This is a genomic window from Levilactobacillus suantsaii (assembly GCF_004115745.1).
In the GTDB taxonomy this organism is placed as follows: domain Bacteria; phylum Bacillota; class Bacilli; order Lactobacillales; family Lactobacillaceae; genus Levilactobacillus; species Levilactobacillus suantsaii.
This window is the reverse complement of sequence record NZ_QXIL01000003.1, coordinates 115,344-173,014: the sequence shown is the minus strand read 5'-3', so window position 1 is coordinate 173,014 and position 57,671 is coordinate 115,344. Positions and strand designations below refer to the sequence as shown.

Below are 57,671 nucleotides of genomic sequence, written 5' to 3'. Positions count from 1 at the left end.
GCTTGCGGACGTTGATGGACTTTCGTTACCAACGGAAATTCAAGGCCAAAAACGGGGGCAACGGGGCCATCAAGTCGATGACTGGTCGCGGGGCCGACGATTTAATCGTGCAGGTTCCTGAAGGTACCACCGTCATCAATAACGAGACCGGCGCCGTCGTGGGCGATTTAGTCCACAGTGGCGACTCCGTTATCGTGGCCCATGGTGGCCGTGGGGGTCGGGGCAATATCCACTTTGCGTCGCCCAAGAATCCGGCGCCGGAAATCGCGGAAAACGGTGAACCCGGCGAGGAACTCGAAGTGCGGCTCGAACTCAAGGTTTTAGCCGATGTCGGCTTGGTTGGTTTCCCGTCTGTCGGGAAGTCCACTCTGCTGGCCACGGTCACGAGTGCCAAACCAAAGATTGCGGAGTATCACTTTACGACGCTAGTCCCGAATTTGGGGATGGTCCGGTTGGCTGACGGGCAAGACTTCGTGATGGCGGATCTCCCCGGTCTGATCGAAGGAGCCGCCAAAGGGGTTGGCCTGGGCTTTCAGTTCTTACGGCACGTCGAACGGACACGGGTCATCTTACACGTCATCGACATGAGTGGCGTGGAAGGCCGCGACCCCTACGACGATTTCGAAAAAATCAACCAGGAACTCAAGACTTACGATCCCGATATCTTGAAGCGGCCCCAAATCGTGGTGGCCAACAAGATGGATATGCCAGATGCAGCCGACAATTTAGCGCACTTCAAGGAACAGTTAACTCAGGATAAGTTGCTGGCCCAAGCGCCGGAAGTCTTTGCCATTTCGACTATCACCCACGATGGGTTGACGCCGTTATTGCAACGGACCGCGGAAGTGTTGGCAAAAACGCCACAGTTCCCGGTCAAGGACGCGACCGTCAAAACGGCCGAGTACGACTTCAAGGAAAAGCCGGCCTTTACGATCACACGCGATCCGGATGGCACTTGGATTTTGAGTGGCGACAAGTTGGAGAAGTTATTTGGCATGACCGACGTGACCCACGACGAAAGTCTCTTGCGTTTTGCTCGGCAAATGCGGGGGATGGGAGTCGATGCCGCGTTGCGGGATAAAGGCGCCAAGAATGGCGACACCGTTCAAATCGACGACTTTAGTTTTGAATATTTAGCGTAACTCAAAGTAGCAGTAAAACACCAAAAAGCACGTCAACCCTTGTGGTCGGCGTGCTTTTTGGCGTAGGTTAACTTTGGTGACGAAGGGCGCGGTCAGCGCGGCGTTGGTAATCGAAGGCGCGTTCTAGCCAGTTTTGCCCCGCCGTCAACACGACGCAACAGAGCCAATATAAAATGGCAATCGTGATGTAAATGGTCATGTAGTCCTGATTGGCTCCGGCAACGATCTTTGCGTCCATAAACATCTCGGAGACCGTGATCATGGCGGCCAACGAGGTGTTTTTGAACATGTCGAGTAAAATGTTGCCCAACGCAGGTAGGCCAATCCGAAAGGCCTGGGGTAAGATGATGTAGTGAATCACCTTGCGGTAGGATAACCCCAACGAATAGGCCGCTTCGTACTGGCCGTGGTCGATGCCCATAAAGGCGGACCGGAAGACTTCCGACACGAAGGCCGCCGAGACCAGTGTAAACGACAGAATCGCCGCGGGCAGGGCGTTGGCCCCAAAGCCAAAGTAGATAATGAACAGGACGACCAATATCGGGACCCCGCGCATAAACGAGATGTAGGCCCGGGAAAGCCAGTGGAGCAGGCGCCAATGGCTCAATTGCGCCAGGGTCAAAAACAATCCTAAAATGAGTGATCCCACAAAGGAAATCGCCGTCAGGTAGATTGACATCGGCAACCCGTGGAGGATCTGCGGGATTGATTCCCAAGCTAAAGGCGCGTTAAAGAACCCCGGAATCGAAAAATAATGTAACATAAATCGACCCCCTTAGGCTTATTGGCCCTTGTACTGGGACTTGATGGTAAAGTTCTTGTCAATGTGGACTGACGGCTGTTTCGTGACGTCCGCACCGTAGTATTTTTCGGATAATTTCTTGATGGTCCCATCTTTCAATAACTTTTGAATCTGTTGATCAATCTCATGTTTGAGCTTGGTGTTGCTCTTCTTCATTAGGATACCCACGCCACCGCTATCGTCGCTGGTGGTGAAGTACATGTTTTTGACGATGTGCAAGCCATTATCTTTGACGGCGGACAACGCCAGTTTTTGCAGGTAGTAGTCATTCATGATGAAGTCGGTCTTCCCTTTTTTGACGTCCTTCAAGTAGACATCGTTGGAGACGTTATCGTAGTTGACCAGTTTAGCGCCCAGCTGTTGGGCGAGCCGTTGGTATCCCGTCCCGGCTTCACCGGCTGATTTCTTACCCTTCAAGTCGGCCCAACTATGAATACCGGAATCATCGCTATTGCGGACCAAGATACTGTTGAACGAGTGCTTATAAGTCGTCGAGAGTGTGTAATCCTTTTTCCGTGCCTTGGATAGGCCAAAGTCGTTAGCCGCCATGTCGGCCTTACCAGTCTTGACCGCTGTCAATTGGCCGTCGACGTTGAGTTCCTTGAATTCGACCTTCTTATGTAGCCCCTTAGCGACGTCGCGGACCACCTCGATGTCAAAGCCCGTAAGCTTCTTGGTCTTGGGATCGTGGAACGACGTGGGGTATAAAGTCCCCGAAGTGGCGACAATCAAGGTTTTCTTGTTCGCAACCTTGGCATTGGTGCTTTGTGCTGACGATTTCCCGCAACCAACGAGTCCCGTACTCAACACGATGCCTAAACCTAACCCTAAAACCAACCATTTTCCTGTCTTATTCATCAAATTTTCAGTCCTTTCGATGTAAAAATTTAAGACTTTTTCAGTATACGGGGTTGAAAACGCTTTTACAACCAGCTATGGTTAATCTATGCAAATAACTTACATAAAAAACCAAATCACGTGAAAACTGCCTCAAGCTCGAAGGTGCGACACTAAGCCGCGGTCAGTTTACGGTGACAAAATGGAGGCCATTTTTATGACAGTCAAAGATTGGATTGGGACGCCGGCGTTGACCTGGGCTCAGCGCATTCGGCAAGGTGACGTGACAAGCGAGGAACTGTTGACGGCAGCGTATGCCGAAATCGACCGGCAGAACCCGGAGCTAAACGCGGTAATTACCACGCGTCGTAAGCGTGCCTTTGCCGAAGCGGCGGCCCAACGCGATACGGGGCAGCCTTTTTTGGGAGTCCCGTTGTTGCTTAAAGGGTTGGGTCAACAGCTCAAGGGGGAGTCGAGTACCAGTGGCTCCAAATTATTGGCGCACAACGTGGCGACGCAGACCAACTTTTTTGTCCAGGCCTTACAAGCCGCGGGATTCATCATCATTGGCCAAACGAACTTTCCCGAATTTGGGTTTAAAAACATCACTGACGCCCAGTTGTATGGGCCGGCCCATAATCCGTGGAACTTAGACTACCAACCAGGTGGCTCATCTGGGGGTGCTGGCGCCAGTGTGGCGGCCGGGTTAGTGCCGCTTGCGGCCGGTAGCGATGGTGGTGGATCGATTCGGATCCCGTCGTCATGGTCCGGGACCATTGGCTTGAAACCGACTCGGGGACGCGTACCTGTGGGCCCCAGCGATTGGCGTTCCTGGCAGGGGGCCGCGATTGATTTTGCCCTGACTCGCTCGATTGCCGATACGGCCGCTTTACTGGATAGCTTGCAGACCCTACAACCAGCGGCCGTGTTCCAAGCCCCGTTGGTCCAACCCGGATTTCAAGCCCAGTTAACGGCACCGCTAACCCCCCAGCCGATTGGCTTTACCACCGAGTCGCCCGTGGGAACGCCGGTCAGTCCCGATGCCGTGGCCGCGGTCCGCGATGCTGCGCAATTCTTGACGGCCCAAGGCTGGCCAGTCGAAGAAATTCACTCGCCTGTCGATGGCGTCGTCTTGATGGAAAGCTATTACACCATGAACGCTGGCGAGACGGCCGCCTTTATGAGCGACTTGGCCGCGTCTTTACAGCGGAAACTGACGCCAGACGACATGGAGCTGTTGACCTGGGCACTCTACCAGACTGGCCGGCAGACCACGGCCGCCGAATACAGTCAAGCACTGAGTAAATGGGACCAGGCCGCCTGGCAGATGGCCCAACTCCACGCCCGTTATCCGATTATTTTGACGCCCACGACGGCCTGGGCGGCTCCGAAAGTAGGGGATTCATTGGTTTCTGCTAGTGATGCCGCTAAGATGGCGACCATTACCGAACTCAAACCGGCCGCGCAGAAGCAATTGATATACGACCAGTGGTTGCCGGCGCTGACCTGGTCACCGTTCACCCAGCTAGCGAACTTAACGGGGGAACCGGCGATTAGTTTACCGACCGCCATCACAGCAACTGGCTTGCCGTTGGGGATTCAATTCAACGCGGCGAAGGGACAAGAAGCCGTTTTACTCCAACTCGGGGCCTTGTTCGAACGGGCCGATCGGTTTAAGTTCTTGCACCCGACAAAATTCGCCTAATGGGTGAACGCTTTCATGTGTGATATTCAGCTAAAAATAACCTAAGGAGTCGTCTCAGCGCAGTACCGTGCTGGGGCGACCCCTTAGGTTATCTGGGGGGGTTGACCGATTTAGTTGACAGCTATGGTTAACCAACGGCTAGGTTTGATGACTTGTTTTTGTTTGGCCGAGTAGGCGCCAGCAAAGGCAATCTTGATCTTTTTGATGATCGGGGCTTGTTGCTGACTAGCCAACCCCGTCGCAAAGGTGTTTAGATGCCCGTTTCCGGGGATAGTCTGCCCGGCACTGGCGTCACTGAGTTGATTGGTGGCGTTGAGTTCCTGGTCGGGGCCTAACCGAATGGCCTGGATTCCGTCGGTGGTTAACGCTTGGTGCCGGTGGTTGGTGATGGTAAACTTAACTTGCAGGGTGTAATACGGACTCTTGAGCGTGGTCAGATTGAGCGCTTGGGCGGCCATTTTCTTGGCATCAGCGGTCTGGGCCACGTTTTTCAGCACCCGCACGGTGGTCAATTTATAAGTGAAACCACCACTCTTCAGGGTCGTTTGGGGATGGTCGACTTGCTTTAAGGTCTGCTTGGTTCCCACCCGGTCGTAGGTGTATTGCCCGCGTTTTGTCAGGTTGCCGGATTTAACGTAGCCGTGGCGCTCGGTTTGCGCTGACGTAGGGTGGAAATCCTGGGCGAAATGTTGCGATGAGGATGCTGCCTTAGTCGTGGATTTAGCGGGTTGGGCCGCGTGGTAGGATTCGCTCGACTCACTCGCTTTTTTAAAGTTAGTTTGGGTCGATTGAGAACTCTGCTGGCAGCCGGTCAACCCGATGGTTAAGAGGCTAAGACCCAAAACGAGTAGTGCTGAATAGCGACGCATGATGCGTCCTCCCTTTCACCCCAATAATAATGATTGGGGAATCAAACGGTAACCGTAGAGCCGTTGCGGTGGCGGTCCCGGGAGAAAGAGACTCGTCGTCGGTACGATTTGGCGGGTCCGGGCCCGGAATTGGTCTAAGGTGAGGGCTCGCCCCGTGCCGACCAAAAGGTAAAGGCGGTGGTCGGCAACTTGTAAATCGGCGACTGGCTGATTAGTGGGACCCTCGATAAAGAGGCGTAATCGCGGATCTAAGTCGATGGTCGACCGGTCAAAATCAATTAAGCGCATGTGGGTCGTTCCTCCTCCGTAATCTCCTCAAGTATACCGAATTTTGTGGGGGAACCCTAATCATATTCCTGGCCTGGTTGAAAAGACAAAAGTTGCGATTTGCGCCGAAATCCCCTAAAATAGTGAGCGGACTTTAAAACGATTAGATAGGAACGAAAAAAATATGGAAATTGAATTTTTAGGCACGGGTGCTGGGTCACCCGGGAAGTTTCGGAACGTAACCAGTACGGCGTTGCGGTTATTGGACGAACGTAATTCGGTCTGGTTGTTTGACGTTGGGGAGGCCACGCAACATCAAATCTTGCGCACGACCTTAAAGCCCCGCAAAATCGATAAAATTTTTATTACCCACCTGCACGGCGATCACATCTTTGGTTTGCCGGGGCTGCTCAGTAGTCGGTCGTTTCAGGGTGGCAACTCCCCGTTGACGATTTACGGTCCCAAGGGGATTCGGGACTTCGTTGAGGTCAGTCTGCGGGTCACTGGGACCAAGCTGGCTTACAAGTTGCACTACCAGGAACTGACCGGTGAAGGCTTAGTGTTCGAAGACGACAAGTTTCAGGTCTTTGCCCGGTATCTCGATCACCGGATTACGTGTTACGGGTATCGAATCGTCGAAAAGGACCATCCTGGTGAACTGATGGTCGCCCGGTTACAGGCTGACCAAATTCCGTCCGGCCCGCTTTACGGCCAGCTTAAAGCGGGGAAGACCGTGACGTTGCCCGACGGCCGGATCATCAACGGTCAAGATTACTTAGGACCCGCGCAACCGGGTCGGGTCGTGGCCATTTTAGGTGATACGCGGCAAACGCCGAACGCAGAGAAATTGGCCCAAGACGCCGATGTGCTGGTACACGAAAGTACCTTTGCCAAGGGTGAGGGCAAGTTAGCGCACGCGTACTACCATTCGACCAACATCCAAGCGGCCGAATTAGCCAAGCGCGCGCACGTGAAACTGTTGCTCCTTAACCATATTTCCGCGCGGTACACGGGGAAGATGGCGGCTGAACTCCAGCATCAAGCCCGCGACGTGTTTAAAAACACGCGGGTCGTTAAAGATTTTGATGAATTTCCGGTAGCATTTCATAAAAAGACGGAGGCTTCCAGAGTATGAAGAATCAGTGGCGGATCATTGCGACCATTTTACTGGTCATTGTTGTGGCGGTATTTGCGATTTTAAACGTGGAATCGGTTCCCGTTTCGTTTGGGTTTGCGACGGTCCATTGGCCGCTGATTTTATTACTATTGGTCTCAATCTTGATTGGGGCCGTTCTGATGATTCTTTTTTCGACGATCACCGCGTTTCGGCATAATCACGCTTATAAGGAACTTAAGCAGAGTAGCGATGAACGTATCCAATCGTTGACTGACGAGAACGAACGCCTGCAAAAACGGGTCAAAAATACCGGTAAGCAGGCTGCGGGCCAACAGGATCAAGAGATCCATGCATTGCAAGCTCAAGTCAAGGACTTGCAAACCCAGTTGGCCGCAACGAAACAAGCACCACAAAAATAAACAAGAATTTAACGGGTCTGGGAAGAAGTGTCCCAGGCCCCTGTCTTTTTAGAAAGGATGACGGGAATGATCACGGCCCAATACCATTGGAATAATCACCACGTCGACCAACCCACGTCGGCGGCCCAGGACCTGGCCCACGCGACCCGGGTCTCACCAATTGTGGCACAAATCTTATATAACCGGGGGTTCAAGACGGCGGAGGCGGCCCAAGCGTTTCTCCATCCTGGACCGGAACAACTGCACGATGCGTTGCTGCTCCATGATATGCAAAAGGGGATGGACCGCATCGAGCAGGCCGTTTCTGACGACCAGCAGATTACCATCTACGGAGATTACGATGCCGATGGGGTCACCAGTACGGCCATCATGTATGAGACCTTAAGCGCATTAGGTGCCAAGGTGAACTATTATATTCCTAACCGGTTCACAGACGGTTATGGTCCCAACGTGGCGGCGTTCAAGAAGTTGATTGCCGCAGGGACGCAACTCTTCGTAACGGTGGACAACGGGGTCGCGGGTAACGACGCGATTGCGGCGGCTAACGAGGCCGGCGTAGACGTAGTGGTGACCGACCATCACGAGTTGCCAGAGAAGTTACCGGATGCTTACGCCATTATTCATCCCCGTTATCCGGGAGCTGAATACCCCTTTGGCGGCCTATCGGGAGCCGGGGTGGCCTTTAAGGTCGCTCAAGCTTTACGCGACGAGATTCCGCAAGACGTCCTGGATTTGGCCGCTATCGGTACGGTCGCCGACTTGGTCCCGCTAGTCGACGAAAATCGGGTCTTGGTCTACTTTGGTCTGGCCCTGTTACGCCAAGACGACCGGCCGGGGATTCAAGCCTTGTTGAAAACGGCGGGAATTGATCCGGCGACGATTACGGAACAGTCGATTGGTTTTGGCATCGCCCCGCGCCTAAACGCTTTGGGGCGGATGGAGGATGCGACCCCCGCTGTGGAACTGCTCACAACGTTAGACGAAAACGTGGCTCAACAGTTAGCCCAACAGACCGAGACTGAGAACCGTAAACGCCAACAGTTAGTGGCTGACATTAGTACCGCGGCCCTGGCCCAAGCGGCAGATGAGCACCATCAGCATCGGCAGGCCTTGATTATCAGCGGTCACGACTGGCACGAAGGGGTGTTGGGAATCGTGGCTAGTAAGGTCGTCGAACAAACCGGCAAGCCGACGTTGGTGTTAAACGTCGCGGAAGATGGTCATGCCAAGGGATCCGGCCGAAGTGTGGCCGCGTTTAACCTCTTTGCGGCGTTAGACGGCCATCGTGACCTGATGACGGCCTTTGGGGGTCATCACATGGCCGTGGGCTTAACGGTCCCAGCGGACAATCTAGACGCGCTGGCAGACGCCTTAGATGCCGAAGCCGTGGCTCAAGATTTAGCCGCCCAAGGACCGAGCGATGTCACCGTGGCGGCCACGTTACCCGTTCCAGAAGCCACGATGGATTTGTACCATGATTTGCTCCAGTTGGCCCCATTCGGGACGGATAACCCGCAACCACTGTTTACCTTTGAACCGGAAGCGGTGACCCAGGTCAAAGCCATTGGTAAGACCCAGGACCACTTGAAATTCCAGTTGCAGACGGGAACGACCCGGTTAAATGCCATTCAATTTGGGGCGGGGGACCAAGCGGCCGACTTAGGCGCCGCACAAAACGTAGCCGTATTAGGAACTTTGGAAGATAACGTGTGGCAGGGGCGGCACTCCCTTCAGGTCATGGTCAAAGATTTGCAGACCACGTCCCCCGCGGTCGTGACGTTACGGACGACCCAACTCCATCAAGCCATGTTCCAAGCCCCAGGGACCTACCTATTCTTTCACGATAACGTTTATCGGCAACTGGCCCAACAATTACCCTCAGATGCTACAGCGGTGTTGTACACGGGCCAAGACTTAACCCCGTTAGCAGCCGACCAAGCGCTGTACGTGGTGGATTGTCCGGATCTGACTACCGATTTGACGACGGCCTTGACCCAGTTGAAACCGACTAAAATCACGGCTTATTTATACAAGAAAGAAAGTCTTTCACGTTTAGGCATGCCATCACGCGCTGAGTATGCTAAACTATTTAAGTTCGTTACAACACACCAACACGTAGACGTGAGTCATCAATTGGCGCAACTTAGCACGTTTATCCAAATTCCGCGGACACAGTTAGTCTTTATGATTCAGGTCTTCTTTGAATGTGGGTTCATTTCCATTAGCCATGGCATCATGGATGCGGTGGCCCAACCGGCCCACAAGGATTTGACGACGGCCCCGAGTTATCAATTACGGTTGCAGCAGATGCAGACCGAACAAGACTTACTATTTTGTCCCTCAGCGGCGTTAACGCAGCGTCTCCAGAGACTTATCGACTTAAAATAAAGGAGCTAATTTTTAAAATGGCCATTGATTTTACGAAGTACATTGCAAGTGTTCCCGATTATCCGGAAAAGGGGGTCGTCTTCCGCGACATCTCCCCGCTGATGGCTGACGGGGAAGCGTTTCACGCGGCGACTGATCAAATCGTGCAGTACGCCAAGGACAAGGGCGTTGAAATGATCGTAGGCCCCGAAGCCCGTGGGTTTATCGTTGGGTGCCCGGTCGCTTATGAACTGAACGTCGGCTTTGCCCCGGCCCGCAAAGAGGGCAAGTTGCCCCGAGCTACGGTCAAGGCGAGCTACAATCTCGAATACGGCACCTCATCGCTTTACCTGCATCAAGACGCCATCAAACCCGGCCAACGGGTCTTGGTGACGGACGATTTGCTGGCCACGGGGGGCACGATTGGGGCCACGATTAAGCTGGTCGAAGACCTTGGCGGTATCGTGGTCGGCACGGCTTTCTTGATTGAACTCAAGGACCTGCATGGTCGCGACCAGTTGCAGGGGTACGATGTCTTTAGTTTAATGACTTATTAAAACCAACTACCGATTTTTACATCGGTAACCGTAAAGTGCGTCTGGGGAGTTTACCCGCAGGCGCACTTTTTCATTTTGTAAACTAGTTTAATCGGGGATACACAGAATCGCCACAGAGTTGTCACATTCACCGCGTATAATGCCAGTTAAATCAAGAACGGAGGCATTATTGTGAGTCAATTAGTCATTAGTTATCAAGCTGATGACCCGCTAGCCCAGTCCTTTCAACGGCAATTAACGCAGTGGGCGGGTCGTCATTGGGATTTCCCCACCCTAAAATTTCATAATCAGCGGCCTAACGTGGCGTTTGAGACGCACCAGGCTGCCCGCTTAAGGCGGCAATTCAAAGCTGATTTAAAGGCGAGCCAGCGTCTATTGGTGATGATCAGTCGTGAGACGTGGCAATCGCAATGGGCCGATTGGGAAATTAGTCAGGCGACCCAACGGGATAAACGGCTGTTAGCCACTAAATTGGATACGCCTAACATTGCTCCGATGGCGCTGCTAGCTACGGATTCGGTCTGGGTACCACCATTTGACCCGTTGGGGTTAACGCAATAATAAAAAGAATTTTCAAACAAGCCTTGCATTTATATTCATTATTGGTAGAATAGATTAAGTAATGGAGAGTTGGCAGAGTGGTAATGCACCGGACTCGAAATCCGGCGAACCGGCTAATACCGGCGCGCAGGTTCAAATCCTGTACTCTCCTTATTGTCACAAATTAGTGAATTTTATAAAACAAGGAACCCGCCAGATTAATATTTGGCGGGCTTTTGTTTGTGAAAAAAAGCTAAAAAATGTGAAAAGATCAAGTCATTTTGCGCAAATTTTGCGCAAAATCAGGCTCGATTTAGGAGGTAATGTCGCGATTTTGTGACAGGTTAACTACTTTTGAAAAGCACTGTAAAAGAAAACCACGCCGCCTTACTTCAGGAGAACGTGGCTTATTCGTGTTTTGTAAATAAGGGTTATCCTAGTTTACCACCACTTAAATAGGGATTTAGTCGTTTTGTGGTAGACCTTATTGTAGGCTGCCTTTTCGGGATCTTTGAGCCAGCCCATGCCCTTTTTACCGTAGGTTGGGTCGATGGTGCTGCGGGCTTCCCGCTTGAGTCGGCCAGTCGTCCGGGCACTTAAAGACTTCTTGAAACTAGGGGTTCTGTAGCCAAATTTCATGTTATGTTCTCCTCCTTTGATAAGTTGATTTTACGTTATTCAGTCTGCTAAAAGCAAGAACCATGACCATTAAAATATTTATACCAGAAATTACTTTTTAAATTTATACAAATTTGCTAAAATTAAGTTTGCAATATAATATAATATGACGCTTTGGGGGAAAATTATGGTGAAAAGGTTATTGGTATCTGGTCTGATTGCGGTGACTTTTGCTGGGGTTGGCGAAATTGCGGCACCGGCGATAACAGCTAATGCAATTAGTCGAAACGTTGTGATTGCTGTCAATTATGGGCACAAGGCACATCATGGTAAGCATTGCCGGGGGCTAAATCGTGCTAGACGCCATCCAAAGAAGTATGTAAGTACGAACTGGGCCAAAAGCAATCACTATCCGAAATGTAAATGGTGTCATTGGAAATAAGCATGTTGCCAGTAATTTAGTGAGAACCAGTCAAAAAAGTCGTCCGAATGCTGGGGACGACTTTTTTGATCGATTCTATGGGGGAATTGTCAGTAATAATTTGCTAATAAAACGCCAAGCGTCACATAGCAATAATTTTATTATGTTATGAAGTTTATGATTCGAAGACAAAGTTAATCGGTTCCTGATTGAGTGATGACTGAAGCCTTTGAGCGATTTTAATTTTAAGCCTTAACTTAGGGTGAAAAGTAACCGATATATCCTTTGTAGTGGGTAAATCGCTTGGCTTTAAATATTTTGTAGCTGACGTTTTTAAGCCGCTTACCTTGTTTGTAAAAGACCTGATCTGCCGTGTAGGTTTCCTTTAGAATCAGTTTCATGGGCGACGTTTTTCCCTTTAGGCGATAGTACTGGCCAATCTTTTTGTAGTGTACTTGCTTAATGTCTAAGTTATGGCCAAGGGGATAAGGGTCGGACACAGAGTAGGTGTTCTTTTTAAATGAAATCCAACCAATGTGGTCATAGGCATCGCGTAAGGTGTTGTAGGAATAGTCGCCACGTAAGGCCTTAGGAGTCCCTTTATGCCAGGAAGACGCTTGACTGGGGCTAGTGAGACCAACTAGCAAAGTAAAGCTCGAAGCTGTAACTAGTGCTAGATTGGTGATGAGTCTTTTCATGCTGGCACATCTCCTTAAAGTGAATGAGGAAAATAAACATGGTCATGGGGAGCGTCATTTCTACTTGGCAGCAACGTAGCAGAGATGAGCCAATTGATTTGGCCCATAAAAAAGCCACCCTCCCGCGGATGGAGGGCGACTTTGTCTTCTGGATTGACCCTATCCTAGCAGGGTTCGGACTCTAGCACAACTATCTTGTCAAAATCATTCAATTTTGGGCCAATAAATGATTAATAATGCGTTAGCAGCTGAGGAGTAGTCTGAATTGTATAATCCAACCAGGAAAAGCAGCCAATGATCCGTGAATTTTAAAAGAAAGCGCTATATTTATCTTTGATTTATGCTACACTAGCCAAAGAGTTCGTTAATTTAACTAAATTTTAGGATGTGGGTCAACGTGGATGGATTTATTGGTGAGTTTTTTGGCACCTTGATTTTGATTGTTTTGGGAACCGGTGCGTGTGCCGGGGTCAACTTAAAGAAGACCTATGGGACCGGGAGCGATTGGACGTTTATCTCTTTAGCCTGGGGCTTAGCCGTGACCATGGGCGTTTATGTTGCAGGCAGCTTGGGTTCAGACGGCCATTTGAACCCGGCGGTAACCATTGGCTTTGCGCTCTTTGGTTACTTTCCGTGGGGCCAGGTCGTACCGTATCTAGTCGGCCAGTTCTTAGGGGCCTTTGTGGGGGCAGCCCTGGTAATCGTCCAGTTTCGGCCGCACTTCAAGACAACTTCCGCTAAAAACGGCAATTCCGTGGCCATCTTTGCAACCCGGCCGGCTATCAAGAGCCCCTTTTTCAACTTCCTATCAGAAACCATTGCGACCTGGGCATTCATCTTCATTTTGTTAAACCTGGGGGACTTCACCCAAGGGGTTAAACCGTTTATCGTGGGGACTCTGATTGCCGTCGTGGGGATGGGCCTCGGGACGACGACCGGGTTCGCCATTAATCCCGCTCGGGACTGGGGGCCGCGGTTGGCCTGCAGCATTTTACCGGTTCCGAACCGGGGGAGTGCGGAGTGGAGTTACGCATGGGTACCCATGTGTGGGCCACTGCTAGGCGGTATCTTGGCCGCGGGTCTCCAGACACTGATTAAATAGCAGATGACGATAAAAGGGGCTTCACGACCGAATCTATTGGTCGCGGAGCCCTTTACTATTGCAAAATTATTGTTGGTTATAGGCCGTGATTTTCGCTTGGAAGCCAGCGGGAGTAGTAGCGCTTTGAAGTTGTAATGTGGTGACACTGCCGTTACCGGGGAAGACGGTCAACGGATCGAATTGTGGGCCGAACCGAAAGACCAGAGAACGGATGTAAGTGCTGTGGGTGACCACCAGCAGGTGTTGACCGTCTTGGCTTTGGTCTAAGAGGGCCTTTAAGCCCCGGTCTACCCGGTGTTCGAAGGTGGCGCCATCTTCGGATAGGTGTAGTGGGTCGGCGGCGTGCATCGCGTCTCTAGCTGCCGAGAAGGAGGCTTGTTTAATAATCTCTGCTTGGGTGTGTAGACCCAGAGGCTGAGCCGCCTTGATCCAGGACGAGTCATTGTCGGCGCCCTCGAAAGAACCGAAGTAGACTTCCCGAACGTCTGGTAACTGGGTGGGTTCAGCGTGACTAAATTGGTTGGCGGCGATAACGTGGTGGGCGGTATCGATGGCGCGTTTCAAGTCGGATGAGTAGTAGTGGTCGTAACGAACGGCTTGCAGGCGTTGGCCCGTTGCATCGGCAGTCTCTAACCCGGCGGCGGTCAACGGTGAATCCGACCAGCCCTGCAACCGGTCTAAGATGTTGAACAACGTCTGACCGTGGCGGACCAAATCGACAGTGATGGTTTTCATGAGTGACGAATTCCTCCTCGATAAAAATTAGCTACTCATATTATAACGGTTCGCTTGCTTTTTTTGAACGGTCCCCGGATTGAAACCGGTTTAATTGTCGGATTTTCTAAAATAGTTGCGAAATGTAACTTTTTTTCATATTTTAGGCTTGAAATGTGTAAAACTTTTTCATATAATAGTGCTTGTTTGATAAAGGTATAAGGTATTAGGACTTTTCATCAAGGAAGGGAATTTAACAATGAAAATTGGATTAGTTGGATTAGGTAAAATGGGATTGAACTTGGCCCAAAACATGATGGACCACGACCACGAGGTTGTTGGTTTTGATTTGAACCAAGACTTCGTTGACCAAGCAGCTTCATTTGGTGCCGAAGCGGCCACGTCTTTGGAGGACCTATTAAGCAAACTCCCATCACCAAAAATCGTTTGGTTGATGTTACCAGCTGGTAAGCCAACCGAAAGCACGATCGCTACGTTAACGGATACGTTAGCTAAGGGTGACTACATCGTCGACGGTGGGAACTCCTTCTGGAAGAACTCCGTTGAAGATGCTGAAAAGGCTGAAGCCAAGGGCATCAACTTCTTCGACTGTGGGACTTCTGGTGGCCAATCCGGTGCCCGGAGCAACGGGAACTTCATGATCGGTGGGACTTCTTTGGAATCCTTTAACGCCGCTTTGAAGCCGGTCTTTGAAGGTATCGCCCAAAAGGACGGTTACTTATACACCGGTGCCGCTGGTTCTGGTCACTACCTGAAGATGGTCCACAATGGGATCGAATACGGGATGATGGAAGCCATCGGTGAAGGCTTCGACGTGCTCGAACACAGCCAATTTGACTATGACAACGAAGCCGTAGCCCGTCTTTGGAACGCTGGCTCCGTCGTTCGGTCATGGCTCATGGAATTGGCTGAAGAAGCCTTTGCTAAGGATGCCAAGTTAGACGAAATCCGCGGAACGATGCACAGTTCTGGTGAAGGTAAGTGGACGTTACAAGAATCCTTAGACCAACAAGTCCCAACGCCAGTCATCGCTCTTTCCTTGATGATGCGTTACCGGTCCATGGAAGACGATACCTTTACGGGTAAAGTGGTTTCTGCTTTACGTAATGGTTTCGGTGGCCATGCGGTCGACAAGGCCTAGTGCCCATTTAAATGAGATTATGATAAAACGCGTCGCCACGATTGTGGTCGACGCGTTTTTTGTGGTTACTCAAGGGTCTTGGCGTAAAGCAGGTCGGTCTGCGGGTCGCTACCCACGGTAAAGGTATGGGCGCCGACTTGGTGAAAGCCTAAGCGCTGATAGAACCCTTGAGCGTTGAAGTTGCGTTCCCACACGCCCAACCACAGCTTGGTCTTTTGCAAGCGGTGCGCTTGGTCTAAGGCCACTTGAAAGAGCCGCTTACCCAACCCCTGATGCTGAAAAGCGGATCGGAGATAGATACGTTCAATCTCTAAGGAATTCGGTCCCATGGCTTCTGTTTGGGCTGGACCGGTATTGAGCTTCAAGTAACCGACAACGGCATCATCCTGAGTCAACAAGAAGAATAGGGAGTGAGGATTAGCAAGTTCCTGGGTGAGTTGGGACGTTGAGTAAGCAGTGTCCAGAAACGCGGCCAAATCGGCGGCGGTGTTTTGAGCGCCAAAGGTCGCGGTAAAGGTGTCGCGACTGATGGTTTGTAGGGCAGGTAAATCGGCTAGGGTGCAATGAATCAGTTTGGTTGCCATGGGGTAAAACTCCTTTGTTAGTAATGACGGGGATGACCGTGTTTGACACCTTCCCAGTCCGTCACGACGTTCAAACGCGCACGGTGTAAGAGTTGCGCTAAGGTCTGCTGCTCAGCGGGCGTTAAGCCAGTAAGGGCGACCTGCGTCGAATGAGTGTTTTCGGCAATCAAACGCGGATAGATGTGCTGGGCCGCTGGGGTGGCGTAGAGCCGACGAATCTTACGGTTGGTGAGATCCGGTCGTTTAACGACCAAGCCTTGATCAACTAATTTTTGGACGGCCCGAATCACGGTGGAGCGGTCGACAAGAATCAATTTGCCTAGGTCTTCTTGAATGATGCCGGGGTGTTCGACGATGCGAATCACATAGAGGTACTGCCCCTTAGTCAGCTGGTATTGCTTGAATTCAACGTTACTGATCGAATCGAGTGCCCGAGCAATCATGCCAATTTCGCGGAGAACATCGGTCATGGAAATCATCACCTTTCAAAAAATCAACTAGGCGTAGTTTACCACAATAATGTTGTATTTACATCAAAAAGCGGCTAAAAAAACGACGTCCAAGTTGGACGTCGTGGTAGGTAACGAATCATGCAGCCCTGTTAGTTAGTCCGGGTCGCCCATGACCATCCAGAGGATCAGGTAGACCAAGATTCCGGGAAAGACCGGCATTAGGGCCAGTATTACGAAGATCACGCGGGCCAAAGTCGTGTTCCAATCGAAATAGCGGGCGAGTCCGCCCACGACACCGGCCAAATACCGGTTGCTAGCAGACCGGTGAATTTTTTTCATCAAAGGGACCCCCTTTCAAATGGGATTAGGATTGGAAATCTAACTTGTTGAAGAAGTCAACGTGAATATCGTCATCGGTAATCTCTAATTTAGTGATACTCCCGTTGGCGGTTGCGACTCCCGTATCGAGGTCGGGCGCGTAACGATCGATGATGGATCGAATCGTCATCCCGTGGGAGACCACCAGGACTTCGTCGCCGTCTTTAGAATTGGCCCGGAGCTTATCGAAACCGCGGTCTAACCGTTTCCAAAACATCGCGTTGTCTTCGGCTTCCCCGTATAGGTCGGCTTGGTGAATCAAATCCCGAGCCTTCTCCAGACCATACGTGCCCAATACGTCGGATTCTGACGTCAATTTGACTTGCGCACCAACGAACTGCCACATCTGGTTGAGATCGTTGCCTTCAAAATAGCCGTGGCATTGTTCGCGGAATTCGGGGTACTGGTACTGGACGATGTTCATATTAGCAGGATTTTGTCGGAGAGCGATATGGGCCGTTTCAATGGCGCGGCCAGAGTCACTGCTGTAAGCAGCGGTAAAAGGGATATTTTTGAGTTGTTCCCCGGCGCGCTTAGCATCAGCCCGTCCCTTAGCGGTGAGAGGGGAATCGATCCACCCCTGAACCTTATTGTAGTGGTTCAACATGGTTTGGCCGTGACGGACAAAATAAGCGGTAATTTTTTTCATAGTTGAGACTCCTCTTTATCGACATTAGGGTACACATTCAGTATAGCAACTCAGTTACTGGAACGCTAAGGTTTTGCTGGCATTGTGCGGACGTAAGACGTTTTACTAAAGGAAATGCGATTAATGGACGGCCGAAACATGGTATGGTGAAGCAAAGGAGATGGGTGGTATGGATTTAACAGCGTATCGGTATACTGGCCAACCAGGGTTAGATTTGGCACAGTGGTCGACACATGAGGTGGCCGCTAAAGCGGATGAGCAACGGGAAGGGGCGCTACCGGACTTGCAGAATTTGCAACGACGGCTGTTTGCCCAAAAGCAGACCGGGGTCGTCGTGATTCTACAGGGAATGGATACGGCCGGCAAGGATGGTTTGATCCGCCACGTTTTTAGTGGTTTGAATCCGTCGGGGACGCAGGTCGAAAGTTTCAAGCAACCGACCTCGGTCGACTTGCAACACGACTTTTTATGGCGGGTGAACCAAGCGTTACCCGAACGAGGAAAAATTGCCATCTTCAATCGTTCCCAGTACGAAGACGTCTTGATCAGTCGGGTGCACCCGGAAATTTTGGTCGGCCAACATTTACCAGGGATTACCCAAGCAGAAGACGTGACGGCTAAGTTCTTTAAGCGGCGTTACAAGGATCTACGCCATTATGAACAATACCTGCGCCATCAAGGAATTGTCACCTACAAGTTCTTTTTACACTTGTCGAAAAACGAGCAAACGAGCCGATTGGCCAAACGGTTGGCCTTACCGGAAAAAAACTGGAAGTTCGATCCGGCCGACCTGAAGGAACGGCGTTACTGGGATGATTACCAGACGGCTTATACCCAGATGTTGGCCCATACAGCCACGGAGAAGCAGCCCTGGTACATCATTCCGGCCGACGATAAGCCCACGGCCCGGTTATTAGTCGCGACGATTTTGGCTGACAATTTAGCAGAATTGAATCCCCAATATCCGCAGGTGACGTCGGCTCAACACCAAGCGTTGTTGGACGTACTAAAAAAGTTAGAAAAGGGTAAAGTCTAAGACGGTTGTAATTAGCAAAAAGCGGTCTAACAGCATTAAATAACTTATTAGTTGTAACCTACAATTTTCGTACCTTGCCGAAACAGCATTGAAAATGGTAAAGTTGTTCTCAATGATTGCGTACGCAAGGAGGAAATGAACGAGATGTCCGAACTAAAAGTGGGAATTGATCGGGTAGGGTTTTACACCCCGCGGTTGTATTTAGAGATGACGGACTTAGCCCTTGCACGGGGAGAAGATCCGGCGAAGTATCACGTGGGTATCGGCCAAGATAAACAAGCGGTGATTCCACCGACCCAAGATGTCGTGACCATGGCAGCCAACGCGGCAACCCAGATTTTACGGCCAGAAGACCGTTCCCGGATTAAAATGGTACTGTTCGGGACAGAATCTGGCGTGGATAATTCGAAGGCCACGGCGGTCTATTTGGCGCACCTATTAAACCTAGCTGCGGATACGCGGGCCATTGAACTGAAACAGGCCTGCTATGGGGCCACCGCTGGTTTACAGCTAGCGGCCGATTACGTCCGGGCTCACCCGGACGCCTTAGTGCTTGTAATTGGGGCCGACATCGCCCGTTATGGTTTGCGGACGCCCGGTGAAGTGACTCAGGGTGGCGGTGCCGTGGCTATGTTGGTTAGCGCAGATCCGCAGATCATGGCGTTAGATGCGCAGAGTGCTTACCATACGGCCGACGTAATGGACTTTTGGCGGCCGTTGGATCGGACCGAAGCCCTGGTCGACGGCCGGTACTCCACTAACGTGTACTTAGACTTCTTTAAGCAGACCTGGACGGCGTATCAGCAGCAGACGGGGCGAACGATTGCGGATTTTGCGGCCCTGGCGTTTCATTTACCCTTTACTAAAATGGGACGGAAAGGCTTACGCCAAGTCCTCCCCGAAGCCAGTGCGGCGCACCAGCAAGAGTTGACGGCGGCCTTTGAGGCCAGTCAACTGGATAATCGCAATGTCGGTAACCTCTATACCGGGTCGTTATATCTAAGTCTCTTATCGTTGTGGCGCCATGGGGATTTACGTGCTGGTGATCGCATCGGCTGTTTCAGTTACGGCTCCGGTGCCGAAGGTGAATTTTATAGTGGCGTTCTTCAGCCTGACTACCAACGGGGCTTCGATGATGCCGCGCTGACGACGTTATTGGCTGACCGGCGTGCGGTGAGTGTGGCCGAATATGAGGAACTGTTCCAACAACAGTTACCGAACAATGGCCAGGACGTCCAATTGGCGGTGGGCGCTGACTCGGCTCCGTATTATTTGGCAGGACGACAACATCAACAGCGTCAATATCGGCACCGAATGGAAGCTTAGTGGGGCCGAACTCACTGACGAACCGCATAACGAATTTAATAAGAAATAACGGACATTTCAGAAAAAATAGTCGCTAAAAGTTAATTTTTTCGCTATAATAAAAAGCACTTAAGAGAAAACGAGGAGATTAATTGTGACCAACATTTATTTAGCAGGACCATTTTTTGATGACGAGCAACTCGAACGCATTGGCCGCGCCGAAAAGGCTTTGGCTGCTAACCCGAAGGTGGGCCGGGTCTTCAGTCCTCGGTTGAACGAATTACGGGACGTAACCATGGGGACGCCTGAATGGTGCGACCGGACCTTTAAGATGGATATCGATCAGATCGACCAGGCCGATGTTGTGGTGGCCTTGGCAGATTTTGTCGATGACCAGGTAGATTCTGGAACGGCCTTTGAAATCGGGTACGCTTTCCACAGCCAAACACCAATTGTCTTGCTTCACGAAAAGGACAATAACGTTAACTTGATGCTGGCCCAGGGGGCTCAGTCTTACCTGACACAAGCCGAAGACCTGGCAACTTATGACTTTGAAACGTTACCGGTCAGTCGGTATGAAGGTGAAGTTATTTAAGGTGTTAATTAAAAACAGAGCGTAAAAAGAGTCTGAGAAAATTTTCTCAGACTCTTTTGGTTGAACGATAGTTAGTGAACGTCGTCGCGGAACAGGCCAACGACTTTACCCAGGACGGTAACCTGGTTCAAGATGATGGGCGCCATAGTGTCGTTTTCCGGTTGGAGCCGGTAGTGGTCAGCTTCCTTAAAGAAACGCTTGCACGTGGCTTCATTTTCTTCGGTCATGGCAATGACAATATCGCCGTTGTCTGCGGTTTGCTGGCGACGAACGATGACTTGGTCACCATTCAAAATGCCGATGTTGATCATACTCTCGCCCCGGATAGTCAGCATGAAGAGCTGATCTTCGCTGTTTTCAAATTCTGGGGGAACCGGGAAATAGTCCGTGGCTTCCTGGACCGCTAGAATGGGGGTCCCAGCAGTGACGGTACCCAAAACAGGAATTTGCGTTTGTTGTTCGTGCACGCCTAATTCCTCGAGGCCCGCGGGGGTCACTTCGAGGGCCCGGGGTTTCGTGGGGTCTTTAATCAAGAAGCCCTTTTTTTCTAGGCGGGCGATGTGGCCATGGACCGTGGACGTTGACGACAGCGCCACGGCCTCGCCGATTTCACGAACGGTCGGTGGGTAACCCTTCTCGTTAACGCGTTCCCAGATAAACCGTAAGACGGCGATTTGTTTACTTTCAGAAGCTTTAGTCATTGTGTACCACCTCGTTCGTCAGTCATAGTTGAATTTACCCCAATTCTAGCATAGCTAGCGGTCATTTTCAAACAGATGTTCGGCTAAATCAGTTGAATTCTGAAAATAACCCTGATATGATAAGGGATGTTTTGAAACCTTAACTCAAATAACGTACTTTAAACGAAAGGAGCGTGGGTGTTTCATGGCAGAAGACGCGATGACGCCGTTGCTGGCGCGCATCAATGAATTGGCCCACAAAGCCAAGTCCACGGGACTGACCGCAGCGGAGAAATCCGAGCGTGCCGATTTACGGCAACAATACTTGAAGCTCTTTCGCCAAAGCTTCCGGAGTCAGGTTGAAATGATGCAGGTCTACGACAAGAACGGGAAGGAAGTTACTCCCGAAAAAGTTCGCCGCATTCAACGTGATAAGGGCTTACGGGACGATTAACTAACGAGAGTGGGTCTTTTTGGAGATTCACTCTTTTATTTTGTTCGCAGGTTGTGTAGAATTACATAGTGAATGCTTTTATAAGGGAGGGAAATGTCTTGTCAACTGGAATTTGGATTCTGATTGTGATCGTCGTCGGGCTTGCCGGTGCTTTAGCAGGTTTCTACGGGGCGCGCAAATACATGGAAAAATATTTAAGAGACAATCCGCCTATTAACGAAGACCAATTACGGGTCATGATGTTACAGATGGGACAGAAGCCGTCGCAACGGAAACTTCATCAGATGATGACCGCCATGCAACAGCAAGCTCGTAACAGCAATAAGAAGAAGTAAGCGGTCAACTTCCGACTCGTCGCCAGCACTTTTGGGCGATGAGTTTTTTAATGGCCTTTTTACGGGTGTTGGCTAGACTTATGAGAGCCATCATCATATAATTTTAATTGAATTCTAATCTTAGGAGGGATGCCGCTTGACAATCTTTAAAAAACTAATGTGGTATTTTCGGCTAGAATGGCGGCGCTATACGATTGGAGTCCTCGGCCTGCTCTTAACAGCCATTATTGCCATCATTCCTCCCCGCATCATCGGGAACATGGTCGATAGTATTCACGGCCGTACCATGACGGGGTCGTTGCTGGCCGTAGACTTACTCCTAGTTGCAGGGGCAGCGTTAGCCCAGTATGGCAGTCGGTACATGTGGCGAACGGCCATCTGGGGCGGGGCGGCTCGGTTGGAACAACTTTTACGGGACCGGCTCTTTCAGCACTTTATGCGCATGGACCGGACCTTTTATCAACGTTACCGCACCGGAGATTTGATGGCTCACGCCACTAACGACTTGGAAGCCGTCCAACGGGTCGCCGGTGGGGGGATCTTGCAGTTTGCTGATGCCATCATTACCGGTGGCACCAAGTTGATCGCTATGATGGCCTTGATCAATTGGCGTTTGACGTTATTGGCCGTGGTACCATTCCCGTTCCTGGCGATTGTCTCCTGGATTTTGGGGCAAAAGATTCACCGGGCGTTTGGCCAATCCCAGGCGGCTTTTTCGCGCTTGAATAATAAGGCACAGGAAAGTATCAGTGGTATCAAGGGCATTAAGGCTTTGGGCCAGGACCAGGCCGATGTCGATGACTATAATCAACAGATCGCTCGGACCATCGACATCAACCGGCACGTGAACCGACTCGATTCGTTGTTCGACCCGGCCATCACGCTGATTATTTCCATTTCTTACGTGGCGACCATCGTCTTAGGGGGCCTCTTTGTGCTGCACGGCACCATTACGATTGGAAATTTGGTTTCTTTCATTAGCTACCTGGCGATGATGGTGTGGCCAATGTTTGCGGTTGGGATGCTCTTCAATACTATGGAACGGGGCAATGCCAGTTATGATCGGGTCATGGAACTTCTGGACCAAAAGAGTCAGATTATCGACCGGACGGACGGGATTGCCACCCGACCACGGGGGGCACTGAATTATCACGTGGCGACCTTTAATTACCCCAACGACACGCAGACCAGTTTGCATCAGATCGATTTTGACCTGGCGGCGGGGCACACATTGGGTCTCGTTGGGCGGGTCGGTTCCGGAAAATCAACCATTATGAAGCTGATTTTACGGGAATTTGACCAGTACACCGGTGAAATTAAATTCGGTGGCCATCCAATCAAAGATTACGCACTCGACAGCTACCTACCGGCTATCGGGTACGTGCCGCAGGAAAGTTTTTTATTTTCCGATACGGTCTTTGAAAATATTCGCTTCGCCAAGGCTAACGCCACTCAAGCCGAAGTCGTGGCGGCGGCTCAAAAGAGTGATTTGGCCCATCAAATCGACCAATTACCGGAGGGGTATGATACCCAGGTCGGTGAAGAGGGTATCTCTCTGTCTGGAGGGCAACGACAGCGGTTGGCGATTGCCCGGGCCTTATTGATCAATCCGGAACTTCTGATTTTAGACGATGCCTTATCCGCCGTCGATGCGGAGACCGAGACCAAAATCTTGGCCAACTTACGCGCCGAACGAGCCGATAAAACCACGATCATTTCGGCGCACCGGTTGAGTTCAGTGATGAACGCTGATGAAATCATCGTGTTAGACCACGGTCACATTGTTGAACGGGGGACCCACGATGACTTGATGGCGGCTCAGGGCTGGTACGCCGAGATGTTTACGGAACAACAACTAGAAACACGGGTGAAAGGAGGAACGTCCAATGGCCGTTAAAGCGCATGAATCTGCGTGGGCTCACAGTATGACCACCAAGGAGCAACTGACCGTGATCGGTCGCTTGCTGAAATTTGCCGCCCCGTATAAGTGGTTCTTTATCGGGTCGGTGATTTTATCGGCCATTATCAGTGGTATCAACGTCCTCTTACCCTGGTTACTGCAAACCTACATGGACCGTTATTTGCGTAACGGCTCCGCAACGCTAGCCATTATGTGGCTGTTTGCCGGACTCTATTTCTTGGGGATGGTGATGCGAGCCGTGACCCAGTTTTGGCAAAATTACACGAGTACCATGGGTGCCGAGTACATGCTTGAAAGTGTCCGGCGCAAGATGTTTGCCGATTTGCACGGCAAGGGGATGCGCTACTTTGACCAAACTCCAGGGGGCTCCATTCTATCGCGGTTAATGAACGATACCATGACCTTTTCCAATTTCTGGGCGTTACTGAACACGTTGATTTTAGCGATTTTTGCCGTGATTTCATCGTTTGCCGCGATGGCGGCGACCGATTGGACCGTGGCCTTGGCGACGTTAATCTTAATCCCGTTTCTATTTTGGGTGATTTGGTACTATCAACGCTTCAGTTCTCGAGTCTACCGCCGCATGCGGGAACGCTTGAGTGAGCTGAATACGAAGCTCAGTGAAGCCATTACCGGGATTACCGTGATTCAAGAATTTCGCCAGGAACACCGGATGTCGAAGGGCTTTGAAAAGACCAATCGCGCCTACTACGGGACGCGACGGGCCATGATTCGGACCAATTCGCTCCTCTTGAGCCCCATGATTAATCTGTTTTACGCGTTAGGTACGGTCGTCGTTTTGGGCCTCTTTGGCCTCCGCGGGATGCACCAAATTGTAGCTGCCGGGGTCGTCTACGCGTTCATCACTTACCTGAACAACTTTTATAGTCCGATGAGTCAAATGATGGATAGTTTGAGTGATTTTCAAAACGGGATGGTCGCTGGTTCCCGGGTCATGCGGATCCTCGATGACCGGACCCTGGCACCAGCACAAAATCCCAACGCGGACACCAACGCGAAGATTACGCGCGGTAAAGTTGAATTTCGGCACGTGACCTTCGCTTACGACCAGGACCATCCGGTGTTAAAAGACGTGTCGTTCGTGGTGGAACCCGGCCAGACAGTGGCCCTCGTGGGTGAAACTGGGTCGGGAAAGACCTCGACCATTAACGTACTGATGCGCTTCTACGAGTTTCAAGGCGGGCAAGTACTCATTGATGACCGGGACATCCGGGATTACCCAGCGGCTGAATTGCGGGCCAAGATGGGCTTAGTGTTGCAGGAGCCACAACTATTTTACGGGGATATCCAGAGTAATATCCGGATGTTTAACCCGCAGATTACGGATAGCCAGGTGGAACAGGCCGCCAAGTTCGTCCAAGCCGATGACTTTATTGAGCGCCTGCCGCAGAAGTACGCCACGCCCGTGCTGGAACGGGGGACCGAATACTCGGCGGGACAGCGACAGCTGATTACCTTTGCTCGAACTGTGGTCACCGACCCTAAAATTTTGATTTTGGATGAGGCGACGGCAAACGTAGATACGGAGACCGAGACCATGATTCAGACCGGTTTGAGTCGTATCCAGGAAAACCGAACGACCGTCGCCATCGCACACCGCTTGTCCACCATCCAAAACGCAGATTTGATCCTGGTCTTACATCAGGGCTGCATCGTGGAGCGGGGGACCAACGCGAGTCTGATGCAGCAACACGGCTACTACTACGACATGATTCAATTACAAAACGCCGCGCATCAGTAATGGTGATGACAAAAAAACGACCGGAAGATTCTCCGGTCGTTTTTGATTACTCTTGCTTGTGTTTTTTGCCCGTTACATCGACGTAGTGGAAGTTTGGGTTGATTTCCTGGTCGAGTTGGTCAAAGGCTTGCTGCATTTGTTGCTCGATCTGCGCTTGCCCCGCCTCGTCTAACTTTAACTTGCGATCGATGGTAATGGGTTTACCGTAAGCGATGGTGACGCGGTGCCGGGAAAATAATTGCTTAAACGTTAACGGTCCCTGATAAACGGTTGGGATCAATGGCACCTTCGCCATCTTGGCGATGACGGCGGCCCCGCCTTTAAGTTCGGCAGAATGCCGACTACCAGACGGGAAAATGATGAGCGACAGGTCGCCCTGACGCAGAGTCCGGACCGGCGTTTTAATCACCGATGGTCCCGGATTATCACGATTTACCGGAAAAGCATTGGCATGACGCAAAATCCATCGTAAAATTGGATTTTGGAATAACTCTTCCTTCGCCATGAAGCTAAATTTCCGGGGACTGGCGCCCAGTGCAAAGTAGACGGGGTCAAACCAGGTTCGGTGTGGCCCCACCAGGATATAGGGCCCAGTTGGTAAGTCTTCACGGTGTAGGTAGGTTGCGCGGCCGTTAACAATCGCTAGTAAGACGCGAACCAGACCGCGTAAAAACGAATAGAACATGTATGACGCACTCCTCTCGCAACGCGACTCTATTTATCTAGTATGCAAAAAAAGGAGCGCCGTTGCAAGTGATCTCGCATGTTTTGAAAGGATGAGGGGTTTAAATGACAGCACCAAATTTACGTCCGGGTGAACGCGTCGACCAGTTGTATAGTCAGGACATTCAAATTATTCAAAGTCCCGACGTGTTTGCATTCTCACTGGACGCCGTGCTCCTCGCGGACTTTGCCCGGCTTCCCTTAAAAACCAGTAGTCACACGGTGGATCTGTGTGCCGGCAACGGGGCCGTGGGGTTATTTATGAGTCATAAAACGAAGGGGACCATTAGCGAGGTGGAACTTCAGCCGCGATTAGCCGATATGGCTAATCGCAGTGTAGCGCTGAACGGCTTAACGGCACGGATGCCAGTCTACCAGGGTGATTTGGCCGATGTGACACAGTGGATCCCCAAAGATTCAACGGACGTGGTGACTTGTAACCCGCCGTACTTCGCGGATTCACCGGATAGTCAGAAGAACCCGAACCGCTATTTGGCCATTGCGCGCCACGAAATCACCACCACACTAGAAACGGTGGTCGCGACCACGAGTGATCTACTGAAGATGAACGGGAAGGCCTACTTTGTGCATCGTCCGGACCGCCTGTTAGAACTGCTTCAACTGATGCAAGCCCACCGACTGGCACCCAAGCGGATTCGGCTCGTTCACCCCAAGCCAGGCAAGGAAGCCAACATGGTCTTAGTTGAAGCCATCAAGGATGGCAAATCCGGCGGTCTTCGATTCTTAGCGCCGTTGCTAGTGTATACGGCGGCGGGAGAGTATACCGCAGAAGTGGGGCGACTGTTATATGGCGATTGAGCAAACTTACTATTTTTACGTGTTATTATGTGCAGACCGGTCGCTTTACGGTGGCTTTACCACCAACGTGGCGAAGCGCTTTGCCACTCATTTGGCCGGTAAAGGGGCCAAATACACCCGTTCCCACCGGCCGGTACGGGTCTTGTACCAAGAAGCCTTTACCACGAAACATGCGGCTTTGCACGCAGAGTGGGCCTTCAAACACCAGTCGCGACAACGAAAACTACGATACCTGGCGGCTCACGGGGTGACTTTGGAAAGTTAGGTGCCCCATGGCTGATTGTGGGGGATGTTTGGTTAGCATGCAATCTAGTTCAGGTGAAGATAGCGTCGTTTGGAAGCGGTTGTGGTAAGATAGGAGCGAACCATTGGTACACATAGAAGGACAAATTACTTAAGGAGGAAACGACTGTGAAAATTATTGCTTATGGAATCCGGGATGACGAACGACCATACTTAGACCAGTGGTCGCAAGCCCAAGGAATCGAGGTTAAGGCAGTTTCAGCGTTGTTAGACGAGGAAACGGCGGCTTTAGCCAAAGGGTATGACGGAGCAGTGGTTTATCAACAGAAACCTTATACCGCGGCTGTTTTGGACCAACTCGCCGCTAATGGCGTGACGAACCTGTCCTTACGAAACGTGGGGGTCGATAACGTGGATGCCGAGGCCGTGAAACGCAACGGCTTCAAGGTCACTAACGTTCCGGCCTATTCCCCAGCAGCCATTGCGGAATTTACGGTTACGGAATTACTGCGCCTATTGCGCCGGACCCCAACGTTTGACCGGAAGCAGGCCCAAGGTGACCTGCGGTGGGCACCAGACATCGCCGACGAATTGAATTCAATGACCGTCGGTATCGTGGCCACGGGGCGGATCGGACGCGCCGCTTTGAAGATTTACCAAGGTTTTGGGGCCAAGGTGATTGCCTACGATGTTTTTCATAATCCGGAATTAGAAAAACAGGGGATTTACGTGGACACCTTGGATGAGTTGTACGCCCAAGCGGATGTTATCTCCCTGCACGCACCGGCAACCAAGGACAACAATAAGATGTTGAACGCGGACGCCTTTGCGAAGATGAAGGATGGTGTGTGGATCTTGAACCCAGCCCGGGGGGCCTTGATCGACACGGATGCGCTGATTGCGGCGCTCGATAGTGGCAAGGTCGCCGGTGCGGCTCTTGACGTTTACGAAAACGAAGTTGGCATCTTCAACACGGACTTCGGGAGTTTCGACAACATTCCGGACGAACGTTTGAAGAACTTGATGAAGCGCGATAACGTTTTGGTCAGTCCCCACATTGCCTTTTACACCCGGACGGCCGTTAAAAATATGGTGCAGTATGCGTTGAATAATAATCGACAATTGATTGAGACTGGTAAAGCGGATAATGAAGTGACGTTTTAATTTGGCGACTCCTCAATAAACTAAAAAAGCAGGTCAGAACCGTTACGGTCCTGACCTGCTTTAGGTTTCAATTAGAGTTGAGCCACGCCAGTCAGCGCGAGTAGTAGTTGCTGAAGCTCAGCTGGACTTTCCACGGTTTGGTCGGGTGTCCAATCCCCATCCGGAATCTCAAAGTTGCGATGGTTGAACCAAAAAGCCTGCCAACCGGCTTGCTTAGCGGCCCGGATATCCAGGCTGTAGCAGTCGCCCACGTAGACGATTTCGCTCGCCCGCAATTTCAAGCGTCGATTCATCATGGTAAAGATTTGGGGATCCGGTTTAGCGACACCGGCTTCTTCTGAAGTCAGAATCGTTTGCCGGTCGATCCAACGTTGCATATGCAAGCGCATGACCTTGGCCAATTGATAATCGGTCTGACCGTTAGTAATGATGCCCAGCTGATATTGGGCTTTGAGTCGGTTTAAGACGGTGGCTAAGCCTGGAAAAAGTGCGATGTGCTGGAGTTTATGAGTGTAAGCGTCCTGAAAGGCCGCCGCCGCTTCCGGCGTTACCGGTGGTAAGTCCTGTGCGTGCAGGGCCGTGTTGAGGCGAGTTACCTCCCACTCCGCTATATTTTTACGGCTCAAAAAGGATTTGGTCAGTTGACCACTTTGCCGCCGGTACGCCTGAAACGTCCGGGTCAAATCGAAGCTGGTTGGTAGTTGAATGATGGGTGCTAAGGCGGCGACGAACGGCGCCTTTTGGTCATAGAGCGTGTCATCAACATCAAAGACGACCGCTTTTATCATGTGCAGTTCCTCCTGTCTAAGTTCCCTAGCAGTGTATCATATCTCTAGGCGAAAGCCAATTTTTTCTAAAGTTTTCATTCTTTTACCTTGTGTTTAGGGTGGGGGTTTTGTATAATAATTGTCGGTGCGTATGCGCCAATTCACACCTCGCGTGATGGTCGCGGGGGTGCTCGTTAAGAGTTCCGCGACCAACTGAGCGTGGGGGAGGAAATCAAAAACTATTTGGAGGCATTTTATCATGGCTGTTATTTCAATGAAACAATTGCTTGAAGCCGGTGTCCACTTTGGTCACCAAACGCGTCGTTGGAACCCGAAGATGAAGCAATACATCTTCACGGAACGGAACGGCATCTACATCATCGACTTGCAAAAGACGGTGAAGTTAATCGATGCAGCTTACAACTACATGAAGACGGAAGCATCTAAGGGTGCGGTCGTTCTGTTCGTAGGGACTAAGAAGCAAGCACAAGACTCCATCGAAGAAGAAGCAACGCGGGCTGGCCAATTCTACGTTAACCACCGTTGGTTAGGTGGAACTTTGACGAACTGGGAAACCATTCAAACGCGGATCAAGCGTCTGAAGGACTTGAAGAAGATGGGTACTGACGGCACGTTTGACGTCTTACCTAAGAAGGAAGTTTCCTTACTCAAGAAGTCCCAAGACAAGTTGGAACAGTTCTTAGGCGGTATCGAAGACATGCCTAAGTTACCAGACGTCTTGTTCATCGTTGACCCACGCAAGGAACAAATCGCGGTCCACGAAGCCCAAAAGTTGAACATCCCGATCGTAGCCATGGTTGATACCAACACTGACCCTGACGACATCGATGTTGTAATTCCATCTAACGATGACGCTATCCGGGCTGTCCGTTTGATCACTTCAACGATGGCTGATGCCATTGTGGAAGGCCGTCAAGGCGAAGACCAAGTTGACGAAAAGACTTTCACTAAGAAGGATGACGCTGCCAAGGATAACAAGGCTAAGTCTGACAACCCCATGGAAGACATCGTGAACGCCGTTGAAGGCGACAACAAGTAATTAATTAAATGCGGGGTCCCCAATCCGGGACTTTCCAAATATACGCTTTAAAGCACCTTAGGCTGGCTTAATAAGGACCGTTAATGGCCTGAGATTGAGTCAGCCTTTTTTAGGTGTAAACGTGATTGATGATAAAAGGAGGCCATTAGACATGGCAAGCAAGATTACTGCGGCACAAGTTAAAGAATTACGTGATAAGACGCAAGTCGGCATGATGGACGCGAAGAAGGCTTTAGTTGCTTCCGAAGGCGACATGGACAAGGCAATCGATTTCCTGCGGGAAAAGGGGATTGCTAAGGCCAAGAAGAAGAGTGGCAACGTTGCGGCCAACGGTTTAGCTAAGGTAGAAATCGCGGGCAACACCGCTGCAATCATCGAAGTTAACTCCGAAACCGACTTCGTGGCTACTAACGACACGTTCAACGGCTTAGTTGACACGGTGGCTGATACCATTGCGAAGCAACAACCAGCTGACTTGGACGCTGCCTTAGCGTTGAAGACGGCTGATGGCGAAACCTTGAACGACGCCATCATCAAGACCACGCAAGTCACCAGCGAAAACGTTCAATTGCGTCGGTTCGCTGTGGTCAAGAAGACCGACGATCAAGTCTTCGGGGCTTACTTACACCAAGGCGGTCAAATCGCGGCCGTTGTGGTCTTAGACGGTGCCGATGAAGCAACGGCTAAGGATGTGGCCATGCACGTCGCCGCCATCAACCCAGAATTCGTCTCCAAGGACGACATTCCGGCTGATCGGTTGGCTCACGAACGTGAAGTTTTGAAGCAAGAAGCTCTGAACGAAGGTAAGCCAGAAAAGATCGTCGAAAAGATGGTCGAAGGCCGTTTACACAAGTTCTTATCCGAAATCAGCTTAGCTGACCAACCATTCGTGAAGGATGGCGACCAAACTGTGGGCCAATTTGTGGCTAGCAAGGGCGGTAAGTTAGTAAACTTTGTACGGTACGAAGTTGGTGAAGGCATCGAAAAGCCAACGGTTGACCTGGCCAAGGAAGTTAACGACCAAATCAACGGTTAATTTTTGAGGAATAAGCGTAGCCACTTCACGGGGGCTACGCTTTTCTTATAAGCCGATTTTTAAGGGAACTGCGTGAATTCACGGTTCTCGACTATCACTAACTCTGGGAATATGATAGAATTGTTCTCAGAATACAATAGGAGGAAACGCAATGGCGGACGTAAAGTATCAGCGCATCATGTTAAAGCTTAGTGGTGAGGCCCTCGCCGGTGACAAGGGGTTTGGGATCAACCCACCAGTGATTAAGACGGTTGCTCAGGAAATTCGCGACGTCTACAACTTAGGAGTCCAAATCGCAATTGTTGTCGGTGGTGGCAACATGTGGCGGGGCGTTGCGGGTTCTCAGATGGGCATGGAACGGGCTCAGGCCGATTATATCGGGATGCTGGCCACCATCATGAATGCGCTCGCACTGCAAGACAACTTGGAATCCATTGGGGTACCAACGCGCGTGCAGACGTCGATTGAGATGCGACAAATTGCCGAACCTTATATCCGACGGAAGGCGATTCGCCACTTAGAAAAGAAACGGGTCGTGATCTTTGCCGGAGGGACGGGGAGTCCGTACTTCTCGACCGACACGACGGCCGCTTTGCGGGCCGCAGAAATTAACGCCGACGCCATCTTGATGGCGAAGAACGGCGTGGACGGCATTTATTCAGCCGATCCGAAGAAGGATCCGAATGCGGTCAAGTTTGATAAATTGACGCAACTGGATATTATCAATAAAGGTTTACACGTCATGGATACGACGGCCAGTTCGTTCTCCATGGATAATGATATTCCGGTGGTGGTCTTCAACCTCAATGAGGATGGCAACATTCGTAAGGTCGTTGAAGGGGCCAACATTGGAACGACAGTTTACAGTAAGGGGTAAAGACAGATGGCAGATCAGATAATTACGACAGCAGCAAGTAAAATGAAGAAGGCCGAGGACGCCTTAAAGCGTGAATTAGGCACGATTCGGGCTGGCCGGGCCAACGCCAGCATCTTGAGTCGGGTCATGGTCGATTATTACGGCCAATCGACACCGTTGAACCAGGTGGCATCTATTACGGTGCCGGAACCACGGGTCCTGATGATCACTCCTTTCGATAAGTCCGCCCTGGACAATATCGAAAAGGGTATCTTGGAATCCGACGTCGGTATCACGCCGTCCAATGATGGCTCGGCCATTCGGTTGGTCATTCCGCAATTGACGGAGGAACGCCGTAAGGAAATCGCCAAGCAGGTCAAGGCCACGGCCGAAGAGGGTAAAGTCGCCGTTCGCAATGTGCGGCGTGAAGCCATGGACGGTCTGAAGAAGGGCCACAAGTCTGGCGATTACACCGATGACCAACTGCACCAGTTGGAAGACCAAGTGCAAAAGGAAACCGACAAGGCCATCAAGGGCGTCGAAGACATTGCGGCGGATAAGGAAAAGGAAGTCTTGACGGACTAGTTGGCAATTTAGATAGGGAGTGCTGAATGATGGCAGAAGACAATCAACAAGATCAAGATAACGTTGAAATTACCCCGGGTTCTAAAGAATTTGGGAAAATGGTGTTCCGGTTGAATAACCCGGTCAACGCCGAGAACGTCTCGGTCTTAAACTACAATGGGGCCGAATTACAGGAGATCCAAGACGGGGTCTACGCTCAACCGGCGTTTGTCAGTGACGACTTCAACCTGTTCTTCGTGGTTACTCAATTGATTGGGGACGATTGGATTGTCGCTTTCTCGAAGGCAACGATTGAGAACGGCAACGAGATTACCGATTTATCCGATCCGATTCCGACTGGCGAAGGCTTAAATATGTTGGGGAGTGTGAGCGCCGATGACGCCAACAACCTCTTGAGCTATTTTGGCACGTTAGTCGATGCGAAGCGCGGCGAGTGGCGGTTAATCGAGTAGTCAACGCAAAGCTAAAGTTTTCGCTCAATTTCGGGGCTAGGATAGTATCCTGGCCCTTTTTTTGTTAAGATGAGAGGTTGTAAAGAGCAATGGAGGTGCACTGTGTTCTCATTTTTAAATAAAGATCAACAAACCGGCGAGGTGGCGGAAGCGCAACTCGACGAAGACAACATCCCCGCCCACATTGCCATTATTATGGACGGGAACGGTCGCTGGGCCCAGCAACGGCATCTGCCGCGGGTCGCGGGCCATAAACAAGGTATGAACACGGTCAAGACCGTGGCCAAGGCAGCCAGTCAACTGGGGGTCAAAGTGCTGACGTTGTATGCCTTTTCGACCGAAAATTGGAAACGACCGACGGCGGAAGTGAACTACCTGATGAAGTTGCCCGTGGACTTCTTCGGGACCTTCGTGCCTGATTTGGTCAAAAATAATATCCGGGTGCGGGTCATGGGCTACACCGAGGCTTTACCGCAAGCCACCCGCACGGCCGTGGCCAACGCCATTGCGGATACGAAAGACTGTACGGGCATGGTGCTCAACTTTGCCTTGAACTATGGCGGTCGCGCCGAAATTGCGACGGCTATGCAGACGTTGGGCCAGCAGGTCCAGGCAGGGACGCTAAAGCCGGCCGATATCGATGAGGACCACATTACCCAACAGTTGATGACGGCCAGTCTAGGCGACTTACAGGATCCAGATCTACTGATTCGGACCAGTGGCGAAGAACGTCTGTCGAATTTCATGTTATGGCAGGTCGCCTACAGTGAATTTGTCTTCATGCAGGTCCACTGGCCAGATTTTGACCAGACGACCTTGGAACAGGCCATCTATCAGTATCAACAACGGCATCGCCGGTTTGGTGGGCTAACGAAGTAACGAACTTAAATTTTGTCTTATTGAGGAGCGTAAATTATGAAACAACGGGTTATTACGGCGGTTGTGGCCTTAATCATCTTTATTCCGATTATCATCGCCGGTCATGTGTGGATCGATATCGCAGCCTTCGCCTTAGGGTTGGTGGCGTTGTCGGAAGTCTTAGTGATGCGGAAAAAGTTGCTGGTCAGTCCCGAAGCTTGGATTTCCGGGCTGGGAATCTTGGTGGTGATTGCGCCCAATACTTTATGGACCAATTTACCGGGGCACTTGAACCCGTGGTACATCACCTACCTGTTCGTCATGCTGCTCTTGTTGCGGACCGTGGTTTCCCGCAACCGGTTCTCGTTTGACGACGCCGGGGTCATCACATTGAGTATGCTCTATATCGGGATGGGCTTTCACTATTTCATCGCGGCGCGGGCCGTCAGCTTAGTGGCGTTGCTTTACGCGTTGTTTATCGTGTGGACCACCGACTCAGGGGCGTACATGCTCGGCCGAAAATTTGGGCGACACAAGCTCGCACCCCACATCAGTCCGAACAAGACCTGGGAAGGGTCTATTGGTGGGTCGTTAGTCGCCACCATTATTGGTTCCGTGTTCTGGGCGTTCTTCCCGATTGGCCATTACAGTCTCTTTACGATGATCATTCTCACGTTACTCTTTTCTATCGTGGGGCAGTTCGGTGACCTGGTTGAATCGGCCTTGAAACGGTATTACGGGGTCAAGGATTCTGGCCGGATCTTACCTGGTCACGGGGGAATTTTGGACCGGTTTGATAGTTTACTGTTAGTTCTGCCAGTCATTCACCTATTTGGGTTAATCTAAATCGGAAGTTGGCTCTTGCCTTGCGTTGGTTCCGGGGCTAGGGTATGCTATGAGACAGCGATTTATGATGACACAAGGATAATTTACGGACTGAGAAAGGGACGAAATCTGTGATTACAACGATTATTGCCTTTATCATTGTCTTCGGCATCCTCGTGATTGTACACGAATTTGGCCATTTTTATTTTGCCAAACGCGGTGGCGTACTCGTGCGCGAATTTTCGATTGGGATGGGCCCCAAGCTCGTTTATCACCGGGGTAAGGACGGGACAACTTATACGTTGCGTCTTTTGCCAGTGGGTGGTTACGTGCGGATGGCCGGAGCTGAAGATGACGAAGAAGAACTCAAACCGGGGACACCGGTGAGCTTATACGTTGGCGCTGACAGTACCGTTGAACGAATCAATACTAGCAAGAAATCAACGTTGTTCAATGGAATCCCACTGGAAGTCACGGCAACAGATTTGGAAAATGACCTCTGGATCGAAGGCTACGAAAACGGGGATGAATCAGCAGTTAAACGTTATTCAGTAGCGCATGACGCCACGATTATTGAATCTGATGGGACCGAATTAAGAATCGCGCCACGCGATGTCCAGTTCCCATCGGCCTCGTTAGGGCGCCGGTTGATGACCAACTTTGCTGGCCCGATGAATAACATTTTGTTGGCAATCGTGGCCTTTATGTTGATGTCGTTGGCCCAAGGGGGCGTGGTCACCGGGACCAATCAGATTCAAGTCTCCGGGTCGCCGGTGACCGTTGCTCAAAAGGCGGGCGTTAAGACCGGGGACAAGATTCTCGCGGTTGAAGGCCAGCGGACCAAAGATTGGACGGCCTTGAGCGAAGCCATTCAGCCTCGGGCCAATAAGCGGACCACACTGACCGTGAACCGCAATGGCAAGACCCAAAAAATCACGCTCACGCCGCAGGGCCAAAAGTCGAACGGCAAGACCGTGGGAATGATTGGCATCACCCAATCGCAGGATAAAAACATCGGTGCCATTTTGGTTTCTGGTTTTACCCAGACTTGGACCATGACCAAGTTACTCTTCGGGGCGCTGTGGCACATGGTCTCCGGCCACTTTAGTTTAAACGACTTGGGCGGGCCGGTCGCTATCTTTGCGACGACGTCTCAGGCCACCCAGTTGGGACTAGTCGGTATCTTGAACTTTTTGGCTTTCTTATCGATCAACTTAGCGATTGTCAATTTATTACCAATTCCAGCCTTGGATGGTGGTAAAATATTATTAAACCTAATTGAAGCCGTTCGCCGTAAACCACTCTCCGAAAACGTGGAAGCAGGGATTACCTTGGTTGGGGTGGCCTTTTTGGTCCTCCTGATGCTGTTGGTAACTTGGAACGATATCGAACGCTACTTTATTCGGTGATTTAGGACGTAACGAGAAGGGAATATTTAACTATGAAGCAATCTAAACTACTCATTCCAACTTTGAAAGAGGTCCCGAACGATGCGGAAGCCCTCAGCCATCAGATGATGCTGCGGGCCGGGTACATTCGGCAGGTCACGGCGGGGATGTACGCCTACTTACCGCTGGCTTATCAGGTCTTGACTAACATTGAAACGATTATTCGCGAGGAAATGGCCAAGATTGATGCCGTGGAAACCTTGATGCCGGCAGTCTTACCGGCCTCTTTGTGGAAGGAGTCTGGCCGTTACGACACCTATGGGCCGAACTTATTTAAATTCAAGAATCGGCACGATAGTGATTTCATCTTGGGGCCAACGCACGAAGAGACCTACACCATGTTAGTGCGGGATGCCGTTAAGTCGTACAAACGATTGCCTCTTGTCATGTATCAAATCCAATCGAAGTATCGGGATGAAGACCGGCCGCGGTATGGGTTACTGCGGGGCCGCGAATTTATCATGAAAGATGGGTATTCCTTTACCTTAAATGATGAGGACCTGGACCGCATCTACGATCAAATGGAAGGTGCCTATGAACGCATCTTTAACCGTATCGGCTTGAACTACCGGGCTATCGTGGGTGATGGGGGTGCCATGGGCGGCAGTGATTCCAAGGAGTTCTCCGCGATTGCGCCCGTCGGTGAAGACACCATCGTCTATTCCGACGCGTCTGATTACGCGGCCAACCTGGAGATGGCCAAGAGCCTCTTCATCAGTAAGAAGTCCCACGCGCCGTTGGCCGATTTAAAGAAGATTGACACGCCGGGGGTCCACAGCATTGATGACTTGGCCGATTTCTTGCAGGTCAAGGCCAACACATTGGTCAAGACCATGTTCTACATGGCGAACAAGGACCAACCCGTCTTAGTCTTGGTCCGCGGTGACCACGAGGTCAATGAGACCAAGTTGAAGAACTACTTAAATGCCGACTACCTGGACCCGGCCACGGCTGAAGACGCCCAGAAATACTTGGGCGCTAACTTTGGGTCACTGGGACCGGTCGGTGTTGGGGATGACGTCAAGATCTTGGCTGACCAGTACGTGGGCGATATGGTCAACGTGGCAGTTGGGGCGAACGAAGATGGCCACCATTACACGAATGCCAACGTTGATCGCGACTTTCGGGTCGACGCCTATGCGGATTTACAGACCGTTCAACCAGGCGATTTATCGCCGGATGGTGCCGGGGTCTTGAAGTTTACTAAGGGGATTGAAATTGGCCACATCTTTAAGTTAGGGACTCGGTATTCCAAGGCCTTAGGCGCTACGGTGTTGGATGAGAATGGCCGGCAAAAGCCAGTCGTCATGGGCTCTTACGGGATTGGAGTCAGTCGGTTGTTGTCGGCGGTGGCCGAACAAAATGCTGATGAGAACGGCCTGGTTTGGCCGCGTAGCATTGCCCCGTATGACATTCACCTGATTCCGGTCAACTTGAAAAAGGCCGAACAGGCGGAACTGTCGCAGGACTTAGAAAAACAATTGACCGCAGCCGGTTACCGGGTCTTAGTGGATGACCGCAAGGAACGGCCGGGCGTTAAGTTCGCCGATTCCGATTTGATTGGGATTCCGGCGCGCATCACGGTCGGTAAAAAGGCTGGCGAAGGAATCGTCGAAATCAAGATTCGAAAAACCGGGGAAACGGTTGAAGTCATTAAAGATGAAGTGGCCAGCACCATGGAAATCTTATTCAAGGATAACGATTAATTTTCCCGTGAAAAGACCAGTTCGGGTTGGCTGGTCTTTTTTCGACGGCAGAAATAGGAGGAAGGAGTTTTCTCGTGGACGAAGATCGGCATAGCTTATTTGAGAAGTTATTACAACAGTTAGGACTCAGCCAGTGGGCTGATCAGGAGAATTTTAAGACGGCCACTTTGGAACGTTTGACCGTACACGAAAAGTCGCGGCGCTGGCATTTTTACTTACAGTTCCCACAGATTCTCCCATACGAAACGTTCGTCACGTTCCACCAAAAATTACAGGTGGCTTTTCACGATATTGCGACGGTCTCGGCTAGTTTCATCACGACCGACGCACAGTTGACTAACCGGGCTCTGGGAGATTACTGGTTGTGGGTGGTCCAAAATAGTGGACTGACTAACAATCTGGTGCAAGAGTTGCGCCAATCACGGGTTCCCGAATTAGATGCCGGCAATCGGGTTTTGCTGTACGCGCAAAACGAAGTCATCAAGGACTTTTTGCAGAACCAGGCCTTGGGGCCATTGGAAGCCACGTACCGGCAGGCCGGGTTCCCCAAATTCAACATCCAGGTGATGGTCGACGAATCTCAATCGCAAGCTAAGATTGAGGAGTTTAAGGCCCAACGGGAAAAGACCGATGCGCAGTTGGCCCAGCAAGCCGCTGCAGCGATTCAAAAGGCCAATCAGAAACGCCAAAGTCAACAGCAAAGCGGTGAGGTTCAACCCGCTAGTGGGCCGACTCAAATTGGGAAGACCATCAAGGGTGATCAACCAATTATGCAGATGGCCGACATCACCCAGGAAGAACGTTCAGTAGTGGTCGAAGGTTATATTTTCGACAAAGAAATCCGGAAGTTACGGTCGGGTCGGCAACTGCTGACCTTAAAGATCACGGACTACACCTCGTCCATCGTGGTGAAGAAGTTTTCCCGTGGCGCCGAAGATGAGGCTCAGTTCGCTGGGGTCAATGAAGGCGACTGGGTCAAGGTTCGGGGGAGTGTCCAGGAAGACAGCTTCATGCGGGATTTGGCGTTGAACGCCTACGACATCAACCAAGTCAAGCACGCGAGCCGCCGAGACACAGCGCCCGCTGACCAGAAGCGCGTGGAACTCCATCTGCACACCACGATGAGCCAGATGGACGCGACTAATCCTATTGGGGATTTTGTGGACCAGGCCAAGAAGTGGGGGATGCCCGCACTGGCCATTACAGACCACGCCGACGTCCAAGGTTTTCCCGCTGCCTTTAATGCGGCCTCGAAAGCGGGCGTCAAGATGCTGTATGGGGTCGAAGCTAACCTGGTCGATGATGGGGTCCCAATTGGCTATAATAGTGCCCACACGCCGTTAGATGGTGCGACTTACGTGGTCTTTGACGTGGAAACGACGGGCCTGTCCGCCATTTATGATAAGGTCATCGAATTGTCGGCGGTCAAGATGCAACATAAAAACGTCGTTGACCAGTTCGAAGAGTTTATCGATCCGGGCTTCCCGTTGTCCGAACAGACCACGAATCTGACCAGTATCACCGACGATATGGTGGCCGGCTCTAAGAGTGAAAAGGACGTTTTTGCGGCCTTTCGCGAGTTCTGTGGCGACGCCATCATCGTGGGACATAACGTCACGTTTGACGTGGGCTTCATGAATACTGGTTATAAGCGGCATGGGATGCCAGAGATTGGTAACCCGATCATTGATACCCTGACCCTAGCGCGTTGGTTGTACCCGACGCTTAAGAGCTACCGGTTGAACACGCTAGCCAAACGCTTCCACGTCAGTTTGGAACACCATCACCGGGCCGTTTACGATGCGGAGTCGACTGGTCATCTGAATTACCTGTTCTTGAAGGACGCCGAGGAACGTTATCACGTCCAGTACCACGACCAATTGAATGATCACATGACCGATAACGATGCGTACAAGCACGCGCGGCCGAGTCACGCCATTATTCTGGCCAAGACGCAGGCCGGATTGAAGAACATGTTCAAGCTGGTCTCCGAATCAAATGTGAATTATTTCTACCGGGTACCGCGGGTTCCTCGTAGCATTCTCGAACACTACCGTGAGGGTCTGATCGTCGGCTCGGCTTGTTCGTCAGGCGAAGTCTTTACGGCGATGATGCAAAAGGGAAAGGTCGAAGCCGAAGCTAAGGCCAAGTACTACGATTACCTGGAAGTCCAACCGCCACAGGCTTACCAACCGTTATTGGATTCGGGCTTGATTGCGGATAAAGACCACCTCCACGAAATCATTCAAAATATCATCGACCTGGGTCACGAGCTGGGAAAGCCAGTGGTCGCGACTGGCGATGTGCACTACTTGAACCCCAACGATGCGATTTACCGGAAGATTTTGATCCATTCGCAGGGGGGCGCTAACCCGCTGAATCGCCAGGAGTTACCGCCGGTGCCGTTTTTGAGCACTAACGAGATGCTCGACCAATTCTCATTTTTGGACGAGCAAACGGCCCAAGAGATCGTGGTCACCAACACCCAGAAGATTGCGGACGAAATCGATGAGATTCACCCGTTAAAAGACAAACTGTACACGCCGCGGATGGCCGGTGCCGAAGACGAAATCCGCGAGCGGACTATGGCCACGGCCCACGCTTGGTACGGGGATCCCTTACCAGAACTGGTCCAACACCGGGTCGACCGGGAGTTGAAGTCCATTATCGGTAACGGGTTCTCCGTGATTTATTTGATTGCCCAACGGTTAGTTGCCAAGTCCAACAAGGACGGGTACTTGGTTGGGTCGCGGGGGTCCGTGGGGTCCAGTGTGGTTGCCACCCTGACCGGAATCACCGAGGTCAACCCGTTGCCACCGCACTACCGTTGTCCGAACTGTCAATATTCGCACTTCTATACCAAAGGGGAATATAGTTCCGGCTACGATTTGCCCGAAAAGAAGTGCCCGAAGTGTGGTACCTTGATGATCGGTGACGGTCATAACATCCCGTTTGAAACCTTCTTAGGGTTCAAGGGGAACAAGGTCCCCGATATCGATTTGAACTTCTCTGGGGACTACCAACCGATTGCCCATAACTACACCAAAGTTTTGTTCGGTGAGAAGAACGTGTACCGGGCCGGAACGATTGGGACCGTGGCCGACAAGACGGCTTACGGCTATGTTAAAGCTTACGAGCGCGACACGGAACAGACCTTCCGTGGGGCCGAAATCGACCGCCTTGCCAAGGGGGCGACCGGGGTCAAACGGACCACCGGCCAACACCCGGCCGGGATTATCGTTGTGCCGGACTACATGGACATTTACGACTTCACACCGATCCAGTACCCGGCTGACGACCAAAACGCCGCCTGGCAAACGACCCACTTCGATTTCCATTCGATTCACGATAACATCTTGAAAATCGATATTCTGGGACACGATGACCCGACTATGATCCGGACCTTGCAAGACCTGTCCGGGGTCGACCCGACCACGATTCCCATGGATGATCCAGGCGTGATGGCCTTGTTCTCCGGGACAGATTCGCTGGGCGTGACACCCGAGCAGATTCAATCCAAGACGGGGACACTGGGGGTCCCGGAATTTGGGACCCGGTTCGTGCGGGGGATGTTGGAACAGACTCACCCACAGAACTACTCCCAACTATTACAGATTTCCGGGTTGTCTCACGGGACCGATGTGTGGTTAGGTAATGCGGACGAGCTGATTAAAAACGGCACGGCGACGATTGCCAACGTTATCGGGTGTCGGGATAACATCATGACCGACTTGATCAACTACGGCTTGGACTCCGAAACCTCGTTTCAAATCATGGAACAGGTCCGGCACGGTCGGGGCATCAAGGACGAGTGGCAGGATAAGATGCGGGCCACCGACGTACCTGAGTGGTACATCGACTCGTGTTTGAAGATCAAGTACATGTTCCCCCGGGCCCACGCGGCCGCTTACGTCTTGATGGCGTTACGGGTGGCGTACTTCAAGGTCTACTTCCCGATTATTTATTACGCGGCATACTTCTCCGTGCGGGCCGATGACTTTGACGTCGTGGCCATGTCGCAAGGAAAGACGGCGGTCAAAGCAGCCATGAAGGCCATCAATGACCAGGGGATGGACGCGTCAGCAAAGGACAAGAACCTGCTGACCGTGCTCGAACTGGCTAACGAAATGCTGGAACGGGGCTTTGAGTTCAAGATGATTGACTTGGAAAAATCCGATGCGGCCAACTGGATCATCGAGGGTAACACCTTGATTGCACCGTTCCGGGCTGCTCCAGGGCTGGGGTTGAACGTGGCCAAACAGATTGTGGCTGCTAGAAACGACCGGCCGTTTATTTCCAAGGAAGACTTGGCTAAGCGGGGGAAAGTCTCCAAGACGTTGATCGACTTCATGACTGAGAATGGCGTCTTACAGGGACTGCCAGACGAGAACCAGCTCAGCCTGTTCGATGATTTAATGTAACCCTTAATTTGCCGGATTTACGGGTGAGTAAACGCTTTCAAAACCCTTAAAACGTGATATACTAAAGTTGAGAAGTTCAATAACTCTTGAACAAGTTAATCACGAAGGCGGGTGTTCACCATGTTACAGCAATTTATTCGGTTACCAGATGGTTGGATCTTTTTTCTGGGGTATTGTTTGATCGTGTCGGGTTACGTCTTTTGTGGCCTGGTGGCTAGTGTGATTGCACGCCCGTTTCTGGCTCTGGTCATTGCGTACTTCCTGGTGGCGTTTTGCCTGACCTTAGGGAAGGTCTTGGCGTTACGCCACTTGGAGTTGGCCCAGTTGGATTTTCTAGTGTTTGAATTTATTACGTTAGCGGGATTCATCATCGTCTTGGGAACGAGTGCGTAAACGGGCGCAAGAGTTGCAATCTACCGGTAACTGTAGTAAAGTTAAGAATGTAATTAAACTCGTTTTTAAATGAGTGAGCAGCCATGCTCACTCTTTTTAATGGATAAATATAGGAGGCGGAATTTATTTGAGTACAGTCGTCGAGACCGTGACGAACTTGGTTCAACCAATCGTTGCCCGTCATCAGTTCGAATTGGTTGATGTGGAATTCGTAAAAGAGGGTCAGGGTTGGTATCTACGCGTCTATATTGATAAGCCCGCGGGCATTAGCATTGAAGAGTGTGCGACCGTGAGTGATGAATTGTCGGAACAACTGGATGCCATCGATCCAGATCCGATTCCCCAGGCGTATTTCTTGGAAGTGTCGTCGCCGGGTGCTGAACGGCCATTGAAGAAGCCGGCCGACTTTGAACGGGCCGTCGGGCAATACATCCACGTATCCTTGTACCAAAAGATTGGTCCTAGCAAGGTCTACGAAGGAACGCTAGAAAAATTGACTGCCGAGCAACTGGATTTACGGGTCAACTTAAAGGGGCGTTTCAAGACCTTTGAGATTCCCCGCACGGCCATTGCACAGGCACGGTTAGCCATTAAGTTCTAAATTTTAAGGAGCGAAAGACAACATGAGTAAAGAACTACTGGGCGCCCTAGACGTCCTCGAAACCGAAAAGGGTATCAAAAAAGAAATCGTGATTGAAGCCCTAGAAGCGGCCTTAGTGTCCGCCTACAAGCGCAATTACGACCAAGCCCAAAACGTGGAAGTCAACTTTGACCAACGCAAGGGAGACATTCACGTCTTTGCCGTGAAGAAGGTCGTCGATCAGGTCTACGATTCTCGCTTGGAAGTTAGCTTAGACGAAGCTTTAGCAATCAATAAGGGCTACGAATTAGGCGACGATATCAAATTTGAGGTCACGCCCAAGAACTTTGGTCGGATTGCCGCGCAAACGGCTAAACAGGTTATTATGCAACGGGTCCGTGAAGCTGAACGTAATATCATCTACGACCAATACAGCCAGTATGAAAACGAAATCGTCACGGGAGAAGTTGAACGTCAAGATACCCGGTTCGTTTACGTCAATCTGGGGAAGGTCGAAGCCGTCATGGGCCGTCAAGACCAGATGCCGAACGAAACCTACCGGATTCATGACCGTATCAAGGTCTACGTCACCCGGGTGGAAAATGCCACCAAGGGTCCCCAGGTCTTCGTCAGCCGGACAGCTTCAGACTTACTGAAGCGCCTGTTTGAACAAGAAGTACCAGAAATCTACGATGGGACCGTGGAAATCATGGCGATTGCCCGCGAAGCTGGCGACCGCGCTAAAATTGCCGTTCGGTCGAACAACCCCGACATCGATCCCGTGGGAACTAGTGTTGGTCCCCGGGGACAACGGGTCCAAACCATCGTGAACGAACTCGGTGGCGAAAACATGGACATCGTGGAATGGACCGATGACGAAGCTAAGTTCATCGCCAATGCGTTGAATCCGGCTGAAGTCTTGGACGTCATCTTTGACCCGAATAACGAACGGGCTTGTGAAGTCGTTGTGCCGGATTATCAGTTATCCTTAGCCATCGGTAAGCGGGGGCAAAATGCCCGGTTGGCCGCCAAGTTGACCGGTTATAAGATCGATATTAAATCAGAATCTGAAGCATCTGCTATAATGGAAGCTGAACAAAACGCTGACGCGGAGACGACGCCGGCGGATGATTCTGCTACGGATGCCCCGGTCGACGACGCGACTGATGATGCGTCGGCAACGGATGAGGACGTTACGTCGGCTGCTTCGACAACGGATGCGACTGACGGTGCCGATTCTGCGGCAACTACCGACGATGCGGCGGACGATACCGCAACGACGAATGATGCAACTACTGATCAGGATGACGACGCGGCCAACTAGGCCCTAGCTTAAAGGAGGTTTTGGAGCCATGAAACAACGAAAGATTCCGATGCGTAAAGATATCGTCACCGGAGAGATGGCACCGAAGAAACAATTGGTTCGCGTGGTGCGTAACCAAGCCCAAGAAGTTAGTTTGGACCCGACTGGGAAGCAATCCGGCCGGGGGGCTTACATTAGTTTGAACGTCGACGTCGCCAAAAAAGCCAAGAAAGAGCGGACGTTTGACCACGTTTTTGGCGTGAAGATCGACGACCAGTTCTACGATGACTTGATTGCCTACGTGGATCACCAACAGGCACGGCGGGAATTATTCGACCATGACTAATGCCCAACGTGCGTTACAATTATTAGGCCTCGTCCGGCGAGCGGGAAAACTCATTACCGGTGAAACGTTCGTCCTCGCGGCGATTCGCAACGGGTCAGCTAAACTGGTCTTACTGGCCAGTGATGCCGGCAGTAGTAGCCAAAAACAGTTCCGCGATAAGGCGGCAAGCTATGAGGTAGCGTTAAACGAGACCTTTACGAAAGACCAACTGAGCACGGCGATTGGGTCGGCGCGGACGGTCATTGCTATTACCGATCCGGGATTCGTCCGGAAGTTACAACAATTACTTGCTGACTAACCATTGACGTTCTCGTGATCGAATTTATTAAGGAGAGTGATGATATGGGGAAAAAGCGCATTTATGAACTTGCAAAAGAACTCAATGTCTCCAGTAAAAAATTGATCGCAACGGCTGAGGAAAAAGGCTTCGCGGTCAAGAACCATATGTCAACGCTCGGCGAGAACGAAGAACGTCAATTACGGGCTGCTGTGCAACCCCAATCACAAGCCAAAACGAGTCGTCCCGCTAAACCGGCGCACACCACTGGTCATCGACAGGGCCACGCTCATGCGCAACAACACGCAGCGCAGCAGTCGGCGCATCATGCGACCGACCGCCATCAGTCCCAAGCTCCCCGAAAAACGACGAAGACTGCCGCAACACAGCGGTCCCAAGCGACAACGGGGCAGCAACAGCATCATGCACAACACAATAATAAAAATAATAATAGCCAGACCGGACAGCATCATGGGACGTCTAACTCCGGGACCGGCAGATTTGGTGGAAGCTTGAATAATAATACAAATAATAATGGCCGGCGTAATAGCCGGGGCGGACGCAATAACCGTAACAACCGGAATAATCGGCGCCGCAATAACAATAATAATCGTTACAAGAAGAACCAACGGATTAAAGATGTGAACCACCACAAGGGTGCACCAGAGCGGAAGAACAAGGCCTTACCAGAAGTCTTACTCTATAGCGATGGCATGAATGCCCAAGACTTAGCGAAGCTGTTACACCGGTCATCAGCCGAAATCGTCAAGAAGCTCTTTATGCTGGGTGTGATGGTCAACCAGAACCAATCTCTGGATAAGGATACCATTGAGATTTTGGCCGAAGACTACGGCATCGAAGCCAAGGAAAAGGTCCAAGTCGACGTTTCCGATATCGACAAGGCCTTTGATGCCGAGATGGCCAACAAGGACCATCAAGAAACTCGGGCCCCAGTTGTGACCATCATGGGCCACGTTGACCACGGGAAGACGACCTTGTTGGACCACTTACGGCACTCGCACATCACGGCGGGTGAAGCCGGTGGGATCACGCAAGATATCGGGGCTTATCAGGTCCACTACAACGATAAGCTGATCACGTTCTTGGATACCCCAGGACACGCGGCCTTTACTGAAATGCGGGCCCGCGGTGCCGAAATCACCGACATCACCATTTTGGTGGTCGCTGCTGATGATGGGGTCATGCCGCAGACTATCGAAGCCATTCACCACGCGAAGGCGGCGGGAACGCCAATCATCGTGGCGGTCAACAAGATCGATAAGCCGGGGGCCAACCCGAACCACGTCATGGAACAATTGACGGAATACGAATTGATTCCTGAAGACTGGGGTGGCGACACCATCTTCGTCAACATTTCCGCGAAGTTCGGCAAGAACATCGATGAATTGTTGGACATGATTTTACTGCAGTCCGAAGTCATGGAATTAAAGGCTAACCCAGAACAAAATGGGGCCGGTTCTGTGATTGAAGCCCGGTTGGATCAAGGAAAAGGGTCTGTAGCGACCTTACTGGTTCAACAAGGGACCTTACACGTTGGCGACCCAATTGTGGTCGGCAATACCTTTGGCCGGGTCCGGACGATGACCAACGAACGGGGCCGCGCCATCAAGGCGGCAGTTCCATCGACGCCGGTTGAGATTACGGGGTTGAGCGACGTGCCCGAAGCCGGGGACCGGTTCGTGGTCTTCGACGACGAAAAAACGGCGCGGGCTGCTGGTGAAGAACGGGCCAAGGAAGCCTTGGTCAAGGAACGCCAAAACACCAACCACGTCACGTTGGACAACCTGTTCGATTCCTTAAAGGAAGGCGAAATGAAGGAAGTCGACGTCATCATCAAGGCCGACGTCCAAGGATCTGTCGAGGCCTTAGTGGGCAGTTTGCAAAAGATTGACGTTTCTGGCGTGCGGGTCAACATCATTCACTCCGCCGTTGGGGCCATCAACGAAAGTGACGTGACGCTGGCTGAAGCGTCGAACGCCATCATTATCGGGTTCAACGTGCGGCCAACGCCACAAGCACGGTCCCAAGCCGATAGCGACAAGGTCGACATCCGCTTGCACAACGTCATCTACAACGCCATCGATGAGATCGAAGCGGCGATGAAGGGGATGCTGGAACCGACCTACGAAGAACAAGTGATTGGTCAAGTCGAAATTCGGCAAATCTACCACGCTTCTAAAGTGGGGACGATTGCCGGTGGGATGGTCACTGATGGTAAGATTACGGCCGACAGTGATGTCCGCTTGATTCGTGATAACGTCGTGGTCTACGAAGGTAAGCTGGGCAGTCTGAAACGCTTTAAGGATGACGTGAAGGAAGTTAAGCAGGGTTATGAACTCGGGTTAACGATTGAAAACTACAACGACATCAAAGTGGACGACGTGATCGAAGCGTACGTCATGAAGGAAGTTCCGGTTAAATAACGAACGGAGGCACAACGCAATGGCACAATATCGAGTTGGTCGCTTAGAACAAGAGATACAACGCGAGGTCACGGATATTCTCCTCAAACGGGTGCGTGATCCGCGCGTGGAAGGCGTGACCGTGACGGGTGTCGAAGTCACGGGTGACCTGCAGGAGGCGACCGTTTACTACAGTATCTTGTCGGACAAGGCATCGTCGGCGGAGAAGACCGCCCAGGGCCTGAAAAAGGCGACGGGGCTGATTCGCTCCGAATTGGGGTCCCGGTTGAGTATCTACAAGACGCCCGAACTCTTCTTTGAACGGGATAAGTCTGTACAATACGGGAGTCGCATCGACGAACTCTTGAACGATTTGCACCGTCAAGATCACGAGTAACGACCGTAGCTGAGCTGACGGGACGACACGTGACCAAGTTGCGTGCTTCCCAACGGCCCGAGAATGAGACGCAAAATGTAAACGCAATGCAAGCAAGGGCCGGGGGAATTTTGTCCCCGGCCTTTTTTTTGAGAAACGGAGGCCCATTCATGAACGGAATTATCCCCCTGCACAAGGAACGGGGCATGACTAGCTTCGACTGTGTGGCCAAACTACGCCACATTTTACAAACCAAACGCGTGGGTCACAGCGGTACGCTGGATCCCAACGTTGATGGGGTCTTACCCATTTGTGTCGGGACGGCCACTAAGGTCGTGCCGTACCTTATGGCATCCGGCAAAGTTTACCGGGGTAAGGTGACGTTAGGCGTTGCCACTACGACTGAAGATTTGGACGGTGACGAGGTGGCGCGTCAACCACTAAGCACGCCGTTTACAGCCGCAGCGGTGGCTGAAGCGGCCCAAACCTTGACGGGCACCATCCAGCAGACCCCGCCGATGTACTCGGCGGTGAAGGTTCACGGGCGGCGATTGTACGAGTACGCCCGGGCCGGGGAAACGGTCGAACGGCCCACCAGAACCGTCACGGTGGATTACTTTACCCTGACGGGTGCCGGCGACTTTGACGCCAGCACGGGAACCCAGACGATTGCTTTTGAAATTGGGTGTTCGAAAGGGACTTACGTCCGGACCCTCGCGGTCGATCTCGGTCGTAAATTAGGGGTACCGGCCGTGATGGCGACCTTGACCCGGCTGAAAAGTGGCGGATTTACGCTCGATCAAGCCGTCACGTTAGACCAGGTTGCCGCGGCCGTTGAAGCCGATGACCTCGCCAGCATTTTACGGCCCATCGATTACGCGTTGCGGGCTTACCCCCACGTGGCGTTGTCGGCCAAGCTGTGGCAACTGGTCAAAAATGGGGTCTTCTTAAGCGCGCAAGAAGTGGCCCAAGCAACCCCAACTAAGGTCCCCGTGTTGGCTTTGACCTACGAAAATGAGACCAAGTGTCTGTACCAGTGGTCAGATGAGAAGCAACAGTATAAACCGCTCAAAATGTTCGCGGTGAATTAAGCACATTAAGGAGAGAACAGCCGGTTATGGAAGTTATTCGCATACATCATCCTTTGGATCCGCAGAAAATTCCGGCAGATCCTGTCGTTTTAGCCATGGGCTTTTTTGATGGGGTCCACCGGGGGCATCAAGCCGTGATCAAGCGAGCCAAGGCCTTGGCCCAACAACGCGGGGTGAAACTCGCAGTTTTGACCTACGACCACCATCCCGCGTTGGTTTACCGGCCAATGACAGCCGATGACCGTAAGTATTTGAGCCCCGAGAAACGTAAGCTCCAACAGCTGGAACGGCTGGGCGTTGACCGGGTCTTTTGGGTTAACTACACGGGTGAATTTGCCGCCCAGACGCCCCAAGAATTTGTTGACCACTATTTGGTGCCGTTTCACACGGTGGTCGCGGTGGCGGGTTTCGATCACACCTACGGCAAAAAAGACGTCGCGACGATGGCGAACTTGAGCGATTACGCTCAGGGGCGTTTTAGTGTGGAGACGGTTCCCGAAATGACTCTTGCAACAGGGAAAGTCAGCTCGACCCGGATTCGTCAGGCTATGGGCGACGGCGATATCGATGCGGTCAATGACTTATTAGGCTATACTTACCGTACGACCGGGTTGGTCGTCCACGGGGAAGCCCGGGGACGAACCATCGGGTACCCCACGGCGAATGTGTTGGCTCCCGAAGACGAGTGGCTGCCCGGAATTGGCATCTACACCGCCCGTTTAAAGGTGGGGGCCATTTGGTACCCGGGGATGGTCTCAGTTGGACGGAACGTAACCTTTGGTGACGACCGGCCGATCACCGTGGAGATGAACCTCTTAGATTTTCAGGGCAACCTTTATGGTGAGTCCGTGGCTATCGAGTGGTACCATCGCTTGCGGGGGGAAATCAAGTTTGACGGTGCCGAAGGGTTAGTGGCACAGTTGCAGCGAGACGAAGCCCACACCCGGGATTACTTCGCCCAACACGGTCAGCAGAACTAGGCGGCAGACCGTACTGGGAAGGAAAAAATCCGTAAATTAGCACTTAACGAAAGAGATTGCTAAATTTCTTGTTGGATTTCTTGACTTAAAAACGCGAGTTTGCTACATTGTATATGTGTCTTAGCACTTGAAATTGTGAGTGCTAAAAAAGGGGTGATTGTGATGCTGTCAGAAAGACAGATGATGATTCTGCGGGCCGTTGTCCGTGATTTCACCAACAGTGGTGTTCCGGTGGGATCCAAGGCACTAGCTAAGCAGTTACCCATTCACGTCAGTTCGGCCACGATTCGTAATGAAATGGCGGCGCTAGAGGAATTGGGCCTGATTCGCAAGACCCATTCGTCTTCGGGCCGGATCCCATCGGTGGAGGGTTATCGCTATTACGTGGATCACTTGGTTAAGCCAGACCCGTTGCGGCCGAATGACTTAAACATGATTCAGTCGTCACTTGGCGGTGATTTTCACAAGATCGATGAGATCATTTCGCAATCGGCGACGATTCTATCGAATCTGACCAGCTACACGGCGTTTACGTTGAAACCGGAGCTGAAAGACAGCCGGTTGAGTGGCTTTCGGCTAGTGCCGTTGGGTCACCGTCAGATTATGGCGATTTTGGTCACTGATAGTGGCGACGTGGAGAATCAAACGTTTGATGTTACTGAAGCGGTGACCGGAGAACAATTAGAGGCGGTCGTCCGGTTGATCAACGACCAGTTGGTTGGTTTGACGCTCCCGGCAGTGTTACAAAAACTGCAGACCGACATTCCCGCGAAGATTACGCATTATCTGCAAAGTCCGCAAGGGTTCTTGGACATCTTTGGCGATGTGTTGACCCGGGCGGCGCAGGAGCGTTTCTACGTGGGTGGCCGATTGAATCTATTGAACTTCTCCCAGGACAGCGATGTGGATTCGCTCAAGGCGTTATATTCGTTGATTGATAAGACCGACGACATCGCCGACGTTTTGGGACAACCGCGGGATAACATTTCCGTACAGATCGGTAACGAAATGACCAACGATGCTTTGCGGTATTATAGTCTGATTACCGCAACTTACGATGTTAACCAACATGGTCGGGGCATGATTGCGATTTTAGGGCCGACGCGGATGCCATATTCGCGGATGATCGGTCTGCTGGGGGCTTTCCGCGAGGAGCTCGCCAAGAAATTGCTGGATTACTACCGACACTATGATGAGTAACGGAAAGGAAGGGGTTCTATCGTGGCTGATAAGCAACCAACATCTGCTGAAGATCAACAACCAAAGCAACCGACGTCGGCTGAGGACCAATCGCAATCAGCGGCACCGACTGACAAGGCTAAGCAGGCCACTGCTGATGCACAAGCAACGGCAAAAGCCGCTAAGAAGCCTGATCCACAGGCAACTCAGCTAGCCGCCGAGCAAAAAAAGGCGGCTGATATGGAGGACAAGTACCTCAGAGCTGAAGCTGAGATTCAAAATATGCAAACTCGCTTTGAAAAGGAGCAGGCAACACTGATCAAGTATGATGGCCAGCAATTGGCTAAGGACGTCTTACCAGTGATTGACAACCTCGAACGCGCGTTGGCTGTGAAAGCGACCGACGAAGCGGCTCAGGGGCTGAAGAAGGGTGTTCAGATGACCTACGATCACTTGGAAGATGCCCTGAAGCGCAATCACGTGACTGAAGTAGCAGCGCTGGGGCAGAAATTTGACCCGACCTTGCACCAAGCCGTCCAGACGGTGCCGGCCAGCGATGACCAACCGGCTGAAACGGTGGTCCAGGTCCTCCAAAAGGGCTATCAGTTAAAGGACCGGGTGTTACGACCGGCTATGGTCGTCGTGGCACAATAAACGTTGCGCAATAACTTTAAAAATCTAACAGTAAAAGAGGGAATTTTTGATGGCAAGCAACAAAATTATTGGAATTGACTTGGGGACGACGAACTCCGCCGTTGCCGTTCTAGAAGGTAACGCACCAAAGATTATCGCGAACAAGGAAGGCTCCCGGACGACGCCATCCGTTGTTGCGTTTAAAGACGGCGAAACTCAAGTTGGGGAAGTGGCTAAGCGCCAAGCCATCACCAACCCGAACACCATTTCATCCATCAAGAGCCACATGGGCGAATCTGGCTACAAGGTCACCGTTGACGGTAAGGATTACACGCCAGAACAAATCTCCGCGATGATCTTGCAACACTTGAAGTCCTTTGCGGAAGACTACATTGGTGATACGGTCAGCCAGGCCGTCATCACGGTCCCTGCCTACTTCAACGATGCCCAACGGCAAGCCACTAAGGATGCCGGGAAGATCGCTGGCTTAGACGTTAAACGGATCATCAACGAACCAACCGCTGCGGCTTTGGCTTACGGTTTGGATAAGCAAGACAAAGACGAAAAGATCATGGTTTATGATCTTGGTGGTGGGACCTTTGATGTGTCCATCTTGGATCTGGGGGATGGCGTCTTCGACGTGCTCTCCACTAACGGGGATACTCACTTAGGTGGGGACGACTTCGACCAAAAGATCATGGACTGGTTAATTGCCGGCTTCAAGGACGACAATAGCATTGACTTATCCAAGGACAAGATGGCTTTACAACGGTTGAAGGACGCGGCTGAAAAGGCGAAGAAGGATCTCTCCGGAGTTACGGAAGCGCAAATCAGCTTGCCATTTATTTCCGCTGGCGAGAATGGCCCACTGCACTTGGAAAAGTCCTTGACTCGGGCTAAGTTCAACGAATTAACGGCCGACTTAGTTGAAAAGACGCGGGTCCCAGTCGAAAACGCCTTGAAGGATGCCGACTTACAGGCTTCCGACGTTGACGTGGTCATCTTAAACGGTGGGTCCACCCGGATTCCAGCCGTTCAAGAAGCCGTTCAAAAGTGGACGGGTAAGGAACCAAGTCACTCCATCAACCCTGATGAAGCCGTGGCCTTAGGGGCTGCGGTCCAAGGTGGGGTCATCACCGGTGACGTTAAGGACGTTGTCCTCTTGGATGTCACGCCACTTTCCTTAGGGATTGAAACCATGGGTGGTGTCTTCACTAAGTTGATCGACCGGAACACGACCATCCCAACCAGCAAGTCACAAGTCTTCTCAACGGCGGCCGACAACCAACCAGCCGTGGATATCCACGTCTTACAAGGTGAACGGCCAATGGCGGCAGATAACAAGACGTTGGGTAACTTCCAACTGACTGATATTCCAGCTGCCCCACGGGGAGTTCCTCAAATCCAAGTCACGTTCGATATCGATAAGAACGGGATTGTGAACGTTTCGGCGAAGGATACGGGAACCAACAAGGAACAAAAGATTACCATCAAGAGTTCCGATGGCTTGTCCGATGACGAAGTCGAAAAGATGATGAAGGAAGCTAAGGAAAACGAAGCGGCCGACAAGAAGCGTAAGGAAGAAGTCGACACCAAGAACGAAGTCGACCAGTTACTCTTCCAGACCGATAAGACGTTGAAGGACGTTAAGGGTAAGGTTTCCGATGACGAAATCAAGAAGGCCCAAGACGCTCGTGATGCCTTAAAGAAGGCCCAAGAAGCGAACAACCTCGATGACATGAAGACCAAGAAGGATGATTTGACTAAGATTGTCCAGGATCTATCCGTCAAGTTATACCAACAAGCTCAAAACGCCCAAGGCGACGCTAAGGGTACGGCTGGTGATGCCGGTGCGCAAGGCACTAACGGCGATGCCAACCAAGGTGGTAAGGACGACGGGACCGTTGACGGGGACTTCCATGAAGTTCACGACGACGATAACAAGAAGTAAGCCGACCCAACTTGGCCAATAAGTTAGGGCAAAAAGTCAGAGTCCGCAGGGCTTTGGCTTTTTGTTTCGAGGTATGCTATTCTTACTAGTAGCTTTTTAATATCGGAATTCGATTGGGAGGAAAACGATGGCGCAAAAGGACTTATACGGTGTACTGGGCGTCGCTAAGGACGCCAGTCAAGATGAAATCAAAAAGGCCTACCGGAAACTATCGAAGAAGTACCACCCGGACCTGAATAAGGCCCCGGATGCGGCGGAGAAGTTTAAGGAAGTGCAGGAAGCCTACGATGTATTAGGGGACCAGCAAAAACGGCAAAACTACGACCAATATGGATCAGCAGACGGTGCACAAGGCGGCTTCGGCGGCTTTGGCGGCGGCCAAGCTGGCGGTTTTGGTGGCGGTGGCTTCGGCGGTGGCGGTTTCGACGACATCTTCAACCAATTCTTTGGGGGTGGCGGTCGCCGGAACCCAAACGCGCCACGACCGGGTCGTGATCTCCAGTACCAAATGACACTGACCTTTGAAGAGGCCATCTTTGGTAAGAAGACCACCATCACTTATACCCGTGAAGCCCAATGCCACACCTGTGGTGGTAACGGGGCTAAGCCGGGCACGTCACCCGTCACCTGTCACGAATGTGGCGGTTCGGGTTACGTGACGACGGTCACCAACACGCCACTGGGTCGTATGCAGAGTCAACAACCTTGCCCGGTCTGCCACGGCACGGGGCAAGAAATCAAAGAGAAGTGCCCAACCTGTGGTGGTTCTGGCCACGAGGAACAAAAGCACGAAGTTGAAGTCACCATCCCAGCTGGGGTCGATGACGGGCAACAGATGTGCTTACAAGGGCAAGGTGAAGCGGGGACCCATGGCGGTGGCTATGGCGACCTCTTCATCATCTTCCAAGTCACGCCTAGCAAGGACTTCCGGCGGGATGGGACCGATATCTACTTCGACCAACCCATCTCGTTCGTGCAAGCGGCGCTGGGCGATGAGATCATGGTCAAGACCGTCCACGGTAAAGTCAAGCTGAAGGTACCGGCGGGCACTCAAGGCGGGACCACCTTCCGCTTACGGGGCCAAGGCGTGCCACATTTGCGCGGCAACAGCAATGGTGATGAACGCGTGACCATCAAGGTCCAGACCCCGAAGAACCTGAATAAAGGTCAACGCGACGCCTTGCGCGATTTCGCAAAGGCCAGCGGTGAGACCGTTTCGGGTACTGGTAAGGGAAACCTCTTCGACAAGATGCGCGACAAGTTTAATGATAATTAATGATTGACCTGGGAAGTGTTCCTAGGTTCCAGCCATCAAGGCCACTGAAAGTGTTCAGTGGCCTTTTTTTGGTTACACAATTAACTAAATCGTGAAAAATGAAAAGAAACTGTTAAGGTTAGGGGGTGTCGTTTGCAATCAAACAGGGGCAATGCTAATCTCAAAACATAAGCAATCACCGGGACTCCCGGCGTTGCCGACACGCCGTTCTTCGTGGGAGAAGGACAGATCGTGTAACTGAACGACACCGACACGGGGATCGCATCACGATTAAGTCGGGTAATTTGGGGGTGAAAATTCATGCGCACAAAGTGGCTGGCAATTTTGCATCAGCCAGTGGTGGCCTTCATTGGCTGGACCGTTTTCTACTTTGCGATCATCATGGCGTTAGTTTATCTGTATGGATACAGTGGGTTACAAAGCACCACGTTTATCTATAACGAATTCTAACGGTTCGTGACGAAAATTGAATTTCTTTGGGGGGATAAAGATTGATTGATAATTTAATTACGGCGATCGACCAAGTGGCAGTAACCACGCCGGATCGGTTAGCTTACGATGATTTAGGCCAGACGCAGACTTACGCGACGTTGAAACGCGCATCGGACGCTTTAGCGGCCGCGATAGACGCCCTGCAACTGCCACGGGAGGCCCCCATCTTAGTTTACGGGGGCCAGACCTTTGAGATGATGGCGACGTTCTTAGGCGTCGTCAAGAGTGGACACGCTTATGTGCCGATTGATACGCACTCACCACTAGAACGCTTGACCACGATTAATTATATTGCCCATCCGGGAGCGGTCATCGCGGTGGCGAGTTTACAGACCGAGTTACCGAACACCACGGTGATTACACTGGACCGCTTACGGACGATTTTTAAAACACCGGTAACGTATCAGGTAGACCACGCTGTGACGGGGGATGAGACCTACTACATCATCTTTACGTCCGGCACGACGGGAAAACCGAAGGGCGTTCAAATTTCGCACGCCAACCTGTTGAGCTACGTGAACTGGATGCTCAGCGATGATTTTGCCTTACCAGCAGCCCCGCGGACGTTGGCCCAAGCACCGTACTCGTTTGACTTGTCCGTGATGGACTGGGGACCAACTTTGGCCAGTGGGGGGACGTTAGTGGCGTTGCCCAAAAAGGTGACCGATAACTTTAAGGGCCTTTTCGAGACGCTCCCGCAAATGCGGCTGAACGTTTGGGTCTCGACGCCGTCCTTTATGGACATCTGCTTACTGGAACCAACCTTTGATGGCAAACATTATCCAGATTTGCAACGGTTCTTGTTCTGCGGGGAAGAATTGACGCACGCCACGGCTGAAAACTTGCACCAGCGCTTCCCGCAAGCCCGCATCTTCAACACTTACGGGCCAACGGAAACGACGGTGGCGGTCACGCAGGTCGAAATCACACCACAGATTTTGGCGGATTACCCGCGGTTACCGATTGGCTATGCCAAGGAAGACACCAAGTTGACCGTGGTTGATGAACACTTGAACGAAGTGCCGACGGGAACGGAAGGCGAGATTCTGATCAGTGGTCCATCGATGTCTAAGGGGTACCTGCATAATCCAGACAAGACGGCTAGCGCCTTTATCGACTGGCACGGCACGCGCGTTTACCGTTCCGGGGACCTGGGCGTGGCGTTAGACAATGGTTTGTTCATGTACCGGGGCCGGACCGACTTTCAAATCAAGCTCCACGGGTACCGGATCGAATTGGAAGAGGTGAACCACTATCTGTCCCAAGAAGACCATATCCAAGTGGGCGTCGCGGTGCCGCGTTACGACCAAAACCATAAGGTCAGCCAACTGGTGGCCTGGGTGGTGCCGATTCAACACGAGATGACGGCGTTGGCGTTGACCAAGGCCATTAAGGAAACCTTACAAGGCGGCGACATGATGGAATACATGATTCCGCAACGCTTTGTTTACAAGGACAGCTTACCGATGACCCCCAACGGCAAGGTTGACATTAAATCGATTATTGCCGAGGTCAATCACTGATGCTGTCATTTGAACCGTACGGGAACCCCACCTACTTTGCCATTTTAGGGGTGGCGCTCATCCCACTCGTCATTGGCTTGCTATACGGTAGACGCTCACGACTATACGAAACGATTATCTCGATCTTCTTTCTGGTGCTGACCTTCGGCGGGCCCAAATGGACCCAAGGGGTGGCTTTGATCGTCTACATTTCGTATGAAGTGTTGCTAACCTGGGGGTATGCCGTCTACCGAAAGCAAAAAAATTCGGGACCGATTTTCTATCTGATGGTCATCCTGGCCATTCTACCGCTGACCATCGTCAAAGTGACGCCGGCCGTGGAAAACGGGCAGAACTCGTTGATTGGGTTTCTGGGGATCAGTTACCTGACGTTTCGGGCCGTGCAGACCATGATGGA

At 51.6% G+C, this 57,671-nt stretch carries 59 protein-coding genes and 1 tRNA gene (2 of these 60 cut by a window edge); 46 read left to right on the top strand and 14 right to left on the bottom strand.

Going from position 1 to position 57,671, the window contains the following annotated elements; all coding sequences use genetic code 11:
• Positions 1-1,142, top strand: partial view of a GTPase ObgE gene (obgE, locus tag DXH47_RS02880; RefSeq protein ID WP_129031578.1) — the 3' portion only. Its footprint begins 151 nt before the window's first position; the window shows 1,142 of its 1,293 coding nt (coding positions 152-1,293); its start codon lies off the left edge, out of view; it ends in the stop codon at positions 1,140-1,142.
• 67 nt (positions 1,143-1,209) lie between these two features.
• On the opposite strand, the gene DXH47_RS02875 is transcribed toward obgE, so the two are convergent.
• Both DXH47_RS02875 and DXH47_RS02870 read right to left on the bottom strand, forming a co-directional pair.
• Positions 1,210-1,905: an amino acid ABC transporter permease gene (locus DXH47_RS02875; RefSeq protein ID WP_129031577.1), complete on the bottom strand. Its 696-nt coding sequence runs from the start codon at positions 1,903-1,905 to the stop codon at positions 1,210-1,212.
• A gap of 18 nt (positions 1,906-1,923) precedes the next feature.
• Entirely contained in the window at positions 1,924-2,802 is an 879-nt protein-coding gene (locus tag DXH47_RS02870; RefSeq protein ID WP_129031576.1) for a transporter substrate-binding domain-containing protein, read from the bottom strand.
• A 196-nt stretch (positions 2,803-2,998) separates the two neighbouring features.
• Here DXH47_RS02870 and DXH47_RS02865 point away from each other — a divergent pair, with 196 nt between their 5' ends.
• The gene (locus DXH47_RS02865; protein ID WP_129031575.1) at positions 2,999-4,486 is read left to right on the top strand and encodes an amidase; all 1,488 of its coding nucleotides are present in this window, start codon (positions 2,999-3,001) and stop codon (positions 4,484-4,486) included.
• A gap of 110 nt (positions 4,487-4,596) precedes the next feature.
• On the opposite strand, the gene DXH47_RS02860 is transcribed toward DXH47_RS02865, so the two are convergent.
• Both DXH47_RS02860 and DXH47_RS02855 read right to left on the bottom strand, forming a co-directional pair.
• Positions 4,597-5,355, bottom strand: coding sequence for a hypothetical protein (locus DXH47_RS02860; RefSeq protein ID WP_129031574.1), 759 nt, complete (start codon positions 5,353-5,355; stop codon positions 4,597-4,599).
• A gap of 15 nt (positions 5,356-5,370) precedes the next feature.
• Positions 5,371-5,643, bottom strand: coding sequence for a hypothetical protein (locus tag DXH47_RS02855; protein WP_129031573.1), 273 nt, complete (start codon positions 5,641-5,643; stop codon positions 5,371-5,373).
• A gap of 163 nt (positions 5,644-5,806) precedes the next feature.
• Between DXH47_RS02855 and rnz the strand changes: the two genes are divergently transcribed.
• From rnz to DXH47_RS02825, 6 genes are all read left to right on the top strand, one after another.
• Entirely contained in the window at positions 5,807-6,757 is a 951-nt protein-coding gene (gene rnz / locus DXH47_RS02850; RefSeq protein ID WP_129031572.1) for a ribonuclease Z, read from the top strand.
• A complete protein-coding gene (locus tag DXH47_RS02845) occupies positions 6,754-7,158 on the top strand; it encodes a LapA family protein (RefSeq protein WP_129031571.1) in 405 nt (134 codons plus the stop codon). The genes rnz and DXH47_RS02845 overlap by 4 nt, the downstream gene beginning before the upstream one ends.
• A 66-nt stretch (positions 7,159-7,224) precedes the next feature.
• Positions 7,225-9,546, top strand: a complete 2,322-nt coding sequence (gene recJ / locus DXH47_RS02840; RefSeq protein ID WP_129031570.1) for a single-stranded-DNA-specific exonuclease RecJ — start codon at positions 7,225-7,227, stop codon at positions 9,544-9,546.
• A gap of 17 nt (positions 9,547-9,563) precedes the next feature.
• Positions 9,564-10,082, top strand: a complete 519-nt coding sequence (locus DXH47_RS02835; protein WP_129031569.1) for an adenine phosphoribosyltransferase — start codon at positions 9,564-9,566, stop codon at positions 10,080-10,082.
• 171 nt (positions 10,083-10,253) lie between these two features.
• Positions 10,254-10,643, top strand: coding sequence for a TIR domain-containing protein (locus tag DXH47_RS02830; RefSeq protein ID WP_129031568.1), 390 nt, complete (start codon positions 10,254-10,256; stop codon positions 10,641-10,643).
• Positions 10,644-10,706: 63 nt separating this feature from the next.
• Positions 10,707-10,794 (top strand) — tRNA-Ser (locus tag DXH47_RS02825).
• A gap of 269 nt (positions 10,795-11,063) precedes the next feature.
• On the opposite strand, the gene DXH47_RS02820 is transcribed toward DXH47_RS02825, so the two are convergent.
• Both DXH47_RS02820 and DXH47_RS02815 read right to left on the bottom strand, forming a co-directional pair.
• Positions 11,064-11,261: a hypothetical protein gene (locus DXH47_RS02820; RefSeq protein ID WP_129031567.1), complete on the bottom strand. Its 198-nt coding sequence runs from the start codon at positions 11,259-11,261 to the stop codon at positions 11,064-11,066.
• 657 nt (positions 11,262-11,918) lie between these two features.
• Complete coding sequence (locus DXH47_RS02815) at positions 11,919-12,359, bottom strand: hypothetical protein (protein ID WP_129031566.1); 441 nt, start codon at positions 12,357-12,359, stop codon at positions 11,919-11,921.
• 397 nt (positions 12,360-12,756) lie between these two features.
• Between DXH47_RS02815 and DXH47_RS02810 the strand changes: the two genes are divergently transcribed.
• Entirely contained in the window at positions 12,757-13,461 is a 705-nt protein-coding gene (locus DXH47_RS02810) for an MIP/aquaporin family protein (protein WP_129031565.1), read from the top strand.
• A 66-nt stretch (positions 13,462-13,527) separates the two neighbouring features.
• On the opposite strand, the gene DXH47_RS02805 is transcribed toward DXH47_RS02810, so the two are convergent.
• Positions 13,528-14,196, bottom strand: a complete 669-nt coding sequence (locus DXH47_RS02805; RefSeq protein ID WP_129031564.1) for a histidine phosphatase family protein — start codon at positions 14,194-14,196, stop codon at positions 13,528-13,530.
• 238 nt (positions 14,197-14,434) lie between these two features.
• Here DXH47_RS02805 and gnd point away from each other — a divergent pair, with 238 nt between their 5' ends.
• The gene (gene gnd / locus DXH47_RS02800; protein ID WP_129031563.1) at positions 14,435-15,337 is read left to right on the top strand and encodes a phosphogluconate dehydrogenase (NAD(+)-dependent, decarboxylating); all 903 of its coding nucleotides are present in this window, start codon (positions 14,435-14,437) and stop codon (positions 15,335-15,337) included.
• A gap of 65 nt (positions 15,338-15,402) precedes the next feature.
• On the opposite strand, the gene DXH47_RS02795 is transcribed toward gnd, so the two are convergent.
• The 4 genes from DXH47_RS02795 to DXH47_RS02780 form a co-directional block, all read right to left on the bottom strand.
• On the bottom strand, positions 15,403-15,921 hold the full coding sequence (locus DXH47_RS02795) for a GNAT family N-acetyltransferase (protein WP_129031562.1): 519 nt from the start codon (positions 15,919-15,921) through the stop codon (positions 15,403-15,405).
• 17 nt (positions 15,922-15,938) lie between these two features.
• Positions 15,939-16,391, bottom strand: coding sequence for a MarR family winged helix-turn-helix transcriptional regulator (locus DXH47_RS02790; protein WP_129031561.1), 453 nt, complete (start codon positions 16,389-16,391; stop codon positions 15,939-15,941).
• Positions 16,392-16,526: 135 nt separating this feature from the next.
• Positions 16,527-16,712, bottom strand: a complete 186-nt coding sequence (locus DXH47_RS02785) for a PspC domain-containing protein (protein WP_129031560.1) — start codon at positions 16,710-16,712, stop codon at positions 16,527-16,529.
• 25 nt (positions 16,713-16,737) lie between these two features.
• Positions 16,738-17,400 carry a histidine phosphatase family protein gene (locus DXH47_RS02780; RefSeq protein WP_129031559.1) on the bottom strand — a complete coding sequence of 221 codons (663 nt, stop codon included), beginning with the start codon at positions 17,398-17,400 and terminating at the stop codon, positions 16,738-16,740.
• A 169-nt stretch (positions 17,401-17,569) separates the two neighbouring features.
• Here DXH47_RS02780 and DXH47_RS02775 point away from each other — a divergent pair, with 169 nt between their 5' ends.
• The 3 genes from DXH47_RS02775 to DXH47_RS02765 all read left to right on the top strand — a co-directional run bounded on the left by DXH47_RS02775 (position 17,570) and on the right by DXH47_RS02765 (position 20,336).
• Positions 17,570-18,436 carry a PPK2 family polyphosphate kinase gene (locus DXH47_RS02775; RefSeq protein ID WP_129031558.1) on the top strand — a complete coding sequence of 289 codons (867 nt, stop codon included), beginning with the start codon at positions 17,570-17,572 and terminating at the stop codon, positions 18,434-18,436.
• A gap of 144 nt (positions 18,437-18,580) precedes the next feature.
• Entirely contained in the window at positions 18,581-19,762 is a 1,182-nt protein-coding gene (locus DXH47_RS02770; protein ID WP_129031557.1) for a hydroxymethylglutaryl-CoA synthase, read from the top strand.
• A 133-nt stretch (positions 19,763-19,895) separates the two neighbouring features.
• Positions 19,896-20,336, top strand: coding sequence for a nucleoside 2-deoxyribosyltransferase (locus tag DXH47_RS02765; RefSeq protein WP_129031556.1), 441 nt, complete (start codon positions 19,896-19,898; stop codon positions 20,334-20,336).
• Between the two features lie 71 nt (positions 20,337-20,407).
• On the opposite strand, the gene lexA is transcribed toward DXH47_RS02765, so the two are convergent.
• Complete coding sequence (gene lexA, locus DXH47_RS02760; RefSeq protein ID WP_129031555.1) at positions 20,408-21,037, bottom strand: transcriptional repressor LexA; 630 nt, start codon at positions 21,035-21,037, stop codon at positions 20,408-20,410.
• 184 nt (positions 21,038-21,221) lie between these two features.
• On the opposite strand from lexA, the gene DXH47_RS02755 reads away from it, so the two are divergent.
• The 4 genes from DXH47_RS02755 to DXH47_RS02740 all read left to right on the top strand — a co-directional run bounded on the left by DXH47_RS02755 (position 21,222) and on the right by DXH47_RS02740 (position 25,488).
• The gene (locus tag DXH47_RS02755) at positions 21,222-21,470 is read left to right on the top strand and encodes a DUF896 domain-containing protein (RefSeq protein ID WP_129031554.1); all 249 of its coding nucleotides are present in this window, start codon (positions 21,222-21,224) and stop codon (positions 21,468-21,470) included.
• 98 nt (positions 21,471-21,568) lie between these two features.
• Entirely contained in the window at positions 21,569-21,805 is a 237-nt protein-coding gene (locus DXH47_RS02750; RefSeq protein ID WP_129031553.1) for a YneF family protein, read from the top strand.
• A 136-nt stretch (positions 21,806-21,941) separates the two neighbouring features.
• A complete protein-coding gene (locus DXH47_RS02745) occupies positions 21,942-23,702 on the top strand; it encodes an ABC transporter ATP-binding protein (RefSeq protein ID WP_129031552.1) in 1,761 nt (586 codons plus the stop codon).
• The gene (locus tag DXH47_RS02740) at positions 23,692-25,488 is read left to right on the top strand and encodes an ABC transporter ATP-binding protein (RefSeq protein WP_129031551.1); all 1,797 of its coding nucleotides are present in this window, start codon (positions 23,692-23,694) and stop codon (positions 25,486-25,488) included. The genes DXH47_RS02745 and DXH47_RS02740 overlap by 11 nt, the downstream gene beginning before the upstream one ends.
• 46 nt (positions 25,489-25,534) lie before the next feature.
• Here DXH47_RS02740 and DXH47_RS02735 read toward each other — a convergent pair whose 3' ends face one another.
• Complete coding sequence (locus DXH47_RS02735) at positions 25,535-26,173, bottom strand: lysophospholipid acyltransferase family protein (protein ID WP_129031550.1); 639 nt, start codon at positions 26,171-26,173, stop codon at positions 25,535-25,537.
• A 104-nt stretch (positions 26,174-26,277) separates the two neighbouring features.
• Between DXH47_RS02735 and DXH47_RS02730 the strand changes: the two genes are divergently transcribed.
• The 3 genes from DXH47_RS02730 to DXH47_RS02720 all read left to right on the top strand — a co-directional run bounded on the left by DXH47_RS02730 (position 26,278) and on the right by DXH47_RS02720 (position 28,437).
• On the top strand, positions 26,278-27,030 hold the full coding sequence (locus DXH47_RS02730) for a tRNA1(Val) (adenine(37)-N6)-methyltransferase (protein ID WP_129031549.1): 753 nt from the start codon (positions 26,278-26,280) through the stop codon (positions 27,028-27,030).
• Positions 27,020-27,295 carry a GIY-YIG nuclease family protein gene (locus DXH47_RS02725; protein WP_129031548.1) on the top strand — a complete coding sequence of 92 codons (276 nt, stop codon included), beginning with the start codon at positions 27,020-27,022 and terminating at the stop codon, positions 27,293-27,295. The genes DXH47_RS02730 and DXH47_RS02725 overlap by 11 nt, the downstream gene beginning before the upstream one ends.
• Before the next feature lie 146 nt (positions 27,296-27,441).
• Positions 27,442-28,437: a D-2-hydroxyacid dehydrogenase gene (locus DXH47_RS02720; RefSeq protein WP_129031547.1), complete on the top strand. Its 996-nt coding sequence runs from the start codon at positions 27,442-27,444 to the stop codon at positions 28,435-28,437.
• Positions 28,438-28,508: 71 nt separating this feature from the next.
• Here DXH47_RS02720 and DXH47_RS02715 read toward each other — a convergent pair whose 3' ends face one another.
• Positions 28,509-29,225 (bottom strand): HAD family hydrolase, encoded by a 717-nt coding sequence (locus DXH47_RS02715; protein WP_129031546.1) that lies wholly within the window; start codon positions 29,223-29,225, stop codon positions 28,509-28,511.
• 238 nt (positions 29,226-29,463) lie between these two features.
• On the opposite strand from DXH47_RS02715, the gene rpsB reads away from it, so the two are divergent.
• From rpsB to dltB, 26 genes are all read left to right on the top strand, one after another.
• Positions 29,464-30,264, top strand: coding sequence for a 30S ribosomal protein S2 (gene rpsB / locus DXH47_RS02710; RefSeq protein ID WP_129031545.1), 801 nt, complete (start codon positions 29,464-29,466; stop codon positions 30,262-30,264).
• 151 nt (positions 30,265-30,415) lie between these two features.
• Positions 30,416-31,300, top strand: a complete 885-nt coding sequence (gene tsf, locus DXH47_RS02705; protein ID WP_129031544.1) for a translation elongation factor Ts — start codon at positions 30,416-30,418, stop codon at positions 31,298-31,300.
• A gap of 151 nt (positions 31,301-31,451) precedes the next feature.
• Positions 31,452-32,177 carry a UMP kinase gene (gene pyrH / locus DXH47_RS02700; protein WP_129031543.1) on the top strand — a complete coding sequence of 242 codons (726 nt, stop codon included), beginning with the start codon at positions 31,452-31,454 and terminating at the stop codon, positions 32,175-32,177.
• 6 nt (positions 32,178-32,183) lie between these two features.
• Positions 32,184-32,741, top strand: coding sequence for a ribosome recycling factor (frr, locus tag DXH47_RS02695; protein ID WP_129031542.1), 558 nt, complete (start codon positions 32,184-32,186; stop codon positions 32,739-32,741).
• Positions 32,742-32,770: 29 nt separating this feature from the next.
• A complete protein-coding gene (locus DXH47_RS02690; RefSeq protein WP_129031541.1) occupies positions 32,771-33,193 on the top strand; it encodes a hypothetical protein in 423 nt (140 codons plus the stop codon).
• A 102-nt stretch (positions 33,194-33,295) separates the two neighbouring features.
• The gene (locus DXH47_RS02685; protein WP_170954934.1) at positions 33,296-34,072 is read left to right on the top strand and encodes an isoprenyl transferase; all 777 of its coding nucleotides are present in this window, start codon (positions 33,296-33,298) and stop codon (positions 34,070-34,072) included.
• 36 nt (positions 34,073-34,108) lie between these two features.
• Positions 34,109-34,897: a phosphatidate cytidylyltransferase gene (locus DXH47_RS02680; RefSeq protein WP_129031539.1), complete on the top strand. Its 789-nt coding sequence runs from the start codon at positions 34,109-34,111 to the stop codon at positions 34,895-34,897.
• A 110-nt stretch (positions 34,898-35,007) separates the two neighbouring features.
• Positions 35,008-36,285, top strand: a complete 1,278-nt coding sequence (gene rseP, locus DXH47_RS02675) for an RIP metalloprotease RseP (RefSeq protein WP_129031538.1) — start codon at positions 35,008-35,010, stop codon at positions 36,283-36,285.
• Positions 36,286-36,317: 32 nt separating this feature from the next.
• On the top strand, positions 36,318-38,030 hold the full coding sequence (locus DXH47_RS02670; protein ID WP_129031537.1) for a proline--tRNA ligase: 1,713 nt from the start codon (positions 36,318-36,320) through the stop codon (positions 38,028-38,030).
• Between the two features lie 74 nt (positions 38,031-38,104).
• Positions 38,105-42,451, top strand: coding sequence for a PolC-type DNA polymerase III (locus tag DXH47_RS02665; protein ID WP_129031536.1), 4,347 nt, complete (start codon positions 38,105-38,107; stop codon positions 42,449-42,451).
• A gap of 120 nt (positions 42,452-42,571) precedes the next feature.
• Positions 42,572-42,844, top strand: coding sequence for a hypothetical protein (locus DXH47_RS02660; RefSeq protein ID WP_129031535.1), 273 nt, complete (start codon positions 42,572-42,574; stop codon positions 42,842-42,844).
• Between the two features lie 127 nt (positions 42,845-42,971).
• Positions 42,972-43,445, top strand: a complete 474-nt coding sequence (rimP, locus tag DXH47_RS02655) for a ribosome maturation factor RimP (RefSeq protein WP_129031534.1) — start codon at positions 42,972-42,974, stop codon at positions 43,443-43,445.
• A 22-nt stretch (positions 43,446-43,467) separates the two neighbouring features.
• Positions 43,468-44,748: a transcription termination factor NusA gene (gene nusA / locus DXH47_RS02650; protein ID WP_129031533.1), complete on the top strand. Its 1,281-nt coding sequence runs from the start codon at positions 43,468-43,470 to the stop codon at positions 44,746-44,748.
• A gap of 28 nt (positions 44,749-44,776) precedes the next feature.
• Entirely contained in the window at positions 44,777-45,073 is a 297-nt protein-coding gene (gene rnpM / locus DXH47_RS02645) for an RNase P modulator RnpM (RefSeq protein ID WP_129031532.1), read from the top strand.
• Complete coding sequence (locus DXH47_RS02640; RefSeq protein WP_129031531.1) at positions 45,066-45,371, top strand: L7Ae/L30e/S12e/Gadd45 family ribosomal protein; 306 nt, start codon at positions 45,066-45,068, stop codon at positions 45,369-45,371. The genes rnpM and DXH47_RS02640 overlap by 8 nt, the downstream gene beginning before the upstream one ends.
• Before the next feature lie 44 nt (positions 45,372-45,415).
• The gene (gene infB / locus DXH47_RS02635) at positions 45,416-47,794 is read left to right on the top strand and encodes a translation initiation factor IF-2 (protein WP_129031530.1); all 2,379 of its coding nucleotides are present in this window, start codon (positions 45,416-45,418) and stop codon (positions 47,792-47,794) included.
• Positions 47,795-47,813: 19 nt separating this feature from the next.
• Positions 47,814-48,170 (top strand): 30S ribosome-binding factor RbfA, encoded by a 357-nt coding sequence (rbfA, locus tag DXH47_RS02630; RefSeq protein ID WP_129031529.1) that lies wholly within the window; start codon positions 47,814-47,816, stop codon positions 48,168-48,170.
• A 149-nt stretch (positions 48,171-48,319) separates the two neighbouring features.
• A complete protein-coding gene (truB, locus tag DXH47_RS02625; RefSeq protein ID WP_129031528.1) occupies positions 48,320-49,240 on the top strand; it encodes a tRNA pseudouridine(55) synthase TruB in 921 nt (306 codons plus the stop codon).
• 26 nt (positions 49,241-49,266) lie between these two features.
• Complete coding sequence (gene ribF, locus DXH47_RS02620) at positions 49,267-50,220, top strand: riboflavin biosynthesis protein RibF (protein WP_129031527.1); 954 nt, start codon at positions 49,267-49,269, stop codon at positions 50,218-50,220.
• A gap of 162 nt (positions 50,221-50,382) precedes the next feature.
• Positions 50,383-51,420 (top strand): heat-inducible transcriptional repressor HrcA, encoded by a 1,038-nt coding sequence (gene hrcA / locus DXH47_RS02615; protein ID WP_129031526.1) that lies wholly within the window; start codon positions 50,383-50,385, stop codon positions 51,418-51,420.
• A 21-nt stretch (positions 51,421-51,441) separates the two neighbouring features.
• Positions 51,442-52,053 (top strand): nucleotide exchange factor GrpE, encoded by a 612-nt coding sequence (gene grpE / locus DXH47_RS02610; RefSeq protein WP_129031525.1) that lies wholly within the window; start codon positions 51,442-51,444, stop codon positions 52,051-52,053.
• Between the two features lie 49 nt (positions 52,054-52,102).
• Positions 52,103-53,983, top strand: coding sequence for a molecular chaperone DnaK (gene dnaK, locus DXH47_RS02605; protein ID WP_129031524.1), 1,881 nt, complete (start codon positions 52,103-52,105; stop codon positions 53,981-53,983).
• 127 nt (positions 53,984-54,110) lie between these two features.
• A complete protein-coding gene (gene dnaJ, locus DXH47_RS02600) occupies positions 54,111-55,259 on the top strand; it encodes a molecular chaperone DnaJ (RefSeq protein ID WP_129031523.1) in 1,149 nt (382 codons plus the stop codon).
• Between the two features lie 300 nt (positions 55,260-55,559).
• Complete coding sequence (locus tag DXH47_RS02595) at positions 55,560-55,709, top strand: teichoic acid D-Ala incorporation-associated protein DltX (RefSeq protein ID WP_129031522.1); 150 nt, start codon at positions 55,560-55,562, stop codon at positions 55,707-55,709.
• 41 nt (positions 55,710-55,750) lie between these two features.
• Complete coding sequence (dltA, locus tag DXH47_RS02590) at positions 55,751-57,274, top strand: D-alanine--poly(phosphoribitol) ligase subunit DltA (protein ID WP_129031521.1); 1,524 nt, start codon at positions 55,751-55,753, stop codon at positions 57,272-57,274.
• Positions 57,274-57,671, top strand: partial view of a D-alanyl-lipoteichoic acid biosynthesis protein DltB gene (gene dltB / locus DXH47_RS02585; protein WP_129031520.1) — the 5' portion only. It continues 814 nt past the right edge of the window; only the first 398 of its 1,212 coding nucleotides appear in the window; it begins with the start codon at positions 57,274-57,276; its stop codon lies off the right edge, out of view. Before dltA ends, dltB begins: the two co-directional genes overlap by 1 nt.

Bases quoted from the DNA above. Each gene is read 5' to 3' on its own strand.
- DXH47_RS02875 (WP_129031577.1), bottom strand. From the start codon at position 1,905: ATGTTACATTATTTTTCGATTCCGGGGTTCTTTAACGCGCCTTTAGCT.
- DXH47_RS02870 (WP_129031576.1), bottom strand. From the start codon at position 2,802: ATGAATAAGACAGGAAAATGGTTGGTTTTAGGGTTAGGTTTAGGCATC.
- DXH47_RS02865 (WP_129031575.1), top strand. From the start codon at position 2,999: ATGACAGTCAAAGATTGGATTGGGACGCCGGCGTTGACCTGGGCTCAG.
- DXH47_RS02860 (WP_129031574.1), bottom strand. From the start codon at position 5,355: ATGCGTCGCTATTCAGCACTACTCGTTTTGGGTCTTAGCCTCTTAACC.
- DXH47_RS02855 (WP_129031573.1), bottom strand. From the start codon at position 5,643: ATGCGCTTAATTGATTTTGACCGGTCGACCATCGACTTAGATCCGCGA.
- rnz (WP_129031572.1), top strand. From the start codon at position 5,807: ATGGAAATTGAATTTTTAGGCACGGGTGCTGGGTCACCCGGGAAGTTT.
- DXH47_RS02845 (WP_129031571.1), top strand. From the start codon at position 6,754: ATGAAGAATCAGTGGCGGATCATTGCGACCATTTTACTGGTCATTGTT.
- recJ (WP_129031570.1), top strand. From the start codon at position 7,225: ATGATCACGGCCCAATACCATTGGAATAATCACCACGTCGACCAACCC.
- DXH47_RS02835 (WP_129031569.1), top strand. From the start codon at position 9,564: ATGGCCATTGATTTTACGAAGTACATTGCAAGTGTTCCCGATTATCCG.
- DXH47_RS02820 (WP_129031567.1), bottom strand. From the start codon at position 11,261: ATGAAATTTGGCTACAGAACCCCTAGTTTCAAGAAGTCTTTAAGTGCC.
- DXH47_RS02815 (WP_129031566.1), bottom strand. From the start codon at position 12,359: ATGAAAAGACTCATCACCAATCTAGCACTAGTTACAGCTTCGAGCTTT.
- DXH47_RS02805 (WP_129031564.1), bottom strand. From the start codon at position 14,196: ATGAAAACCATCACTGTCGATTTGGTCCGCCACGGTCAGACGTTGTTC.
- gnd (WP_129031563.1), top strand. From the start codon at position 14,435: ATGAAAATTGGATTAGTTGGATTAGGTAAAATGGGATTGAACTTGGCC.
- DXH47_RS02795 (WP_129031562.1), bottom strand. From the start codon at position 15,921: ATGGCAACCAAACTGATTCATTGCACCCTAGCCGATTTACCTGCCCTA.
- DXH47_RS02790 (WP_129031561.1), bottom strand. From the start codon at position 16,391: ATGACCGATGTTCTCCGCGAAATTGGCATGATTGCTCGGGCACTCGAT.
- DXH47_RS02785 (WP_129031560.1), bottom strand. From the start codon at position 16,712: ATGAAAAAAATTCACCGGTCTGCTAGCAACCGGTATTTGGCCGGTGTC.
- DXH47_RS02780 (WP_129031559.1), bottom strand. From the start codon at position 17,400: ATGAAAAAAATTACCGCTTATTTTGTCCGTCACGGCCAAACCATGTTG.
- DXH47_RS02775 (WP_129031558.1), top strand. From the start codon at position 17,570: ATGGATTTAACAGCGTATCGGTATACTGGCCAACCAGGGTTAGATTTG.
- DXH47_RS02770 (WP_129031557.1), top strand. From the start codon at position 18,581: ATGTCCGAACTAAAAGTGGGAATTGATCGGGTAGGGTTTTACACCCCG.
- lexA (WP_129031555.1), bottom strand. From the start codon at position 21,037: ATGACTAAAGCTTCTGAAAGTAAACAAATCGCCGTCTTACGGTTTATC.
- DXH47_RS02755 (WP_129031554.1), top strand. From the start codon at position 21,222: ATGGCAGAAGACGCGATGACGCCGTTGCTGGCGCGCATCAATGAATTG.
- DXH47_RS02740 (WP_129031551.1), top strand. From the start codon at position 23,692: ATGGCCGTTAAAGCGCATGAATCTGCGTGGGCTCACAGTATGACCACC.
- DXH47_RS02735 (WP_129031550.1), bottom strand. From the start codon at position 26,173: ATGTTCTATTCGTTTTTACGCGGTCTGGTTCGCGTCTTACTAGCGATT.
- DXH47_RS02730 (WP_129031549.1), top strand. From the start codon at position 26,278: ATGACAGCACCAAATTTACGTCCGGGTGAACGCGTCGACCAGTTGTAT.
- DXH47_RS02725 (WP_129031548.1), top strand. From the start codon at position 27,020: ATGGCGATTGAGCAAACTTACTATTTTTACGTGTTATTATGTGCAGAC.
- DXH47_RS02715 (WP_129031546.1), bottom strand. From the start codon at position 29,225: ATGATAAAAGCGGTCGTCTTTGATGTTGATGACACGCTCTATGACCAA.
- rpsB (WP_129031545.1), top strand. From the start codon at position 29,464: ATGGCTGTTATTTCAATGAAACAATTGCTTGAAGCCGGTGTCCACTTT.
- tsf (WP_129031544.1), top strand. From the start codon at position 30,416: ATGGCAAGCAAGATTACTGCGGCACAAGTTAAAGAATTACGTGATAAG.
- pyrH (WP_129031543.1), top strand. From the start codon at position 31,452: ATGGCGGACGTAAAGTATCAGCGCATCATGTTAAAGCTTAGTGGTGAG.
- frr (WP_129031542.1), top strand. From the start codon at position 32,184: ATGGCAGATCAGATAATTACGACAGCAGCAAGTAAAATGAAGAAGGCC.
- DXH47_RS02690 (WP_129031541.1), top strand. From the start codon at position 32,771: ATGGCAGAAGACAATCAACAAGATCAAGATAACGTTGAAATTACCCCG.
- DXH47_RS02680 (WP_129031539.1), top strand. From the start codon at position 34,109: ATGAAACAACGGGTTATTACGGCGGTTGTGGCCTTAATCATCTTTATT.
- DXH47_RS02670 (WP_129031537.1), top strand. From the start codon at position 36,318: ATGAAGCAATCTAAACTACTCATTCCAACTTTGAAAGAGGTCCCGAAC.
- DXH47_RS02660 (WP_129031535.1), top strand. From the start codon at position 42,572: ATGTTACAGCAATTTATTCGGTTACCAGATGGTTGGATCTTTTTTCTG.
- nusA (WP_129031533.1), top strand. From the start codon at position 43,468: ATGAGTAAAGAACTACTGGGCGCCCTAGACGTCCTCGAAACCGAAAAG.
- rnpM (WP_129031532.1), top strand. From the start codon at position 44,777: ATGAAACAACGAAAGATTCCGATGCGTAAAGATATCGTCACCGGAGAG.
- DXH47_RS02640 (WP_129031531.1), top strand. From the start codon at position 45,066: ATGACTAATGCCCAACGTGCGTTACAATTATTAGGCCTCGTCCGGCGA.
- infB (WP_129031530.1), top strand. From the start codon at position 45,416: ATGGGGAAAAAGCGCATTTATGAACTTGCAAAAGAACTCAATGTCTCC.
- rbfA (WP_129031529.1), top strand. From the start codon at position 47,814: ATGGCACAATATCGAGTTGGTCGCTTAGAACAAGAGATACAACGCGAG.
- truB (WP_129031528.1), top strand. From the start codon at position 48,320: ATGAACGGAATTATCCCCCTGCACAAGGAACGGGGCATGACTAGCTTC.
- ribF (WP_129031527.1), top strand. From the start codon at position 49,267: ATGGAAGTTATTCGCATACATCATCCTTTGGATCCGCAGAAAATTCCG.
- hrcA (WP_129031526.1), top strand. From the start codon at position 50,383: ATGCTGTCAGAAAGACAGATGATGATTCTGCGGGCCGTTGTCCGTGAT.
- dnaK (WP_129031524.1), top strand. From the start codon at position 52,103: ATGGCAAGCAACAAAATTATTGGAATTGACTTGGGGACGACGAACTCC.
- dnaJ (WP_129031523.1), top strand. From the start codon at position 54,111: ATGGCGCAAAAGGACTTATACGGTGTACTGGGCGTCGCTAAGGACGCC.
- DXH47_RS02595 (WP_129031522.1), top strand. From the start codon at position 55,560: ATGCGCACAAAGTGGCTGGCAATTTTGCATCAGCCAGTGGTGGCCTTC.